At 36.8% G+C, this 57,671-nt stretch carries 59 protein-coding genes and 4 tRNA genes (2 of these 63 running past the window's edge); 41 read left to right on the top strand and 22 right to left on the bottom strand.

Translation table 11 applies throughout. From position 1 onward, the window contains the following. Positions 1-198, bottom strand: partial view of a class I SAM-dependent methyltransferase gene (locus WBF63_RS11370; RefSeq protein WP_424369837.1) — the start only. Its footprint begins 579 nt before the window's first position; only the first 198 of its 777 coding nucleotides appear in the window; its start codon is at positions 196-198; the stop codon falls past the left edge of the window. A gap of 83 nt (positions 199-281) precedes the next feature. Between WBF63_RS11370 and WBF63_RS11365 the strand changes: the two genes are divergently transcribed. The 26 genes from WBF63_RS11365 to WBF63_RS11240 all read left to right on the top strand — a co-directional run bounded on the left by WBF63_RS11365 (position 282) and on the right by WBF63_RS11240 (position 23,981). Further along, positions 282-818, top strand: coding sequence for an acyltransferase (locus WBF63_RS11365; protein ID WP_424369836.1), 537 nt, complete (start codon positions 282-284; stop codon positions 816-818). Continuing rightward, a complete protein-coding gene (locus WBF63_RS11360) occupies positions 815-1,888 on the top strand; it encodes a DegT/DnrJ/EryC1/StrS family aminotransferase (protein WP_424369835.1) in 1,074 nt (357 codons plus the stop codon). The genes WBF63_RS11365 and WBF63_RS11360 overlap by 4 nt, the downstream gene beginning before the upstream one ends. Positions 1,889-1,898: 10 nt before the next feature. After that, positions 1,899-2,600, top strand: coding sequence for a WbqC family protein (locus tag WBF63_RS11355; RefSeq protein WP_424369834.1), 702 nt, complete (start codon positions 1,899-1,901; stop codon positions 2,598-2,600). After that, positions 2,597-3,877 (top strand): ATP-grasp domain-containing protein, encoded by a 1,281-nt coding sequence (locus tag WBF63_RS11350; RefSeq protein ID WP_424369833.1) that lies wholly within the window; start codon positions 2,597-2,599, stop codon positions 3,875-3,877. The genes WBF63_RS11355 and WBF63_RS11350 overlap by 4 nt, the downstream gene beginning before the upstream one ends. Continuing rightward, positions 3,877-4,998: a polysaccharide pyruvyl transferase family protein gene (locus tag WBF63_RS11345; RefSeq protein WP_182041997.1), complete on the top strand. Its 1,122-nt coding sequence runs from the start codon at positions 3,877-3,879 to the stop codon at positions 4,996-4,998. Before WBF63_RS11350 ends, WBF63_RS11345 begins: the two co-directional genes overlap by 1 nt. After that, positions 4,991-5,899: a glycosyltransferase gene (locus tag WBF63_RS11340; protein WP_424369832.1), complete on the top strand. Its 909-nt coding sequence runs from the start codon at positions 4,991-4,993 to the stop codon at positions 5,897-5,899. The genes WBF63_RS11345 and WBF63_RS11340 overlap by 8 nt, the downstream gene beginning before the upstream one ends. A gap of 2 nt (positions 5,900-5,901) precedes the next feature. Beyond that, positions 5,902-6,906: a glycosyltransferase family 2 protein gene (locus WBF63_RS11335; RefSeq protein WP_182041995.1), complete on the top strand. Its 1,005-nt coding sequence runs from the start codon at positions 5,902-5,904 to the stop codon at positions 6,904-6,906. Between the two features lies 1 nt (position 6,907). Continuing rightward, entirely contained in the window at positions 6,908-8,080 is a 1,173-nt protein-coding gene (locus tag WBF63_RS11330; RefSeq protein WP_424369831.1) for a glycosyltransferase, read from the top strand. Then, on the top strand, positions 8,067-8,993 hold the full coding sequence (locus tag WBF63_RS11325) for a glycosyltransferase family A protein (protein ID WP_424369830.1): 927 nt from the start codon (positions 8,067-8,069) through the stop codon (positions 8,991-8,993). The genes WBF63_RS11330 and WBF63_RS11325 overlap by 14 nt, the downstream gene beginning before the upstream one ends. A 79-nt stretch (positions 8,994-9,072) precedes the next feature. Next, positions 9,073-10,224 carry a glycosyltransferase gene (locus WBF63_RS11320; RefSeq protein ID WP_424369829.1) on the top strand — a complete coding sequence of 384 codons (1,152 nt, stop codon included), beginning with the start codon at positions 9,073-9,075 and terminating at the stop codon, positions 10,222-10,224. Between the two features lie 62 nt (positions 10,225-10,286). Next, complete coding sequence (locus WBF63_RS11315; RefSeq protein ID WP_424369828.1) at positions 10,287-10,832, top strand: serine O-acetyltransferase; 546 nt, start codon at positions 10,287-10,289, stop codon at positions 10,830-10,832. Next, the gene (locus tag WBF63_RS11310) at positions 10,829-11,827 is read left to right on the top strand and encodes a polysaccharide deacetylase family protein (RefSeq protein ID WP_424369827.1); all 999 of its coding nucleotides are present in this window, start codon (positions 10,829-10,831) and stop codon (positions 11,825-11,827) included. Before WBF63_RS11315 ends, WBF63_RS11310 begins: the two co-directional genes overlap by 4 nt. Continuing rightward, positions 11,817-12,584, top strand: a complete 768-nt coding sequence (locus WBF63_RS11305) for a formyl transferase (RefSeq protein ID WP_424369826.1) — start codon at positions 11,817-11,819, stop codon at positions 12,582-12,584. The genes WBF63_RS11310 and WBF63_RS11305 overlap by 11 nt, the downstream gene beginning before the upstream one ends. A gap of 70 nt (positions 12,585-12,654) precedes the next feature. After that, positions 12,655-13,725 carry a glycosyltransferase gene (locus WBF63_RS11300; protein ID WP_424369825.1) on the top strand — a complete coding sequence of 357 codons (1,071 nt, stop codon included), beginning with the start codon at positions 12,655-12,657 and terminating at the stop codon, positions 13,723-13,725. Next, positions 13,722-14,699, top strand: a complete 978-nt coding sequence (locus tag WBF63_RS11295; RefSeq protein WP_424369824.1) for a glycosyltransferase — start codon at positions 13,722-13,724, stop codon at positions 14,697-14,699. The genes WBF63_RS11300 and WBF63_RS11295 overlap by 4 nt, the downstream gene beginning before the upstream one ends. A 25-nt stretch (positions 14,700-14,724) precedes the next feature. Then, a complete protein-coding gene (locus WBF63_RS11290) occupies positions 14,725-15,819 on the top strand; it encodes an EpsG family protein (protein WP_424369823.1) in 1,095 nt (364 codons plus the stop codon). Between the two features lie 12 nt (positions 15,820-15,831). Further along, a complete protein-coding gene (locus WBF63_RS11285; protein ID WP_424369822.1) occupies positions 15,832-16,599 on the top strand; it encodes a glycosyltransferase family 2 protein in 768 nt (255 codons plus the stop codon). A 58-nt stretch (positions 16,600-16,657) separates the two neighbouring features. Then, entirely contained in the window at positions 16,658-17,683 is a 1,026-nt protein-coding gene (locus WBF63_RS11280; RefSeq protein ID WP_424369821.1) for a glycosyltransferase family 4 protein, read from the top strand. 44 nt (positions 17,684-17,727) lie between these two features. Beyond that, on the top strand, positions 17,728-18,528 hold the full coding sequence (locus tag WBF63_RS11275) for a polysaccharide biosynthesis/export family protein (RefSeq protein ID WP_424369820.1): 801 nt from the start codon (positions 17,728-17,730) through the stop codon (positions 18,526-18,528). A 21-nt stretch (positions 18,529-18,549) separates the two neighbouring features. Next, complete coding sequence (locus tag WBF63_RS11270; RefSeq protein WP_424369819.1) at positions 18,550-21,036, top strand: polysaccharide biosynthesis tyrosine autokinase; 2,487 nt, start codon at positions 18,550-18,552, stop codon at positions 21,034-21,036. Continuing rightward, complete coding sequence (locus WBF63_RS11265) at positions 21,036-21,608, top strand: sugar transferase (RefSeq protein WP_424369818.1); 573 nt, start codon at positions 21,036-21,038, stop codon at positions 21,606-21,608. The genes WBF63_RS11270 and WBF63_RS11265 overlap by 1 nt, the downstream gene beginning before the upstream one ends. Before the next feature lie 189 nt (positions 21,609-21,797). Then, complete coding sequence (locus tag WBF63_RS11260) at positions 21,798-22,232, top strand: RrF2 family transcriptional regulator (RefSeq protein WP_424369817.1); 435 nt, start codon at positions 21,798-21,800, stop codon at positions 22,230-22,232. 16 nt (positions 22,233-22,248) lie between these two features. Then, positions 22,249-22,641, top strand: a complete 393-nt coding sequence (locus WBF63_RS11255; RefSeq protein WP_424369936.1) for a group III truncated hemoglobin — start codon at positions 22,249-22,251, stop codon at positions 22,639-22,641. Next, positions 22,638-23,105 (top strand): hypothetical protein, encoded by a 468-nt coding sequence (locus tag WBF63_RS11250; protein WP_424369816.1) that lies wholly within the window; start codon positions 22,638-22,640, stop codon positions 23,103-23,105. The genes WBF63_RS11255 and WBF63_RS11250 overlap by 4 nt, the downstream gene beginning before the upstream one ends. Next, the gene (locus WBF63_RS11245) at positions 23,102-23,452 is read left to right on the top strand and encodes a DUF488 domain-containing protein (RefSeq protein WP_424369815.1); all 351 of its coding nucleotides are present in this window, start codon (positions 23,102-23,104) and stop codon (positions 23,450-23,452) included. Before WBF63_RS11250 ends, WBF63_RS11245 begins: the two co-directional genes overlap by 4 nt. A gap of 64 nt (positions 23,453-23,516) precedes the next feature. Then, positions 23,517-23,981 (top strand): hemerythrin domain-containing protein, encoded by a 465-nt coding sequence (locus tag WBF63_RS11240; protein WP_424369814.1) that lies wholly within the window; start codon positions 23,517-23,519, stop codon positions 23,979-23,981. A gap of 13 nt (positions 23,982-23,994) precedes the next feature. Here WBF63_RS11240 and WBF63_RS11235 read toward each other — a convergent pair whose 3' ends face one another. The 4 genes from WBF63_RS11235 to WBF63_RS11220 all read right to left on the bottom strand — a co-directional run bounded on the left by WBF63_RS11235 (position 23,995) and on the right by WBF63_RS11220 (position 27,603). Then, on the bottom strand, positions 23,995-24,789 hold the full coding sequence (locus WBF63_RS11235) for a DUF3667 domain-containing protein (protein ID WP_424369813.1): 795 nt from the start codon (positions 24,787-24,789) through the stop codon (positions 23,995-23,997). An 85-nt stretch (positions 24,790-24,874) separates the two neighbouring features. Further along, positions 24,875-26,503 (bottom strand): acyl-CoA carboxylase subunit beta, encoded by a 1,629-nt coding sequence (locus tag WBF63_RS11230; protein WP_424369812.1) that lies wholly within the window; start codon positions 26,501-26,503, stop codon positions 24,875-24,877. A gap of 59 nt (positions 26,504-26,562) precedes the next feature. Next, positions 26,563-27,144: an ACP phosphodiesterase gene (locus tag WBF63_RS11225; RefSeq protein WP_424369811.1), complete on the bottom strand. Its 582-nt coding sequence runs from the start codon at positions 27,142-27,144 to the stop codon at positions 26,563-26,565. Between the two features lie 36 nt (positions 27,145-27,180). Continuing rightward, positions 27,181-27,603, bottom strand: coding sequence for a helix-turn-helix domain-containing protein (locus tag WBF63_RS11220; protein WP_424369810.1), 423 nt, complete (start codon positions 27,601-27,603; stop codon positions 27,181-27,183). Positions 27,604-27,945: 342 nt separating this feature from the next. On the opposite strand from WBF63_RS11220, the gene WBF63_RS11215 reads away from it, so the two are divergent. From WBF63_RS11215 to WBF63_RS11205, 3 genes are read left to right on the top strand one after another with little or no spacing between them, the layout of a single operon-like run. Next, the gene (locus WBF63_RS11215; RefSeq protein ID WP_424369809.1) at positions 27,946-29,106 is read left to right on the top strand and encodes a M14 family zinc carboxypeptidase; all 1,161 of its coding nucleotides are present in this window, start codon (positions 27,946-27,948) and stop codon (positions 29,104-29,106) included. 35 nt (positions 29,107-29,141) lie between these two features. Next, on the top strand, positions 29,142-29,684 hold the full coding sequence (locus WBF63_RS11210) for a hypothetical protein (protein ID WP_424369808.1): 543 nt from the start codon (positions 29,142-29,144) through the stop codon (positions 29,682-29,684). Then, positions 29,681-30,289 carry a DUF4230 domain-containing protein gene (locus WBF63_RS11205; protein ID WP_424369807.1) on the top strand — a complete coding sequence of 203 codons (609 nt, stop codon included), beginning with the start codon at positions 29,681-29,683 and terminating at the stop codon, positions 30,287-30,289. Before WBF63_RS11210 ends, WBF63_RS11205 begins: the two co-directional genes overlap by 4 nt. On the opposite strand, the gene WBF63_RS11200 is transcribed toward WBF63_RS11205, so the two are convergent. The 7 genes from WBF63_RS11200 to WBF63_RS11170 form a co-directional block, all read right to left on the bottom strand. Then, entirely contained in the window at positions 30,286-31,872 is a 1,587-nt protein-coding gene (locus WBF63_RS11200) for an ABC transporter permease (RefSeq protein ID WP_424369806.1), read from the bottom strand. The genes WBF63_RS11205 and WBF63_RS11200 overlap by 4 nt on opposite strands. After that, positions 31,873-32,232, bottom strand: a complete 360-nt coding sequence (gene rbfA, locus WBF63_RS11195; protein WP_424369805.1) for a 30S ribosome-binding factor RbfA — start codon at positions 32,230-32,232, stop codon at positions 31,873-31,875. Positions 32,233-32,385: 153 nt separating this feature from the next. Continuing rightward, positions 32,386-32,459, bottom strand: a tRNA-Ile gene (locus WBF63_RS11190). A 93-nt stretch (positions 32,460-32,552) separates the two neighbouring features. Next, positions 32,553-32,951, bottom strand: a complete 399-nt coding sequence (gene mce / locus WBF63_RS11185; RefSeq protein WP_424369935.1) for a methylmalonyl-CoA epimerase — start codon at positions 32,949-32,951, stop codon at positions 32,553-32,555. A 112-nt stretch (positions 32,952-33,063) separates the two neighbouring features. Further along, positions 33,064-33,846, bottom strand: a complete 783-nt coding sequence (locus tag WBF63_RS11180; protein WP_424369804.1) for a rhomboid family intramembrane serine protease — start codon at positions 33,844-33,846, stop codon at positions 33,064-33,066. Between the two features lie 67 nt (positions 33,847-33,913). Then, on the bottom strand, positions 33,914-34,876 hold the full coding sequence (locus tag WBF63_RS11175) for a D-alanine--D-alanine ligase (RefSeq protein WP_424369803.1): 963 nt from the start codon (positions 34,874-34,876) through the stop codon (positions 33,914-33,916). Further along, the gene (locus tag WBF63_RS11170; protein WP_424369802.1) at positions 34,857-35,351 is read right to left on the bottom strand and encodes a hypothetical protein; all 495 of its coding nucleotides are present in this window, start codon (positions 35,349-35,351) and stop codon (positions 34,857-34,859) included. Before WBF63_RS11170 ends, WBF63_RS11175 begins: the two co-directional genes overlap by 20 nt. A 37-nt stretch (positions 35,352-35,388) precedes the next feature. Between WBF63_RS11170 and WBF63_RS11165 the strand changes: the two genes are divergently transcribed. Next, positions 35,389-36,060, top strand: a complete 672-nt coding sequence (locus WBF63_RS11165) for an NRDE family protein (protein WP_424369801.1) — start codon at positions 35,389-35,391, stop codon at positions 36,058-36,060. Positions 36,061-36,171: 111 nt separating this feature from the next. Next, positions 36,172-38,703 (top strand): ATP-dependent Clp protease ATP-binding subunit, encoded by a 2,532-nt coding sequence (locus WBF63_RS11160; RefSeq protein WP_424369800.1) that lies wholly within the window; start codon positions 36,172-36,174, stop codon positions 38,701-38,703. 160 nt (positions 38,704-38,863) lie between these two features. On the opposite strand, the gene WBF63_RS11155 is transcribed toward WBF63_RS11160, so the two are convergent. The 3 genes from WBF63_RS11155 to WBF63_RS11145 are packed head-to-tail and all read right to left on the bottom strand — an operon-like array spanning position 38,864 to position 41,697. Beyond that, positions 38,864-40,084, bottom strand: coding sequence for a porin (locus WBF63_RS11155; protein ID WP_424369799.1), 1,221 nt, complete (start codon positions 40,082-40,084; stop codon positions 38,864-38,866). A 46-nt stretch (positions 40,085-40,130) separates the two neighbouring features. Next, a complete protein-coding gene (locus tag WBF63_RS11150) occupies positions 40,131-40,754 on the bottom strand; it encodes a peptide deformylase (protein WP_424369798.1) in 624 nt (207 codons plus the stop codon). Positions 40,755-40,761: 7 nt separating this feature from the next. After that, entirely contained in the window at positions 40,762-41,697 is a 936-nt protein-coding gene (locus tag WBF63_RS11145) for an N-acetylmuramoyl-L-alanine amidase (protein WP_424369797.1), read from the bottom strand. Between the two features lie 145 nt (positions 41,698-41,842). Here WBF63_RS11145 and WBF63_RS11140 point away from each other — a divergent pair. The 9 genes from WBF63_RS11140 to WBF63_RS11100 all read left to right on the top strand — a co-directional run bounded on the left by WBF63_RS11140 (position 41,843) and on the right by WBF63_RS11100 (position 48,597). Beyond that, positions 41,843-41,926 (top strand) — tRNA-Ser (locus WBF63_RS11140). Between the two features lie 14 nt (positions 41,927-41,940). After that, positions 41,941-42,015, top strand: a tRNA-Pro gene (locus WBF63_RS11135). 72 nt (positions 42,016-42,087) lie between these two features. Next, positions 42,088-42,161: transfer RNA gene (locus tag WBF63_RS11130), tRNA-Arg, on the top strand. A gap of 218 nt (positions 42,162-42,379) precedes the next feature. Then, the gene (locus WBF63_RS11125) at positions 42,380-42,748 is read left to right on the top strand and encodes a DMT family protein (protein ID WP_424369796.1); all 369 of its coding nucleotides are present in this window, start codon (positions 42,380-42,382) and stop codon (positions 42,746-42,748) included. A 59-nt stretch (positions 42,749-42,807) separates the two neighbouring features. Further along, entirely contained in the window at positions 42,808-43,992 is a 1,185-nt protein-coding gene (locus WBF63_RS11120) for a sigma-54-dependent transcriptional regulator (protein WP_424369795.1), read from the top strand. A gap of 42 nt (positions 43,993-44,034) precedes the next feature. After that, the gene (locus WBF63_RS11115; protein WP_424369794.1) at positions 44,035-44,445 is read left to right on the top strand and encodes a hypothetical protein; all 411 of its coding nucleotides are present in this window, start codon (positions 44,035-44,037) and stop codon (positions 44,443-44,445) included. 1 nt (position 44,446) lies between these two features. Continuing rightward, positions 44,447-44,926: a hypothetical protein gene (locus tag WBF63_RS11110; protein ID WP_424369793.1), complete on the top strand. Its 480-nt coding sequence runs from the start codon at positions 44,447-44,449 to the stop codon at positions 44,924-44,926. A 172-nt stretch (positions 44,927-45,098) separates the two neighbouring features. Next, entirely contained in the window at positions 45,099-46,532 is a 1,434-nt protein-coding gene (locus WBF63_RS11105) for a T9SS type A sorting domain-containing protein (protein ID WP_424369792.1), read from the top strand. A gap of 208 nt (positions 46,533-46,740) precedes the next feature. After that, a complete protein-coding gene (locus WBF63_RS11100) occupies positions 46,741-48,597 on the top strand; it encodes a T9SS type A sorting domain-containing protein (RefSeq protein WP_424369791.1) in 1,857 nt (618 codons plus the stop codon). A gap of 5 nt (positions 48,598-48,602) precedes the next feature. Here the strand turns inward: WBF63_RS11100 and WBF63_RS11095 are convergent, their stop codons facing one another. The 4 genes from WBF63_RS11095 to WBF63_RS11080 are packed head-to-tail and all read right to left on the bottom strand — an operon-like array spanning position 48,603 to position 52,823. Beyond that, the gene (locus tag WBF63_RS11095) at positions 48,603-49,775 is read right to left on the bottom strand and encodes a helix-turn-helix transcriptional regulator (protein ID WP_424369790.1); all 1,173 of its coding nucleotides are present in this window, start codon (positions 49,773-49,775) and stop codon (positions 48,603-48,605) included. A 46-nt stretch (positions 49,776-49,821) separates the two neighbouring features. Continuing rightward, a complete protein-coding gene (locus tag WBF63_RS11090) occupies positions 49,822-50,946 on the bottom strand; it encodes a helix-turn-helix domain-containing protein (protein ID WP_424369789.1) in 1,125 nt (374 codons plus the stop codon). A gap of 46 nt (positions 50,947-50,992) precedes the next feature. Next, positions 50,993-51,859, bottom strand: a complete 867-nt coding sequence (locus WBF63_RS11085) for an acyl-CoA thioesterase (RefSeq protein WP_424369788.1) — start codon at positions 51,857-51,859, stop codon at positions 50,993-50,995. Between the two features lies 1 nt (position 51,860). Further along, complete coding sequence (locus WBF63_RS11080) at positions 51,861-52,823, bottom strand: NAD(P)H-dependent flavin oxidoreductase (protein ID WP_424369787.1); 963 nt, start codon at positions 52,821-52,823, stop codon at positions 51,861-51,863. A 209-nt stretch (positions 52,824-53,032) separates the two neighbouring features. Here WBF63_RS11080 and WBF63_RS11075 point away from each other — a divergent pair, with 209 nt between their 5' ends. Continuing rightward, a complete protein-coding gene (locus WBF63_RS11075; protein WP_424369786.1) occupies positions 53,033-54,241 on the top strand; it encodes an ATP-binding protein in 1,209 nt (402 codons plus the stop codon). 51 nt (positions 54,242-54,292) lie between these two features. On the opposite strand, the gene WBF63_RS11070 is transcribed toward WBF63_RS11075, so the two are convergent. The 3 genes from WBF63_RS11070 to WBF63_RS11060 all read right to left on the bottom strand — a co-directional run. Further along, entirely contained in the window at positions 54,293-55,579 is a 1,287-nt protein-coding gene (locus WBF63_RS11070; RefSeq protein ID WP_424369785.1) for a citrate synthase, read from the bottom strand. A gap of 80 nt (positions 55,580-55,659) precedes the next feature. After that, positions 55,660-56,952, bottom strand: a complete 1,293-nt coding sequence (eno, locus tag WBF63_RS11065) for a phosphopyruvate hydratase (protein ID WP_424369784.1) — start codon at positions 56,950-56,952, stop codon at positions 55,660-55,662. Between the two features lie 174 nt (positions 56,953-57,126). Further along, a protein-coding gene (locus tag WBF63_RS11060) for an adenosylcobalamin-dependent ribonucleoside-diphosphate reductase (RefSeq protein ID WP_424369783.1) crosses the window boundary here: on the bottom strand, positions 57,127-57,671 show its 3' portion. Its footprint extends 1,999 nt past the window's final position; only the last 545 of its 2,544 coding nucleotides appear in the window; its start codon lies beyond the right edge, outside the window; the stop codon is at positions 57,127-57,129.

Genomic DNA, 57,671 nt, shown 5'->3' with positions numbered 1-57,671 from the left:
ATTTCCTGTGATGGATTGAATCGCTTCTTCCTGACTGATTGAACGTTCTTTGCACCATTTTTCCGCTGTTTCTTTTCCTTTGGTGGCTGAACCGCGTTGAAACGTATTTTTTATGATTTTTCTTCCCAATTCGGGATAAAGATGAGGTCTGACTAAATAAGCAAAGAAGATTTTTACGACTTCGGTAATTTTATTCATGGGTTTGATGTTGTGAGCACAAAGATAATAAGTTAGAAGAATTTAAAAATTATATCTTTGTTTGTTCTTAAATAAGCCTGCCTATGCTTGAGAAATTATTGAAATACCTGCTGAGAAGTGAAAGTGAAAAGCGGTTCCGTAGCCAAGCCAAAAGTGTGAAAATTGGAATTGGCTTTGTTGCCCAAATTTCAGAAACGGCGAAACTTCAGTTTGGGAAAAATCTTGATTTCCGGAATTACATTAGTATTTGGGTGGGCAAAAATGCCGAATTAAAAATGGGCGAGAATGTTTTTATGAATAACTTTTGTTCGGTTAATTGTTTGAAATCCATAGAAATAGGAGAGAATACCATTTTTGGAGAAGGTGTAAAAGTCTATGACCACAATCACGCCTATTTCCACGGAAACGGCGAACTCAAAGTAAATCGGAAAGAGTTTACTTATGGACCTGTAAAAATCGGAAAAAACTGTTGGCTGGGAAGTAATGTTTTGGTTTTAAAGGGCGTAAGCATCGGGGATAATTCAATCATTGGTGCCGGATGTGTAATTCATAAAGATGTTCCGGCGAATTCGGTCATTGTTAATAAGCAGGAATTGATATTAAAAAACCAACCTAAATGATATTAGTAACCCAACCTTTTCTTCCGCCGGAAGAAGAATATAAAAAATACATCAGTGAAATCTGGGAGCGCAATTGGTTGACCAATATGGGGCCACTTGCCAATGAATTGGAAGAAAAATTAAAAACCCATCTAGGTGTTGAAAACCTACTTTTTGTGACCAATGGAACGATTGCTCTGCAAATGGCCATCAAATCTTTGGAGCTAAAAGGCGAAATCATTACCACGCCTTTTTCATTTGTCGCAACCACGAGCAGTATTGTTTGGGAAAGTTGTACGCCTGTTTTTGTGGATATTGAGAAAAATTCACTCAACATCGATCCTGCAAAAATTGAAGCGGCGATTACCGATAAAACGTCGGCAATTCTGGCAACTCATGTGTATGGAAATCCTTGTGATGTAGAAGCCATCGAGAAAATTGCTCAAAAACATAACTTAAAAGTCATTTACGACGGTGCGCACGCTTTTGGAGTACAAGTAAACGGTAAATCTATTTTTGAATACGGCGATATTTCCATTTGTTCATTACATGCTACAAAGCTATACCATAGCATTGAAGGTGGATTGGTTATTTGCAATAATTTTGAATTAAACAAAAAACTAAAATACATCCGCAACTTTGGGATTTCGGGCTTTGACCGATTTTCGGAGTTGGGCATCAATGGAAAGAACTCCGAGTTTCATGCCGCTATGGGATTAGTGAATATCAATCATATCGAAAGAATCCATCAGAAACGAAAAGCCTTGAGTGAATGCTATGATGAAAACCTAAAGGATTTCCCCCATCAGAAACCGCTTTGGCATTCCGAAGCGACAAAGAATTATGCTTATTATCCTATTTTGTTGGAAAGCGAAGAGATATTGTTAAAGGTCAAGGAGAAATTGGAAGCCAATCAAATCCAGACCCGTCGTTATTTTTATCCGAGTTTGGCGACGGCACTTCCTTATTTGGATCCCAGAGAAATGGAAGTAACGGATAGTGTTTCAAAAAGAGTGCTGTGTTTGCCGTTCTATTTTGATTTGGAGGAGGTAGTAGTTAAAAGAATTTCAGAAGTTATAAAAACCATCTAAAAAAAGAGAGATGACCATTGCAGTGATGCAACCTTATATATTTCCTTACATCGGTTATTTTCAAATGATAAAAGCGGTAGATACCTTTGTGTTTTATGATGATGTGAATTTTATAAAAAAAGGTTGGATTAACCGAAACAGGATATTGGTAAATGGAAATGATTATACTTTCACAGTGCCGATGCAGAAAGTTTCCCAAAACAATTTGATTTTGGAGTCTTTTATACATAGCGAATTGTATCCGGAATGGAAAACCAAGTTTTTACAAACATTGTCATCCTATAAAAAGGCGCCTTTTTATAATGAGATTCAACCTTTCATCCAAAATCTTTTAGATACGGAATACAATTCGATTAGTGAGTTGGCCATAAGAAGCATTGTAGAAATATCGAAGTATTTAGGTTTAACTACAAAATTTAAAAAATCATCTGAGTCATACCAAAATCGAGGAATGGAAAGACAAGAAAGATTAATAGACATTTGCAAAAAAGAAAACGCAACTCACTATATCAATGCGTTGGGGGGACAGGAATTGTATCAAAAAGAAGATTTTCAAAAAGAAGGAATTGGTTTGAACTTTATTAAATCAAAGCCGATAGTCTACAAACAATTCAAAAATGAATTTGTTCCTTGGCTTTCGATTATTGATGTCTTGATGTTCAATTCCAAAGAGGAAACCTTGAAATTATTGGATAAATATGAATTGATATGAAGAAAAGAAATATTTTAATTTATCCATGTGGTGCTGATAACGCATTGGAGATTTACGAATCTTTGAGGTATAGTGTACATTTAAATGTATATGGAGCGAATTCCAAAGAGAGTATTGCTGATTTGATTATTGAAAATAAAGTAATTACACTTCCCAATATTTCAGAAGCAAACTTTGTAGATGAGTTAAATAGAATCATAAACACTTATAGTATAGACTTGATTTTTCCTACGCATGACGATGTGGTTTATTTTCTATCAAAAAATAAAGATGAGATAAATACAAAAATCGTAGGTGCAGATCCTAATATAAATCAAGTAGCTCGTTATAAAAGTAAGACTTATGATTTGCTAAGTAAATATGACTTTGTACCAAGACAGTATTTTAAATCCAATGAAATTTCCGAGTACCCTATTTTTTGTAAGCCAGATAAAGGACATGGAAGCATTGGAACATTTAAAATAAATGATGCATCTGATTTGAAAGATGAATTATTTGAAAATAATGTAGTCACAGAATTCTTACCCGGGGATGAATTTACGGTTGATTGTTTTTCTGATAAAAACAACGAACTTTTATACGCCTTTCCAAGAAAAAGACATCTGGTTAGAAACGGTGTTTCACACATCAATGTAGAAGCTGACCAAGCAACTATTGATGCATGTTTTGAAATAGGAAAGAAAATAAACGATGAACTAAAGTTCAAAGGACTTTGGTTTTTTCAAGTGAAAGAAGACAAGTCAGGAGATTTAAAATTACTTGAAATCTGTCCAAGAATAGCCACAACGATGGCTTTTGATCGTTACAAGGGTGTTAACCTTCCTCTTTTGACCACATTTGCTTATTTTGACATGGATGTTGAAATAAATGTAATGCACAAAGACATTGAGCTTTATAGGTATTCCCAAACCAAAGCAAAATATAAAATCGAATATGAGAATCTTTTCATTGATTTTGACGACACCTTGATTATCAATGGAAAAGTTTGTCTGGATGCCATTTCTCTTGTGTACCAAAGTAAAAATCAAGGAAAAAAAGTTTATTTAATCACCAAGCATGAATTCGATTTAAAAGAAACTTTAAAAAAATACCATATTGCCGAAAATCTTTTTGACGAAATCATACATATGGAAATGAACGATCAAAAATTTAAATACATGCAACAACCTGCATCCATCTTTGTAGACAATTTCTATAAAGAAAGAAAAGAAGTCTTTGAGCAAATAGGAATGCCGGTATTTGATGTAGATGGAATTAAATCTTTAATAAAAAACTAATGTCAATTAAAATAGCTTTTTTCTCGTTTGCCGATATAGATAATTTTGGAGATATTCTTTTCTCTCATATTTTTAAAATGGAGATGGAAAAGAGGATTGAAAATCCTATTATTGACTTTTATTCTCCCAGCAATTACAGTGTTGAGGGGATTGATTATATCGCTTACAGCAAAGAAAAAATTGCAGAAAATGCTTATGACGCTTTGATTGTCTTTGGAGGCGAAGTTATTCATCTTTTTGATGAAAGAACTTGGAAGCCAATTTATACTAAAAACAATCAAATATTGGAAACAGAACTACCATCAGATATAATTTTTGATTGGACAGACTTAGTCGGTCCCTTTAAAGCTTGGATTTCTGTTGGAGTGCGTCCTATAGAAAAAGAAGAACACTTTTTAAAAATACAGAAAGCGATAGAAAACCTGAACTATGTTTCGGTTAGAGGGAACCTGTCCAAGAAAATGTTAGAAGGAGGTAATCTTCAAACAAATAATTCTAAAATAGAAATAACCCCAGATATGGGATGGCTTTTTCCGAATTTGTTGGATTATACAAATACAAAAGGAAAATTCTACAAAGAATATGTTCCCCAAGAAGAGTACCTTATTTTTCAAATCAATAATATCACGATCGAGGAAGCAAAAGAAATAGCTCAGTATCTATATCAATTTCAAAAAGAAGAGAACATTCAAGTAGTATTATTACCTGTTATCAGACCTTGGGAAGATTATAAATACTTAAAAATGATTTGGGACGAGTTTCCAGATGAATTTATTTTGCTTAACAACGATTTAAACATCCTAGAAATAGCAGATACTATTGTCCACTCATCATTAACTTTAACATCTTCGCTACATGCAAATATTACAGCTTTATCAGCTGGAATTCCTGCAGGGATAATGAATAAGTGGCAAGGAACCAAATTACAGGATTTATATGGGCATCAATTTCGATTACATATGCTAAAACATCAACTGGGCGAGATGCCTGATTTGTTAAGCAGTTTGATTGAGGAAAAGGAAGAAGGAACGGAGTTGCTAAGGAACTACTCAAAATTTATGAAGTCTTCCCTAAATAATTTATTTGATCAACTTGTAAATAAAATCTCAAATCATGGATAATTTAATGGTTTCCATTTGTTCTATTACGTATAATCACGCTCCTTACATTCGGGAATGCTTGGATGGCTTTATGATGCAGAAATGTGATTTTGAATATGAAGTTCTAATTCATGACGATGCTTCTACAGATGGCACTGCGAAAATAATTAAGGAGTATCAGGAAAAATATCCACATATCATCAAGCCAATATTTCAAACAGAAAATCAATGGTCAAAAGGTGTTCGCACAATACAATCAACCTACAACTTCTCACGTGCTCGGGGCAAATACATCGCCATGTGCGAAGGCGATGACTATTGGACTGATCCATTGAAATTGCAAAAGCAAGTTGACTTTTTAGAAGCTAATCCTAACTTTGCCATCTCCTTTCACCGAGCAATGCGAATTACGCCTGATGGAGAAAAAATAAACGAATTTCCTTCATTGAACTTAAAATCCAAACTAAGTACTGAAGATTTAGCACTAAATAATTTTATCCCCAATCTTTCGGTTATTTTTAGAAAAACAGAAATCGATACAAAGTTGCTTCAAAATATGCCCTTGGGGGATTATGCCATGCACATGGCTAATTCACGCCTAGGGTTCATCCATTATCACAAAGAAGTTATGGCAGCTTATCGTATCAACGTGGGAGTTTTCAGCGGCAAAGAAAAATATATACAAAGACAGCGAACAGTCCAAACGCTCGATGGAATTATAGAAAGATTTGGTTTTGAAGGAAAAATATTGGAAAATTTAATTTCACACAGAAACAATCTATTATTTTATATTTTCAAAGACAAAGTCAAACTCGATTTTAGCGTAGAGACAATCTCTATGCTACGGGGACGGGAAATCTACAGAGTTTTGCCGCTCTTTAAAAGATTGAAATTTATAATTAAATCTGTTTTTGTGAAATAATTATGGTGACTATCCTTATCAAATCGTTTAATCGTCCCCACTATTTGGACAGATGTCTTAGAAGCATCCAAAAGAACGTTTCGGGAAAGTTTCATATAAAAATTATTGATGATGGGACACCTGAAAAATACCTCGAGCTAATTCAAAAAAAACATTCGGGTATAGAAATTATTCAAACTGAAAAATACACCGAAAAATCACTTCAGATCCAAAATCAAGATAAAGTTTCCGGCATTATACCTTCCAGAGATTGGTATGAAGCAGTGAAAAATTCAACTGAATATGTATTGGTTATCGAAGACGATGTTTGGTTTACAGCTCCAATTAACATAGAAGAAGTTTGTAATGAGATGGAAAATATGCAAATTTTTCTATTGAAATTAGGGTGGAATAGTATGTCGCTTGATAGTAAAAAATTAGTGAAGATTCATGAGAGTTTTTTGAGGCGTAAAGTTAAATTGTTCAGTCTCAACTCAACCATCATCGATTGGTTATTTGCCGATAAGTTTAGAGTTTATACAATTTTGAAGAAACTAAAAATGATTTCACCATCAGAATTCTATAAATATTATTTGTTTATCAGTATTTCTTCAGGGATTCACCGAAAAGAATATTGGTTGAAAACCTGGGAAAATTTAAATTCCAGTGTAAACGAAAAGCAACAGATAAAAAATGCCATAGGTTTTTATAAAAAAAATAAATCTAAAAACTTTATCGCTTATTTTAAAGATGAAATTATCAAAACAACCTATAAATCTTCAGCTACCAATACATTTCACAAGTATGGCTTTCAGTTAGATGTCTTTGTGATTAATCATATTTTAAACGAAGCTTGGTTGGAAGGTGAGTTCGATGCGATGGAAAATTACCCGAAAGATTTTTCGGATCAATACATTCAATCGTTTTTAGAAAAAGCTAATCATCCGGATGCCCAATATTCAGAATGGAAGAAATGGGCCGATAAGTTTAAAGAACAATATCGTAATTTAGGCGCCGAAATAGAATAAAATGACCAACCGAACCAAAATAAAAGTTCTTTTTCGATTACGCTCATTAGAAATGGGTGGTGTACCGCGTGTGGTGCTTGATTTGTTAAGGAATTTACCTAAGGATAAATTCGATTTGACCTTGATGCTTAATCTTTACCAAGGCGAACTCCGATCCGAAATCCCGAAAGACATTCGGCTCATTACACTTGCCAAAGGAAAAGAAGATTTTAGTCAAAATCCTTTGATTCAGAAAGTTCAGCTTGCAATCCGACGTTTGAAATTAGCTTTTTATGATAAATTCCCAGCTGTTTTGTACCATCGGAAAGTAAAAGATGAATTCGATATTGAAGTTGCGCCCGGTTATGCCGAATTTGAATGGGTTTTGAATTCGCCTAACAAAAAATCTCGTAAAATCGGTTGGTTTCATACCGACGTGAGTTACGACAAAGACCAAAATCGGGTGTTGAACCGCATCAATCTGATGAAGAAATTTGATTGGATGATTTTTGGTTCGGCACAAACCCGACAGGTAATTGAAGATTTGTACGGCGTGACTTATCCGAAAAGTTCGGTAATTTACAATGTGATTAACATTGAAGAAGCGGTTGAGAAATCCGGAGAATTTGAAGTGAATTACGAAGTGAAACCTGTTTTTTCATCGGTCGGGAGGTTGCATTATCGCAAGGGGTATGATGCGTTGATGCGCATTCACAAACGTTTGTTGAATGAAGGTTTTGTCCATTTGATTGCGGTCATTGGTGGCGGAAATGAAATGGAAAACCTTCAAAATCAGGCGCGAGAATTAGCGGTTGAAAATACCTTTAAACTATTTGATACGCAGAAAAATCCCTATACTTATATCGCAAATTCCGACTTTTTTATATTGCCTTCGCGCTCAGAGTCTTATCCTTTGATCATTGGCGAAGCAATGGGATTGGGTGTTCCGATTATCAGTACCAATGTTGGCGGAATTGCGGAAATGATTGATCACGATGTAGATGGGTATTTGGTGAATTTTGATGAAGAAGAAATTTATCAGGCGATGAAAAGGTTTTTGACCGAACCGGAATTGGTTCAAAAAATCAGAGAAGGTGCAAAAAATGCTTCTGTAAAATTCAATGCCCAAAAAATTTACGATGAGGTGACGGAAGTGTTTGTAAATCAATTTGAATTAAAAAATGAGGACAGCTAAAATTACAATTGTTACGCCTACTTTTAATCGTGCTCATACACTTAAAAGAGCTTTTGATTCACTTTTAAATCAGACTTTTAAAGATTTCAAATGGATCATCATGGACGATGGTTCGACCGATGATACAGAAGATGTTGTGCGAGGTTTTCAGGTAGTTAGTCCGTTTGTCATTGAATATCATTACAGTCCGAATAAACATAAATTTCATACGGTTTTTGAAGGAATTGAAAAGGTAGAAACTACTTATTTTACCATTTTGGATTCCGATGATTCTTACCCGGTGGATGCATTGGAAGTTCTGTACAAGGAATGTGAAAAGATTGAAAATCAGGATGAATTTATCTCGATAATGGGTTTGTCAGGTGATGAGGAAGGAAAAGTAGTGGGTGATGAATATCCGAACGGTGGATTTGACGGAAGCATCTTCGAAATGCGGTATAAATACAAGGTGAGAGGCGATAAAAATGGTATGTTTTTTACCAAAACCTATCAGCGGGAATTAGAGAAATTTGATTATTCCGGGATTCCAAAGGGAATTTACATTCCGCAATCTGTATTTTTTAATGTTTATGATGCTAAAGGTGTAAAAACACGATTTATCAATAAAATCATTCGTAATTACCACAAAGACGAAAACGACGAAGCATCGGTCTCCAACACGCGATGGAGTGGAAAAAATCGATATGGTTTGATGTTGGGACATTTATCTTTTCTAAATGCTTATCAAAAGCAGTTGTTTCCCTACCCGAAAGCACTTTTGAGAAATCTCATAGGTTATCAGATGTACGCCATCAGTCAGAATAAAGATTTTTCTAAAATGATTCAGGATGTAAAAAATCCTTTTATTAAAATTTTGGGTGTTATACTTTTTCCTTTTAGCTATTTTTACTCTTTGATAAAGCTGTTGGACTAAATGTTATAAATCCTTGATTACTGATTTAAAAGTTAAGCTATAAAACAAATAGTTTTAAATTTACTTGCTAAACCTGCCCATGAAAAAAAAAATCCTCATACGCATCGGTTCTCTTCGTCACGGTGGAGCAGAAAAAGTGTTGACGACTTTTCTGAAAAACCTACCTTCCGATAAATATGAAATCGATTTGTTGCTCAATCTTTATTCGGGAAAATACCTGAGCGAAATCCCGGATTGGATCAATATTTATTACCTCAACAAAGGTGAAATGATCACCACCAATCGCCCACAGGACATTCCCCAAAAGGCTTTTCGGGTGATTTATCAGAAACTATTGAAAACTTTTCCCCAACTTTTGTATAAATTCATATTGAAAGGAAAAAAATACGACATCGAATTCGCTGCCATTCACGGATTGCGTGATGATATCCTGAATTCGCCCGATAAATCTTCCAAAAAAATTGTCTGGATTCATAACGATTTACGGAAAACCGAATTTCACGATTATACCGATGAAGAAATCCGGAAATTCTTCGGATTTGATAAAATAATGGTGATTTCTGAACAAATTCAGCAAGATTTTGAAAATCAAGCCAAAACAGAGGTTGAAAAAAGTAGGATTGTACGAATTTATAATCCGCTCGATACACAGGAAATTTTAGATAAAGCAGAATTATTTCAAAACCAATACGATTTTTCAAAAGAAGAACCTGTTTTTGTGTCGGTCGGAACTGTTTTTCCTCAAAAAGGTTTTGACCGTTTGCTCAAAGTTCACAAAAAACTTTTGGACGAAGGTTTCAAGCACCGGATTTTGATTGTGGGCGACGGCTATGATTTTGAAAATGTAAAACAACTCAAATCCGAATTGGGCGTGGACAAAACCGCTACGATGCTGGGCTTTACCGATAATCCTTACCCTTACTTCAAAGCTGCTGATTTTTTTATTCTTTCTTCACGATACGAAGGTTTTCCGACCGTTTTGTACGAAGCCATTGTTTTGAAGAAAACCATCGTAGCAACCGATGTTTCGGGCGTTCGCGAGATGCTTAATGATGGAGAGTTAGGGTTAATTGTAGAGAATTCAGAAGAAGGAATTTACGAAGGAATGAAACAAGTATGGACAAATCCTGAAATTTCAAATTCTTACCAAAAGAAACTTGAAAATTACAATCCACCATTCAATCTAGAGAATTCTGTCAGGAAAATACAGGAGATTTTGGATGAGCTTTAAAAGAAAGAATTTATCTCATCAGGATTCTTAAATTTGTAGAAATAGAAAGAACAATAGAAAAAATGCCAACCCTGCTTCAACAAGATTATTATAGAAAAACTGGGAAATATGAAAGCGTAACCCTTTGGAAAGTTTTATTCGATCCGGGTTTGCTGTTTTTATATTTTTTGCGTCATTCTCAACATACTTCGCCCAAAAGCCCGGTGGGAATTTTTTATCGGATGATGCTTCGTCGTTACCAAATCAAATATGGATTTCAAATTTCGGCCAAAACCGAAATTGGTGGCGGATTGTATTTAGGACATTGGGGGACGGTTGTGGTCAATCCCCAAGCGAAAATCGGTAAGAATTGTAATCTGGCACATGGCGTAACCATCGGACAGACCAATCGGGGCGAAAAACAAGGCGTGCCGGAAATCGGTGATGATGTTTGGATTGGAACGAATTCCGTCATCGTGGGCGGAATTAAAATCGGAAATAATGTACTGATTGCACCAAATTCTTATGTTACAAACGATGTGGAAGACGACTCAATTGTCGTGGGAAATCCGGCGAGAAGTATGAAAAAAGAGTCAGCAACGGAAGGATATATAAACAATCGGGTATGAAAAATACAAGCAAAAACGAAGGTTTGTTTGTGATTTCGCTCGATTTTGAACTCTTTTGGGGAATTCGCGACAAATTTAGTTTTGAAGAATATGGCCCAAATGTCTTAGGCGTTTGGGAAGTCATTCCGCGTCTGTTGAAATTATTTGAAAAATACGAGGTAAATGCAAGTTTTGCCACAGTAGGCGCCATGTTTGCCGGAAATTTGGATGAATTGAACTCATTTCTTCCACAGAAAAAACCTTCGTATTTCGATCAAAATTTATCGCCTTATCCGGATTATATTGAAAATTCAAAATCAAACCATCCGAACTATTATTTTGGAAAAAACTTAATCGAATTAGTGAAAAAAGATGCCCGACACGAAATCGGAACGCATACATTTTCCCATTATTACGGATTGGAACCGGGACAAACCAAAGAAGAATTTGAGTCGGACTTGAATTCGGCGGTTGAAATGGCAAAATCACAAGGAATTGAACTGAAATCTTTTGTGTTTCCACGCCATCAAATCAATCCCGATTACCTGGATTTATTTCCGAAATATGGAATAGAAATCTATCGGGAAACCGAAAAAGCTTGGTTTCATTCGGCTGCACGAGGAGCCGATGAGGGAGTTTTGAAACGTGCTGTCCGGTTTTTGGATTATTTTATTTGTTTGGGAAATCATCATTGCCAAGATTTGAATGAGATAAAAAAAGGAAATCTTTATGCCATTCGTGCGAGCCGATGGTTGCGTCCGTACAAAAAGTCCGAAGCGAAATATGATCGTTTAAAAATCCGAAGAATTAAAAATCAGATGCGTTTTGCGGCGCGAAAAGGAAAGATTTTTCATTTGTGGTTTCATCCGCACGATATAGGAATTGATCAGGATAAAAATTTTGAAATCTTGGAAGAAATTCTTCAATTTTATCAGGAATTAAATGCGAAATACGGAATGAAAGCGGCCAATATGGCGGAAGTTGTCAAAATTTATCAGGAAAAATATGAGCCTTAAAATTGTAATGTTGACCGGTCCGGCGATTTCTTCGCGGTTTATGTACAATGGATTGTCCAAAGATTTGGAAATTCATACGGTCATTCGCGAAACGCCCGTTCCGATGAAAACCATTATGAAAAACCGGGCAAAAAAGTTGGGTTGGTTCAATGTGCTCGGTCAAATTGCATTTGGAGTTCTGATATTACCGATTTTGAGAACTTTCTCGAAAAATCAAAAAGAAAAAGTCATTCAGAATTTAGGATTGAGCGATGCGGAAATTTTGCCTGAAAAATTAGTGGATGTTTCGAGTGTGAATTCCCTGGAAACCATTGAAATCTTAAAGAAAATCAATCCGGATGTGGTCATTGTAAACGGTTGTAGAATTGTTTCGAAAAAGGTTTTATCGGCCATTGATGCGGTTTTCATCAATACTCACGAAGGAATTACGCCGCGATATCGGGGCATTCACGGCGGCTATTGGGCTTTGGTCAATGGAGATTTGGAAAATTGCGGCGTGACGGTTCATTTGGTGGACAAAGGCGTGGATACCGGTGGGATTTTGTATCAGGCGAGAATTCATCCCGAGAAAAAAGATAATTTTACGACTTATCCTTTTTATCAGACGGCTGCGGGAATTCCACTGATGAAAAAAGCGATTGAAGATGTGCAAAATAATTCGCTGAAAACAATCGAACCTAAACTGGAAAGCCGGATTTGGTACCATCCGACAATTTGGGAATATTTGTGGAATTATTTGAGAAAAGGGGTGGCGTAAAAGAGAAGAGAAAATAGAAAATAAAAAATAGAAAAGAGGGAAGAAGGTTATAAGTAATTGAATTAAAAAAATGAGTCAGCCAAAAAAAATATTTTTTCTTTTACCGGGACTAACCTTCGGGGGTGCGGAACGTGTGATTTTTACGCTTTGTAATGAACTGGATCGTGAAAGGTTTTCACCTGCTTTGGTTTTGTTCAACCAAGAAGGAATGCCTTTGGGATTGCTGAAAAAAGACGTTCAGGTCATTGATTTGAAAATCAGTCGTATTCGGTATGCGATTTTTTCGGTTTTGAATTTAATCCGAAAAGAAAAACCGGACATCGTTTTTGGCGGTTGGGGCGAAGTTAGTGCATTTCTTTCGCCGATTATTCCGCTTTTCAAAAAAACAAAATTCGTAGCACGGGAAACAAATGTGGTTTCAAAACACGTTACGAGAAAGGAAATCAAGTTTTTTTACCGGTTTTACAATCATTTTGACAAAATCATTGCGCAGTCTGATGATATGCAAAAGGATTTGATTGAGAATTGGGGAATTCAACCGGAAAAAATTGTTAAAATAAACAATCCGGTGGATGTGAAATTCATTCAAAATCAGATGAAATCCAATGAGAAATTATTTTCGGATGCATTCAAAAATGTCGTTGCCATCGGGAATTTGTCGGAACGGAAAGGTTTTGATTTGTTGCTGAATGTTTTTGCGCATTTAAAAGACAAAGCGATTAAATTATACGTTTTAGGAGACGGTCGCGATCGTGAAAAATTGGCGAAGCAAAAAGAGGATTTGGGATTGAGAAATATCGAATTTTTAGGTGTTCAGAAAAATCCTTATCCGTATTTGCATCAGGCAGATTTGTTTGTTTTGTCGTCGAGATATGAAGGTTTTCCAAATGTTTTATTGGAAGCGGGAGCTTGTGGTACTTATGCTTTGGTCAATGATTGTCCGGGTGGGATAAATGAAATCATTCAGCCGAATATCAATGGTGAAATTCATTCGATTGAAGATAAAAAAGGCTTTGCGGAAAAGATTTGGTTGTTGAGTGATAAAAAATACGACAAGGAATTCATTCAGGAAAGTATAGCGTCGAGGTTTTCGAAAGAAATCATCGTGGAAAAGTATAATCAAATCCTGAATGAATTATGAAAGTATCTGTGATTGTTCCGGTTTATAATATGTCGAAATATCTAGCAAAATGTTTAGATTCATTGCTGGCTCAGACTTTAGAGGATTTGGAAATCATTGTGGTTAATGATGGATCGACCGATAATTCGCAGGAAATAATTGATGAATATGTTCAGAAATCAGAAAAAATTAAAGCTTTTGAAAAACCAAACGGCGGACTGAGCGATGCAAGGAATTTTGGTTTGGAAATGGCGGTGGGTCAATACATTGGCTTTGTGGACAGTGATGATTTTGTTTCGGCGGAAATGTTTGAGAAGATGTACGAAAAAGCAGTCGAATATCAAGCAGAAATTGTTTTATGCGATTTAGAAAAGGTAAATGAAAGGGGAGAAGCCTTCCGTGATTTGCCGCAATCACCGCAGTTGCCGGAGAAAATTGAACTTGAAAAAGATTTCAGGATTTTTGGAGAAATGGCTTGTTTTGCTTGTAATAAATTATTCAAAAAAGAGTTATTTCAAAATCATAAATTCATGAAAGGAATTCACTTTGAGGACATTGAGTTGATTCCCAAATTGGTGTTGAATTCGAAAATCATTGCGAAAATCAATGAGCCTTTTTATAAATATTTTGAACGGGAGGATTCCATCACTCGTACGCATACTGCAAAAGGATTTGATATGTTTCTGGCGATTGAAAATGTAAAAAAAGCATTTGATGAAAGTCCGTATAAAAATTTCGAAGAAGAATTTGTGCGGTTTTTCATTTTCCAAGGATATTATTCGTTTTTGGCTTACGTAGCTTATGTAAAAGACAAAAAACTCAAGGCGGAAATGTTTGAGGAATTGGAAAAACAGCGGGAAAAATATAAGATTTCCAAAGTTAAAATAAGAAGTTATAAAAGGTTCAATAAAAATTATTTGTTTTCTTTGCCAATTAAAAAGCAGATTTATTATATAATTGGGTTTATCTGTCCGAAATTAATCCTGTTGAGCTAAGAACATGAGTTTTATATACAACTTTATGGCAGTTCTGATTTTGATTTCATCAATTTATGAAGTCAGTACAGATGAGAAACCCGACAGACGTTGGTTTTATTTCATCATTGTGATGATGATGTTTACAGCAGGTCTTGCGTATGGTTTAAGTCCTGACTGGATTGCATATTGGAATGCTTTTGAGGGAACAGCAGCCACAAGTTTTGCCGAACTCGGATATCTGTCCGAGATGGTAGATATGGAATTTGGTTATATTTTTCTAAACAAAATCGTTAGTTTTTTGGGATTGGGATATGCCAGTTTTACCTTGATTATTGCTATCATAGCGCTCTGGTTAAAATCGGTAACCATATATAGATACGGTGGTTATGTTTTTATGGCATTGCTGATGTATTTTATCCCGACTTATCTTTTTGAAGAACATGTACATGTACGTCAGGGACTTGCAAATGCGGTAATGTTTTTTTCGATTAAATATATTATCGAAAGAAAATTATGGAAGTTTTTCTTGTGTTTTGCCATTGCATTTATGTTTCACAAAGCGGTTATAGCGTTTGTGCTTGCTTATTGGATCGTGAAGATTCGTTTTAATAATACCACTATTATTTTAATTTTGATAGGGGCAGTCCTCATTAACTATCTTGGACTGAGTTCTTTAATTGATGGAATCATGCAGCTGATGCCTTTTGGTATTGGCGAAACTTATAGTGACTATGTTAATGAGTTGATGGACAGGGGTATACTTGGTGATGTAGTTAAAATCCTGACCGTAATAGCTATTCTGATGTTTAACAGAACCGTAACCGAAAAAGATCCACTCTTTGCTTATTTTCGGAATCTTTATATTTTCGGTGTTGTAATTTATTTCTTCTTTGGTCAGGGAATCTTTGCGGCGCGTCTTCCCGGGTTTTATACTATTTACATCATATTTGTAATTCCACGTATGGTAATGGCACTGAGAGATAACAAAGTGATAAAGAACTTTTTGTATATTTCCTTCACAACTTACACCATTTTGCTGTATGTCAATTTTTACTATAACTGGGGAGATCGCTCAGGTTTTGGAAATTATAAAACAAGTTTTGACACATGGGCTCCATATGGATTTTTCGCTAAATAAATCAAGGTATAAGTGAAGAATACAGTTTCCATAATCACGCCCTGTTATAATTCCGAAAAATTCATCGGGGAAACAATTGAGTCCGTGTTGGGACAGACTTATAAGGATTGGGAATGGTGGATTGTAGATGACTGTTCTACTGATGATTCAGTAGAAATAATCAGTCGGTATAGTGACCCGAGGATTCATTTAATTGTCCTGGAAAAAAACGCCGGAGCTGCTGAAGCCCGAAATGCCGGATTAGAAAAAGCCAAGGGACGTTACATTAGTTTCCTGGACAGTGATGATGTTTGGTTGCCTCATTTTCTTGAAACTTCAATTAAGTATTTACAAAAAAACAATGAAGAACTTGTGTATGCAACTTATAAGCGACATGATGAAGATTTAAAACCTTTATTGGAAGATTTTATAGCCGAGGACAATATTACATATGACCGGATTCTTTATAATTGTCCGATTCCTATGCTGACTGCGATGTATGACTCAAAACGGATTGGGAAGATAAAAATCCCTGATGTTGATATGCGGGAGGACTATGCCATGTGGATTGAAATTTTACGTAAAATACCCACAGCCAGGGCGATAAAAGAGCCGTTGGCTATATATCGAATCAGAGAATCATCTTATTCGAGAAATAAATTCCGCATACTTCGTAAGCAATTTGCTGTTTATTCTGAATTTTTAAAATTATCTTTGCTTAAATCAACTTATTACACGCTCCATTGGGCGCTGAACGGAATGAAAAAGTATGAAAAGCTTAAATTTAGAGGTAATCGCTAATTTTTTGGGATATTCTTCACTTTACTTAAAGGTAATATTGTCTTTCTCATTATCGTTTTTGTTAACTTTTATTGCGATTCCAAAAATCATCCGGGTTTCTTACAGAAAGCAATTGATGGATGTTCCGGGAAACAGGAGTTCACACGTACGTAAAGTTCCCAGACTGGGCGGAGTAGCCATTTATTTTGCAATCGCGGTGGTTTCTGCTTTGTTCAGCCCAGATATGCTTTTTAAAATTCCTTTTTTTTCGGCTGCATTGGTATTGTTATTTTTCATTGGTCTGATGGATGATTTACTGGTGGTTGCTCCTCGAAAAAAGCTTATCGCTCAAATCATCAGTGCTTTGATGATTGTAGTAGGATCAAATGTTCGTATCCATAGCTTTTTTGGGCTATTCGGAATCTATGATTTACCCTATATGGTAAGTGTCGTTTTTACCACTTTAATCATCGTTCTGATTATCAATTCCTATAATTTAATTGACGGTATTGACGGGCTTGCAAGTGGTGTAGGTATTCTGATTTCACTTTGCTTTGTTTTTATTTTCTTCCGCTTATTTGATTATTCAATGGGATTTCTTGCCATAGCGGTTTTAGGATCACTTCTAGCTTTTCTCTACTTCAATATGTCAGAACAGTATAAAATATTCATGGGTGATACGGGTTCCATGGTAGTGGGTTATCTGATTGCTTTTATGGCCATTAAGTTTATAGATTTATCTTCTATGCCTTATGTGATGATTAAAAGTGCACCTGTTGTAGCTATTGCTATTCTCATAGTTCCGCTGATTGACACCCTGAGTGTAATCATAATCAGACTCATGAAAAAGAAGTCCCCATTTGCGGCCGATCAGAATCATATACATCACCGGGTTTTAAGATTAGGTTTTTCACATGTTCAAACAGCTGTAATTATTTGTTTTTCAAATGTTTTGTTAATAATTTTTGCTTATATAATTCGCCATGTAAATATCAGTCTGATGTTGTTACTTCTGGTGTGTGCAGCCTTGCTCTTGTCCTATCTGCCACTGGTTTTGGGAGAACTGATCAGTAAGAATAAAATCAGAAAGATTGAAAAAACCTAATAATGTGAAAAACACTATATTTGCGAACTAAAATTAAGAAACCATTGAAACCTAAAAATATACATTTTTTATACCTTATTCTTTTGGTGACCGCTACATCCTGTATACCACTGAAAGACATCAAATATATACAACCCGACGAAAAACTGAAGCTGAATGAACACGGAATGATTGAGTTTAACCGTCCGGTTTATCATCTCCAGGTTAATGATATGATCAACATTCGTGTGGCAACACGTGAGGGATTGAAACTTGAGGAATTGAGAGAATTTACCACCACACCATCTCAAACTACGGGAAATTCAAATAGTTCAAGTCCCTCAGGTAAATCAGTTCGTGTTCAGGAAGACGGAAATATAGAACTTCCTAGAATTGGTAAGATATATTTGTTGGGTCTGACTTTACAGCAGGCCCGGGAAAAAGTTGAGACGGAATTTTATAAAATATATGAACAAAGTGCTGCTTTTATAGAAATCAATATGCCGGGAATTAACTTCACGGTGGTGGGTGAAGCAGCTTCGGGAAATTATTTTGTTCCTCAGTATGATTTCAATTTGCTGGAGGCCTTCGCAATGGCCGGCGATCTGACGCCTGTTGCAGACCGCAACAATATTCAAATTTTAAGGACAACTCCTGAAGGGACACAGCGTGCTGTGGTTGATATAACCAAAGAATCGGTAATGAATTCGGAATATTTCTGGCTGCAGCCAAATGATGTCATCATCATCAATCCCAGAAGACAAAAACAATGGGGTATCGGTTTAAATCCAATTCAGACGGTTACAACCATATTTGGAGGTATTGCATCAATTATCGGTATCTACTTTTTCTTTAAAAACTTATAAAACCTGTTTTCTCTGTAAGCCATGCAAGACAAACAATCCAATCCCCAGAAAACACAAAAGAAAAACAATGCTTTTTTCTTCGAAATAGATCGCTTCATTCCGCGGATTTTCCGAAACTGGGCATTGTATCTCTTTAGCCTAATATTTGCACTTTTTATCGCTATCTATGTCAATAATTGGTATTTAGACCGTACTTATAAAGCAGATTCAACCTTCCACGTCTCAACCAAATCATCGGGAAATACAGAGCTGGGAAGTAATTCCATTAATTTTATTTGGGGAGGTGCCAGTGGGAAAATTGATATCCTTACAAATGTACTGGAATCCCGTACCCATTCATTTCAGGTGGCCAAAAGAATCGGTGCTTATATTGAGTACAAAGAAGAAGGGACTTTTAAAAAATCAAATACACATAAAGATATTTCTCCTTTCCGCGTTGAAATCGATACCACCAGAAATCAACTCCTCGGCATTGAACTTGAAATAAAAAAAATAGACGAAAATTCTTTTCAAATCATTCCTCTGAGCTCCGTTTCTGTTAATCAACTGTACAATTATTCAAAGGATTCGGTAATCGCACGTAATGTAAAAGTAAAACTTCCTAAAACGGCAAAATTTGACGAATGGATTTCAGATGAGTATTTCCGCTTTAAAATTTCCAAAGGAAAAATGTATTTCAATCCTCAGGATAAATACTCATTTCGCCTTACCAATCTTGATGTTGCAGCAGCGAGAGTAAGAAGTGGGATTTCGGTGGCGCCATTGTCCAAAGGTAGTTCAATCATCAGATTGTCAAAAATCGCATATTCCCAGCAGGAGGCTATAGATGTTGTGAATAATTCGCTTGAATTATTAAAAGAAAATGAGCTGAAAGAGAAAAACCTTATTGCTAGTAACACTCTGAAGTATATCGGAGAACAAATTGGAATAGTAAAAGCTAAAGTAGATAGTGCATCTATTCACTATCAGAATTTACAGAAACGTACTCAGACTTATGATTTTACCGGTCAAAAAGGAGAAATTTTGTCAAATATTCAAGCACTTGAAAAACAAAAAGTGGAATATCAGGAAAAAATTAATGCACTGAATTCCGTTAGTAATAATGTTTATCAGGCCGGTTCAAAAGGAATGATTGACCTCCAGATTGTTGGACTTGATGAAGGAAATTTTTCAGCAGAAGTTCAAAAATTAAGAACACTGGAAACCGAACGTGAAAACATGCGACTGCTTTACAAACCTGAATCAAGAGAAATCAAAGAACTGGATGCTAGAATTGCCGATACCAAATCAGGTATCCAACGTCTGATTGGTACGAGCCGTAGTAAAATCAATAAAGAATTAGGCGCTATCAATCAAAAGATTGCAGAGTTTGACAGTAAAGCCTATAGTTTACCTGAAAAAGAAAAAGAATTTCTTGATGCAGCAAGAGGCTATTCCATTAATGACGAATTATATTCACAACTCCTTTCCAGATACAGTCAGGCTGAATTATTGATTGCTTCCAATGTGTCTGATGTGACCATTATTGATTATGCAAAATTTTTAGGTCAGGGACCTATTTCGCCCGACAAAAAAACAAATCTGGTCATGGCCATTGGCTTGGCGCTACTTTTACCCACATTATTTTTATTTATCAGAGAAATTCTAGATACCAAAATTAAGGGAATTCCAGATGTAGTCAAAGTTACTTCCATACCATTTATGGGAACCATCAGCAATAACTCAGACGCTCATCCGATTGTAGTGCTGGACAGACCCAAATCCGGTATATCAGAAGCTTTTAGGGCGATAAGAAGTAATCTGCAATTCTTATTTAAAAATTCTAAATCGAGTGAAAACAAAACACTCCTGATTACATCTTCTATCGGGGGTGAAGGAAAAACCTTTGTTTCGATGAATATGTCAGCAGTTCTGGCTTCCAGTGGAAAAAAGACAATTCTGATTGGAATGGATTTGCGAAAACCGAAAATTTTTGATGAATTCGGCCTGACTAACAAAAAAGGACTTTCCAATTATCTTTCCGGTAATTCCACCTTGGAAGAGGTTATTCAAAAAACACAGCTCGAATCTTTGGATGTCATTACCGGTGGGCCAATTCCGCCAAATCCTTCTGAATTATTACTTTCAGAAACTTTGGATAAACTTATTGAAGATTTAAAGAAAGAATACGATTTCATCATATTGGATACACCTCCGACTGTGCTAGTAGCCGATGCTTTTGATCTTATGCGTTTTGCAGATGCAACCCTTTATGTGACGAGGTTTGATTATACTTATCGAGGTCTTTTGAACGGGATATCAGATAAATATGACGACGGCGAAATTTCAAACATAGGAATCATACTGAACGATTATAACGCCAGCGGAAGTTATGGTTACGGATATGGTTATGGTTACGGATATGGTTACGGGTATGGTTATTTTGAAGAAGATGCAAGTTACGACCCGAGCATAGTAGGCAAAATTAAAAACCTGCTAAATATAAAAAAATACTTTAGCAGAAAATAATGAATTTTAAAACCTTACTAGATTACCTTTTGGCATTGATTTTATTCCCTGTTTTACTGCCGGTAATCCTGATTTTGGTTTTGATTTCAACCCTCGATACAAGAAGCTTCGGACTTTTCTCGCAAACCAGAGTAGGGAAAAACGGCCAATTCTTCCAAATCTATAAAATCCGGACGATGAAAGGAGTTCATGAGGTCGCGGTAACAACCGAAAAATCGCATCGAATAACATCCATCGGAAAGTTTTTCAGGGATTCAAAACTGGACGAACTTCCACAGATTTTCAATATTCTACTCGGACAAATGAGTTTTGTAGGGCCGCGCCCCGATGTGCCTGGCTATGCCGATCAACTCCAAGGCGAAGACAGAATTATCCTGAAAGTAAAACCCGGAATCACAGGACCCGCACAACTTGCCTTCAAAAACGAAGAAGAAATTCTGGTTCTTCAGGAAAATCCCTTAAAATACAATGATGAAGTCATTTGGCCAGAAAAAGTCAAAATCAACAAAGATTATGTTCAGAACCAAAACTTTTGGTCAGACCTGAACTATATTTTCAAAACATTTTTTTGAATTCTTAAATTAATTTTCATTCCTTAAACATCAATAAGGGTTTGATTTACAGTGAGATAATTATCATCTATTCTAATTAAAAACTAATATGAACTTCCAATTTAAACTGCTGAAAATCATATTGATTTAATTTAAGATAAATTTGTCTTAAATAGAAATAACACTAACTTTGTATTCAAACCAAAGAAGATGTTTTCAAAATCCTGCGAATACGGCATCAAAGCAATCATTTACATTACCACGCAATCCCTGGAAGGCAGAAGGATAAAAGTAGGGGAGATTGCCGAAAATTCCGATTTGCCACTTGCTTTTACAGCCAAATTGCTTGGGATTTTGACCAAAGTAAATATAGTTCGTTCCCAAACCGGTCCGAACGGTGGATTTTATATCGAGCCGGAAAGATTGAGAGAAATCAAACTCGAGGAAATCGTTGCGGCCATTGATGGAAATTCGGTTTATGAAGGTTGCGGACTCGGGCTGAGTCATTGTGATGCTGAAAATCCCTGTCCGCTTCACAATGATTTCATCAAAATCCGAACGGAACTGAAAACGATGTTGAAAACAACAACAGTATTTGATTTGGCAATGAAACTGAAATCGGGAGAAACGGTTTTAGTACGATAAATTTAAGATTATGAAAGTGAAAAGAGATATAGAAAATCTGGATGATGTAAAGAATTTGGTGGATACTTTTTATGGAAGAGTGCGACAAGATGAACTCATCGGATATATTTTTGACGATGTGATTCAGGATCGTTGGCCGGAGCATTTGGAAAAGATGTACAGCTTTTGGCAAACGATTTTGCTGGGAGAACACACTTATTCCGGGCGGCCTTTTGTTCCGCATATGAAATTGCCGGTGGAAAAAGAACATTTTGACCGCTGGCTCGAATTGTTTTTCGGCACGGTTGATGAGCTTTTTGATGGAAAAAAAGCGGAACTGGCCAAATGGCAAGGCAACCGTATGGCTGAAATGTTCCAATTAAAAATTGATTATTTCAGAAAAAACAATCAGCAAACTCCATTATTATGATAACATCTGTCAAAATTTCCATCGCACTGATTTTCATTTGGATAGGATTAATTCTGGGCATTAGTTTTCTCGAAGCTTGGCTAAAATTTCAAGCCCCGGGCGTGACCCTTCCCATTGGGCTGGGAATTGGTAAACTGGTTTTTGGAGCGCTTAATATTACCGAATGGATCCTGACCGGACTTATTCTAATTATTCTTGCCGCTGCACGCGAACTGAAGTTCTTTTCTTTTTACTTGACCGTCGCCATTCTTCTGGTTCAAACGATATTTCTACTACCGGAACTCAATTCCAGAGCGGATTTGATCATTCAAGGAAATGAATTGGCTGAGTCCTCGGTTCATTATTATTACGTGGGACTCGAAGTTTTTAAAATTCTGGTCTTGTTTTATTTTGGAATGAAATTATTCGAAGTCATTCAAAAACATCAATACAGAAGGTTTAATATTCAGAAGGATAATGGATGAAATCCGTTCAGATCAAAAGAATTTATGAAGAAGCTTCTCCGGAAGACGGTTTCAGAATGTTGGTGGATCGAATTTGGCCGCGAGGAATTTCAAAAGAACGTGCAAAATTGGACGAATGGAACAAAGAAATTGCGCCATCAACCGAATTGAGAAAGTGGTTCGACCATAAAATGGAAAAATTTGAGGAATTTAAATTGCTGTATTCTAAAGAATTAGAAAGTAAAAAAGAAAATCTAAATCGCATGAAAGAAATTGCCCAAAAAGGAAATCTAACGCTTTTGTATGCAGCAAAAGACACCGAAATGAACCAGGCAGTTTTATTGAGAGATTTGATTTTAAAGGATTGAATAAAAGAATGTAGAATGATTGAATGGGTGGATTTAGAATGAAAAAATAATAAAATAATTAAAAATGGAACAAAAACCGAAACCCATCAAAAGGCACCCGGCGATTCAGCATTTCAGTCGTGATCATCATTTTGGCTTATTGCTTTGCTGGAAAATCAGAGAAGGATTCAGAAGAAATGTTGAGTTGGAACGTATGAAAAAATACACCGATTGGTTCTTCGAAGTTTATCAGAAACCCCATTTTGAAATGGAAGAAAAATACATGTTCCCGATTCTTCCTGAGGACGATAAGCTGAAAAAACGTGCCATAGCCGAACACAGAAAACTCGAACGACTTTTTAATGATACGGAAGATGTGAACCGCGCTTTGAGTCTGATAGAGGAATTGCTCGACCAACACATACGTTTTGAGGAAAGGATTTTATTCAATGAGATTCAAAAAATCGCGACCGAAGAAGAATTGAAGAAAATAGAAGAAATTCACGAAGATCCCGAGGATTTAACTTGGGAAGATGAATTTTGGAAATAATTGGATTGAAACTTTATGAAAAAACATTTATTCCTTGTGTGGAAACCATATAAGCCAAGTAAATCAGTCCCAAAATAAACGAAAAGATAAAATAGCCGATTATTCCTAAAAAACACATCAAGAGAACTTTCCAAGTAGCTTTTTTCCAACCTAAATTTGGATAAAGTTCTTTGAAAAACCAAACCACAAAGGGAATAAAGAGGGGCATAGAAATGAAAGTCAGGTACACAATCCACTCAGGCGATTTGAGGAAATAAATAATCGGATACAACACCAAACCCGTACAAATCGCCCAAAACGAATACAAATATGAATTGATGATGATGTGTTCATAATAATTGTGGAGTTGTTTTCTGAACACCCAATACGATAAAAAAGCCGCAAGCGGTATCAACAACATCATGAAGAAAGAAAGGTAATTCGCCGAAAAAGCATTGAAAGCCGTCGCGTCAAAAGCACCTTCTTGGTTTTCAATATTTTTAGATAGATAGGCTTCGATTACCTGTCCCAAATTCAATATTTTATAGGTAATGAAAGTGGTGATACCACTCAGTACAAAAGCCAGTAAAAGCGGTTTGTAATGCTTCACACGATTGCCATCCAGATATTCCCGGGTTGTTCTTCCAGGATTTTTCAGCAGATTTTTAATCGTGTAGAAAAAACCTTTATTGGTGTGCAGCAAAGTGTACTGAATTTCCTCTTTTATATACTTTCCGTCAATTCGTTGGTACTTCTTTTGTCCACAGTTGGGACAGAAGTTGTGTTCGATTTTATGACCGCAGTTAGCGCAAGTATTGACCGTATTCATTATAAGTTGAATGTTTCAGGTTTAAAGTTTCAAGTTTTTTTACACGTCATCCAGCATCCAGCATCCAGCATCCATCTTCGGAATTTCACGTCTGAATAACTCCCAAATTAAACGGTTTCTCAATCGGGGCATGGTTGGCGGCTTCAATTCCCATCGAAATCCATTTTCGGGTATCGAGCGGATCAATGACCGCATCGGTCCACAATCTTGCCGCAGCATAATAAGGACTCGTTTGTTGGTTGTATCGCTCAGTGATTTCCTTCAATAATTCCTGTTTTTTTACTTCGTCGATTTCTTCTCCTTTGGATTTTAAGGTCGCTTCCTGAATTTGTAAAAGCACTTTTGCAGCTTGTTCACCACCCATTACCGCCAGCTGAGCCGAAGGCCAAGCAAAAATCAATCTTGGGTCGTAAGCTTTTCCACACATCGCATAATTACCTGCTCCATAGGAGTTTCCGACGATTACGGTAAATTTCGGAACGACCGAATTCGAAACGGCATTCACCATTTTTGCACCGTCTTTGATGATGCCACCATGTTCCGATTTCGAACCAACCATAAATCCGGTTACATCTTGTAAAAATACCAAGGGAATTTTCTTTTGGTTGCAATTCGCAATAAATCTTGTGGCTTTGTCGGCTGAGTCCGAATAAATCACGCCTCCGAACTGCATTCCATCTTTTTTGGATTTCACAATTTTCCGCTGATTGGCAACAATTCCGACTGCCCAACCGTCAATTCGCGCGTAGCAACAAATCAAAGTTTTACCATAATCAGCTTTGTATTCGTCAAACTCCGAATTGTCCACCAAACGTTTGATGATGTGGTACATATCATATTGTTCCGAACGGGTAGCCGGCAAAATTCCATAAATTTCTTTTTCATCTAACGCCGGTTGGACCGGTTCCGCACGGTTAAATCCGGCTTTTTCATAATCCCCGATTTTTCCCATAATGGATTTAATCCGATCCAAAGCATCTTCATCGTTTTTGGCTTTATAATCGGTCACGCCTGAAATTTCACAATGCGTGGTAGCACCGCCAAGTGTTTCATTATCAATATCTTCTCCGATTGCCGCTTTAACCAAATAACTTCCTGCGAGGAAAATCGAACCGGTTTTGTCCACAATCATCGCTTCGTCGCTCATAATCGGAAGATAAGCGCCACCGGCTACGCAGCTTCCCATCACGGCAGCGATTTGGGTAATTCCCATAGAACTCATGATGGCATTGTTTCGGAAAATCCGCCCGAAATGTTCTTTATCGGGAAAAATTTCGGCCTGCATTGGCAAATAAACACCTGCGCTGTCCACTAAATAAATAATCGGAAGGCGATTTTCCATTGCGATTTCCTGTGCCCGAAGGTTTTTCTTTCCCGAAATAGGGAACCAGGCACCGGCTTTCACCGTCGCATCATTTGCCACGACAATGCATTGTTTTCCTGAAACATATCCGATTACAACCGCAACGCCACCACTCGGACAACCGCCGTCTTCCTCATACATTTCATAACCGGCAAAAGCTCCGATTTCAATGCTGGGTTTTCCTTTGTCCAATAAATAGTCGATGCGTTCACGCGCCGTTAACTTTCCTTTTTCTTTATGTTTTTCAATGCGCTTTTTTCCGCCACCCAAATAGATTTGAGCGAGTTTTTTTCGCAAATCCGATACTTGCAGTTTGTTTTTATCTTCCCTTTGGTTGAATTCTAAATCCATCGTAAATTTTCTGTTTGACGGCTAAAAATACGACAATCGGCGGAAACTAAAAATTTGCTTCAGATTTCGAGGAATAATTTACAATGATTGATGAGTTCAGGAAAAAATAAATTGAATTCCTCATTCAATTCTTCATAATTCAATTGAACTTCCCGCACAGCTTTATATATATTATTTTCAAATTTACTACGCTGACTTATGCCTTTGAGAGTGGACTCAACCCCTTCAAGCGTTTGATAATTGTGAAACCAATCGTATTTAATCAAATGATTTACAATGAATTGAAGTTGTTCGGGGAAGTTTCGGAGTTCGGATTGAAACAAAGCATAACAATCCGAAACAAAGGTTTCAAAGTCCTGATCGTTATAGGTTTTCCAATTTTTAATCAGAAAATAATCATAAATCACATCGACGATAATCGGGGAATATTTTCCATAATTCTCGTGGAATTTTTGCGAACTTTTCTTTACGATTTCGTGGGCGTCCGTAAAAGTATCAATGGCGCGATGCAAAAGAATTCCTTTGCGGATGTTGCCCGGAAAATTCTCAAAATCTTTTCCTCTTACGATTTCGCCGTATAAATTGCCAATTTGAATTTCAGGATTTTGAAACGATAAATATTGATGCGCTAAAAAGTTCATAATTCCTACTAATGTAGCGATATTTCGAATATCTGATTATTCGGAAGGAACAAATTCTTCAAAACTTCCGTCACTAAAAAATAAAAGAGCTCTTACCATTTTTTTGTCCTTGGAAATATTCCGCGAGTTTTCTTCTTTCGATTGCGTTTCTTCAACAGTTTCATCCGTTTCAAACAAATCGAAAAGGGTAGGATGGGAGGTCGCCGAGCTTACCGTATTTTCTATTTCGTCTGAAATATCGTCTGAAATCTCTTCTTTTTCGATCCCAAAAATCAACCAATCGGTATCAATTTCGGGAAAAGCATTTTTGATTTTGATCAGAAAATCCAAACTCGGATTATTTCGTCCCGAAGTGATATGAGAAATCGCCGAGCGCTGCACTTCAATTTTATCGGCAAATTCGGAGGGTGTGAGCCCCGAATTTTCGATGATTTCAAGAATTCTATTTTTCAGTTCCATTTTACAAATATAAACCAATAATTTACATTTTACAACAACTCGTTTTCCACATTTCCTGACATTTTTACTTGAAGTTAAATTAGCATTTAACTTTAAATAAGTCCATATTGTGACCTCATTTCCATTTGATTAATGATTTATATTATGATTAATGAAATAATATTCTTATACACTGACATTATTTCGTGTAAAAACAATTACAAATGTAAATTACAAATGTAAACCTGATTTCGCATTGCTTTTGAGAAGAGATTTTTTAATTTTTGATGGAGAATTCATTCAAAAAATTTGAATCGCTTAAATCGCTTAAAAAATGCTTTTTAAAAATTGTACCTTCGTTTTATGAATCTATTGGAGAAATTTCAGAGAAATTATGAGTCAATTCGTGTGGAAGGTTTGGAATCCAAATATTTACCTTATTTGAAGTTGAAAAATTACCTTGATGAGAATTTTTCTGAAAAAAAGCGAATTGGAAAATCCTTTTTAGGAAATGATATTTATGTTTTAAAAATCGGAAGCGGAAAAACAAAAATTTTGGCTTGGTCGCAAATGCACGGAAATGAAACGACCGGAACCAAAGCGATGCTCGATGTTTTTGAATTCCTCAAACTGAAAGAAACTGAATGTAAAAAAATATTGGAATCGATAAGTTTTTATTTTATTCCGATGCTCAATCCCGACGGATCGACTATGTACAGCAGAAGAAATGCGACTGGAATTGACTTAAATCGAGATTTCCTGAAGGAGTCCTCACCTGAAATCAAGGTTTTAAAATCATTTGTTCACGAAATCAAACCCGATTTTCTTTTCAATCTTCACGATCAGCGTACGATTTTTAATGTTGGTGAAACCGATAAACCGGCGACTTTGTCGTTTTTGGCGCCTTCTCCCAACATTGAGCGAGCTGAAACCGAACCGCGTATCAAAGCCATGTCGGTCATTGATTATATGGCAAAAGGTTTGGAAAGGCTTATCCCAGGGAACATTGCCCGATTTACCGATGAATTTTATCCGACTTCTACCGGAGATAATTTTATGAACGCCGGTTTTCCTATTATTTTGTTTGAAGCGGGGCATTATCCGAATGATTATGAGCGAACTAAGGTGCGTAAGTTTCATGCGCTTGCGATTTTATTTGCCTTGGAGAAAATTGCTCAGAATGAAGAAGCTGAAGTAGGAGATTATCATGAAATTCCTGTTAATAACAAGAAATTCCTGGATATCGTCTTGCGAAATGTCTTGGTTCGATCCAATGAAGCGGAGTCTTTGGTAGATATCGGGATTTATTTCGAAGAAAAATTGGATGTAGAAAATCAGGAAATCATATTTTGTGCAAGAATCGAAGAAATCGGTGATTTATCCAGTTATTTAGGGCATTTAGACATTGATAAAAAAGGGAAGAATTATTTGGGAAGATCTTCTTTGTTTCCAGAAATTGGAGAAAAAGCCGATTTTTCCGTTGGAAATATTCATTTTGAAAAAGGTAAATTTAAAGGCAGGTAAAATATTTTTATCTTTAGCCCTATTAAATTTAAACAATGAGAAAATCTATAATCTTTAGTTTGTTTTTGATTTTTTTACTAGGTTGTGAAGGGCCTTATATATTTAATCGAACTGTTCATCTGAAGGATGGAAACAAGATGCTTTTGGGTGGTGTTGATCGTCAGGCATTTTCGCAAAATCCTTTCAATGAATGGTTTGCGATGGAATATGACGCTTATGAAACCAATTCGGCAATGATTAAAGATTTTCGTGGGAAATTAAAACGAATGCGAATTGAGGTATTTTTGGGAACTTGGAATGAAGCTTCGAAAAAGGAATACCCAAGATTATTGAAAATTTTGGATGAAGCGAAATTCCCTGAACAAAGGATGGTGACTTATGCAGTAAATGAAAATCTAAGAAGTTTTTACAGTGAAGAAAATGGAAAAGATGTACGGTTTTTGCCTACTATCATTTTTTATAGAGGCGGAAAAGAAGTGGGCAGAATAGTGGAAAGTCCGGTTTCCGGGTCTTTGGAAGAAGATATCTTGATGATTGTCAATGATATGCCGCTTACGCCAAATTACGCAGAAGATTGAAAAAATATATTTACATAATTGCCGGAGTTCTCTTTGGAGTGCTTTTGACGTACTTTGTCATGAAGCAGATGCAGACAAGTAATTCTACCAATGAGTCCCATGTAATTGCATACGAAATCAAGAAGTTAAATAAAATGATTGTGGCCGAACAAATGTTTTCAGATGTTTATTCGCACAAAAACAGTTTGTATTTTCCCGGTCTTCAGGATTATTTCAGTTTCGATAAAAAAGTCCTCTTTCTTGTAAATGCAAAGGTTCAGGCGGTTTATGATTTAAAAAAGCTTGAAGTGGAAGTGGACTCGGTCAACCAGACGATTTATATCAACGCAGTTCCCGATTTAGAGATCAATACTTATCCGGATGTCCGTTTTTACGATATGGAGCAAAGCAGTTTTAATTCTTTTAATAAGGACGAATTAAATAAAATAAAAGACCGCGCCGTGGCGCATATTGAAAAGTCGATTGATAAAGAGAAACTTCAGAAAGAAGCACATGATCAACTCATTGAAAACTTGGGAGATCTTTATTTGCTTGCGAAAGCTTATGGTTGGAAAATTGTCGATAAAACTCCGTATGCAAAGGAGTTGGAAGTGAAATTTAATTAGATCGGCAATCTTCTGGAAACCATCCAGGAAACAAACCCACCAATAAATAAAACGGTTAGAATCACTACGATGTAATTCAACGTGGTGAATTCAAAAGGAAAAGGAACAAATGCATTTGCCATTACCAGATGAAAGTTGTTTTGCATAACGCCTAGAATTGTCCCGAGTGATAATCCAAATAAAATTGAAAATACGGTTATCAATAAACCGGTTTGGAAAAAAATTCGTTTGATATGAGATAACTGCATCCCAAAACTCCACATGGTCTTGATTTGAATTTTTTTATCGAGAATGATGATGATGATTGCCCCTGCCAGATTAAAAGAAGCAATAATGATTACCAAGGTGAAAATGAGATAGATAATCAGGTTTTCTACATTCATCACTTTTAAAAAGGTGGAATCAAGATCTTGTCTCGTCTGAACAACTACCGAATCTCCCATTTCCTTTTGTAGGGCAGCTTTCACGTTTTTTTGAGAAGCACCCGGAGTCAGTTTGATTTCAATGCTGTAAGCCGAATTTGAAGGAAGATGTAATAGGTTCTGCGCTAGTTCCAGCGGCGAATAAATATATTTGTCATACTGCTCGTTTATAATGAAAATTCCTACCGGATTTGCGATAGCGGTATTAAAAGCTTCTTCTTCAGAAGAAATCAGTCCGGTTCCGGGTTTTGGCATACGCAAACGGCTTGCACGCTGATGATCAATGTACATCTGCAATCGTCTTGCCACACCATCTGATGCGATGATTTCGTAAGGTGTTTCAAAAGTCAGATAAGCCCCATGAACGATAGTCGTGTCGATTTTAACTACATTTTTATAAAAGGAATCCACACCTTTCAAATAAGCGATATCTTGTTTATCCTCAAATTCAATCGAAACCTTTTCTTCGATAACTTTTGAATAAAATGCCACTTCAGAATGTTCTTCCAGCTTTTTAGATATTTCTTCAATATTATTAATCACTTTTCCTTTTGCAGCCGAAACCTTTAAATCGGGATTGACATTGCTGAAAAACTGAATATTCATCTTTTCAAGTCCCGAGAAAACCGAAAGAATGATAAACAGTGCACAAGTCGCAATAGTTATGGCAAAAACCGCAATAGAAGTGATGATATTTACACCGGTAATTTTGCGTTTCGAAAAAATAAATGTCAGTAATCCGAATAAAATCGATAATAATCCGGTGGAAATCAGAACCAGTTTGAGGATGTTCATTCCTATGCTTTTGTCCTGTCCGGAATAGATAATAAAACCGGCAGCTAAGGCTGAAATGAGTGAAATAACAGCTGCAATGCCGAGTTTAGACTTTTTATTGATAGATTTTAGTAATTTGTTGAATAATAAATAAATAGCTGACGTTTGTGTGGTCACATACGCAAGCATTAGTCCAAAAATCAATATTTGCTGTCCGATGGTTAAAATAGATTTCGGGTACAATAATTCACGAATAATCAGCATCGATGAATTTCCGATATAGATCAAACTTCCGACGAGTAAAGCCGTAATTACAATCAGAATCATACTGATAAGCAGGGTGTTCGTGTTGTAACGGCGAGCTATAAAAAGCGAAACATTTTTCATTTAGAGAATTGGGTTGTTGCCATCGCCGCGAAGTGCACGATCTATTTTGTCAATTTCGTCCAGAGATGAATCCAAATAAAACAAAAGTTCAGGCGTGACACGCATGGTTTTGGCAGCAGTTCGTGCCAATAAAGATCGGTAATAAGGAGCCTTTTCCTTGATTAATTTTATGATTTGTTCTTTTTCCTGAGTTGGAAAAATACTGATATACACTTTGGCTACGGACAAATCGGGCGAAACCCGTACTTCTGATACAGTCAGCAATTTGCCAGGGAAAAGTTCAATGGCTTCTTTGCGGAAAATTTCCGATAATTCTTCCTGAAAAACGACTGCTACTTTCTTTTGTCTGTTTGTTTCCAAAATTAATTTGATTTGGTTTCTGCGAAATTACGGATTTTTATCAAAATGGCACTTCATAAGTCCCGGAGTTTTGCGTTCTGAAGAAACGGATAGGACAAATAATGAAAACCAAAACAGAGAAAAAATAAAAGCCACTTAACAAGTGGCTTTCTGTGGTCCCACCTGGGCTCGAACCAGGGACCACCTGATTATGAGTCAGGTGCTCTAACCAACTGAGCTATAGGACCATTTAGTTGCGAAATTCAAAATTAAAATTACAGATTCGCCGTCTGCCCACTTTTGGGACTGCAATTTTACGACAATCTGATAAATTGTACAAACTATTTTCGATCACAGCATAATTCTACCAGTACACCGTTGGTCGATTTCGGATGAAGAAAAACGACCATTTTGTTATCGGCACCTTCTTTAGGTGTTTCATTTATAAATATAAAACCCTCATTTTTAAGCCTTTGTATTTCTTTTTCCATATCATCCACAGCAAAAGCAATGTGATGAATCCCTTCACGGTTTTTTTCGAGATATTTTGTAATCGGACTGTCTTCAGAGGTTGCTTCCAGCAGTTCGATTTTGCTCTCACCAATTTCGAAAAATGAGGTTTTTACCGCTTCGCCCCCAACGGTTTCTTCTTTGTAGCTCGGTTTTCCCAGCAGTTTTTCGAATAATTCATTGGAAATACCCAAATCCTTTACTGCAATTCCTAAATGTTCAATTTTCATCATGCCACGAAATTAGAGATTTAGAATCTAAAATTAAAATCAAGACGGATAATTTGGAATCATTTTGAAAATTAATGAGGTTCGAAATTGTCACAATCTAAAACTTATGTGGCTATCTGGAATCATTGGTAAACCAATAATTATCTTCGTTGGAATCCGTATCGGAATTCTCACCATATTTCTGTTCCAATGCGATCCTTTCATTTTCAGGTAAAGATTCTTTGTACTTTTCCCAAAGCCATTTTTCTCGTGCGTCTGGTTCGGAGTTGTTTTCCCAGGAATAGACTTTTCGTTTAGGACCATATTTGCGGGTTGTAAAGGCAAATATCAATCCTACTATTCCGCCGCCCAAATGACTTTCCCAAGAAATAGGATTGCTGTCTTCCCGATAAAATTTAGGAAGAAATTCTTCAGGAAAAACACCCCAAATCATACTGCCATAGAGGAAAACAACAATGAGCGAAATTGCAATCAGATTTCTGGATTTCTTTAGAATTCCACTAAAAAAAACGTAAGAAGCCAGCAGGTAAACCAGTCCGCTTGCACCGATATGGCAACCAATGGAGTCACCCGATAAAAGATTTCCGAAAATCCACACAAAAAGACCTGAGAAAATCCACCCGAATATGATGACGTAATAAGCGATGCGCTGATAAAAAAGTACAGCAAAGAAACTCAGCACCGCCAACGGAATGGAATTATTAATGATGTGTTTCCAACCCGAATGAAAAACCGGACTGAATAAAATTCCTCGCAATCCGATCTCATTTCTCGGCACAATTCCATAACAATTAAATCTGCCTACTCCCAGATTTTGCAACAAAAACGTTCCCCAAATCAGAAATAGAAGTACCAGTGGAACATAAAGCGTATTTTTCGGGAAAGGATATTGCATACAACGAATTTACACAGAAATTTCACAAACCGTTCCGACGACAGTTTTACTGACAAATTTGCTGATGCTAAAAAATTCTTTTTAAAACTGCTTTGTAAAATGCTGAGGAAGAATAATTTTTAGGCTGTTTTCTTGAGATTTTATACTGAATATCGAAATGGCGTTTTACCTCTTTGTAGGCCTGAATCAATGAATAATCAGGATCGTAAATATGTGTCGGTTCAGAATTCGCACCATTGATTTCCAGAATTATGAATTTACCTGATTGTAATTCTTCTTCTGATTTTGCCTTCACATCAAATCGTCCGTAGTGAAAACCTTCAATATTTTTTGAAATTTCTGAAATGATTTTTGTTAATTCAATAGAATTCAAATGGGAAGCATCATAAAATTTGGTTCCACGATTATGGTTCCCGATCGGTTCCAATAAAATTTCAGTTCCTTTTGGGTGAATTTTCTCCCAGTCATCACTGAATTTTTCTTTCAGATAATCAAGCCTCGAAATACTTCTCGGATTTGATAAAACAAATTCTTCCAGCGTCGAATTTCCATCGGCCGTATAAACCAAAAATTCCTTGCCGGTAATGGAAAGAATTTCGCCTGAATTTTCATTGATTTGAGCATGAAAAATTCCGAATTCCAGTGGTAAATCCACAAATTCCTGCAAAATCAGATTTCCCTGCAAAGGATAATTTTCCCATTCTTCAATCGATTTTATAACTTCCACATTCACGCCTCTTTCGCCTAAATCGGGTTTAATTACAAACGGGAAATCGGGGAGATTTCCGACTGCTGATTTGTTTGAAATAAATTGGGTTTTAGGTTTGAATTCATCTGGAATTAATTTCAGAATTTTATATTTTGAATAATCCAAAAATCCGCCGAATTCCATTCCCGGATTGACTTTGCAGAAATAACTGAATGACCTTGATTTTACGGAATTCCAAAACCAATACGGCACAAAAGGCGCATAAAATAGCCACATCGGCCAATATTCAAATTCAGAAATTTTACGCTTTGCCTTCTTCACGGTATTGGACTGTTGAATAAGCGATTCCAAAGTTATTGGGGAAAATGATGTGCGGAAAATGATGCGCAATCCCAATTCTGATGATGGCCAAATGATGAACCGAATGTTCAATATTGTAAAGAATTTCACGATTAATTTGACTTTCCAATTCAACTTCCACATCAGAAATTCTTTGTGTCATCTGAACTTTCGTATTGGGATTAAGATTTGAGATTTTAGTCTTTAACTGATTGATTTTAAATAAAGTGTTTTCTGGCAAATTTTCTAAAAGTTCATCCCGTTTTCGTTTATCATAATTAATTTCACCTGAATCAATTGAAATGCAAAGGCATTCCACGAGATCCAGAATATGGCGCACGTGCTTGCCGATTGAATTGTCCATCAAAACGGGAAGGGGTTCAGAAAATTCATCGGGCTTCAATTGTTGGGTGACAAAAGCAATTTTATCCAGGAGTTCACACAAAACATTTTTCATTCAGTATAGCTTACTCACAAAAATATTAATTTTAATTTTGTTCAAACTTTTTATTTTGTGTATCGTCAGTATATTTTCAGAATATCCGGGAAATTTTATTCTAACTCAAAATCGTGATGAATCCATTTTGCGACCTTCGTCAGATGATTTCCCAACACGTGAAATTCACGGTCGCAAATATACCGGTCCTGTAGATTTGGTTTCGGAAGGAACCTGGATTTATTATACTGAAAACTTTGTCTGTTGTATCCTGAACGGTGGTTATGAAAATCATTCACATCGTCCGCCGTACCGTATGAGCAGAGGTTTGGTTATTTTGGAATTGCTGAAATACAATTCGATAGATCAATTTATAAATGCAATAGATTTAGACCGAATCGAACCTTTTACTATGATTATGCTCAATAGAAATTCTGATGAAAAGAAAATTCTGGTTTGGGACGAAATACAAAAACACCGGGAAGACCTTTCGGGCGAAGAATTAATTGTCCGTTCTTCATCTACTTTATATTCCGAATCCGAAAAAGAAATCCATCGACAAGCATTTGAAAATCTTACTGATAAAAGTCCTAAATCTATTTACGATCTTCAGGATAAACTCAAAATGCTGGAAAATAAAAAATATCCGACTGTTCAATCTACTTCGATCACCCAAATCATTCAAACCGGAAATCAAATAAAGCTGAAATTTTGTCCGATTTCAAATTGAATTTTACCTATTTTGGCAGACAAAACCTATCAATAAATAGTTAATAAGTATGGCATTATTTATGCGAATTAGCCAAAGAACTAACTATATTTGTTAAGCAAGAGATATAAAATGAACGATAATTTTTCACAAAAAGTAAAAGATGTGATTGCTTACAGCAAGGAAGAAGCCTTGCGTTTGGGGCATGATCAGATAGGAACAGAGCATTTGCTGTTGGGAATCCTGCGGGATGGCGACAGTAAGGCGGTTTCTATTTTGGAAAGTTTAAATGTGGATTTGAAGAGTGTTCGTGATAAAATAGAACTTTTGGCCCCGCCAAAGGAAAGTTTTTCCAATCAGAATCAGAACCTTCAACTTACCAAACAAGCAGAAAGAGCTTTAAAAACTACTTTCCTTGAAGCCAAATTGTTTAAAAATGCCACCGTAAATACGGTTCACTTATTATTATGTATTCTCCGAAACGAAAATGATCCTGTAACCAAACTTCTGAAAAAAATGGAAGTTGATTACGCAATTGTGAAAGGAGAATTTAATTTTCAGTTTATGGACGAAGAAATTGACGAAAACCCAAAAGCAGAATCAAATTATGATGATGACGAAGGTAGAGTGGGAGGAGCAGGCGAATTTGAGAGATCAACTCCAAAAGGAAATGCCAAAACCAAAACTCCGGTACTTGACAACTTCGGACGTGATTTGACACAAGTTGCACTGGATGGAAAATTAGATCCGGTTGTAGGTCGTGAAAAAGAAATCGAACGGGTTTCTCAAATTCTCAGCCGAAGAAAGAAAAACAATCCCCTTCTGATTGGTGAGCCTGGTGTAGGTAAATCTGCCATTGCAGAAGGACTTGCTTTACGAATTATCCAAAGAAAAGTTTCACGGGTGCTTTACAACAAAAGAGTTGTAACCCTTGATTTGGCAAGCCTTGTAGCCGGAACTAAATACCGTGGACAATTTGAAGAAAGAATGAAGGCCATCATGAACGAATTGGAAAAAAACGATGATATTATTCTTTTCATTGACGAATTACATACCATCGTGGGAGCAGGTGGCGCTACCGGTTCTTTAGATGCTTCCAATATGTTCAAGCCCGCTTTGGCTCGTGGAGAACTACAATGCATCGGAGCGACGACTTTGGACGAATACCGTCAGTACATTGAGAAAGACGGTGCTTTGGTTAGACGTTTTCAGACCATTATGGTGGACCCGACTTCACCGGAAGAAACTGTTCAGATTCTGAATCAGATCAAAGATAAATATGAATCACATCACAATGTAAATTATACAGACGAAGCGATTGCTGCTTGTGTGAACCTTACAAACCGATATATAACAGACCGATATTTACCGGACAAAGCCATTGACGCGATGGATGAAGCCGGTTCAAGGGTTCATATTAAAAACATAAAAGTTCCGCAGGTTATTCTCGATCTCGAACAAAAACTGGAAGAAGTTCGCGAGGAAAAAACCAAAGTCGTGAAAAGTCAGAAATATGAAGAAGCGGCAAGGCTTCGCGATACAGAAAAACAAATTGAATCCCAGCTGAAAAAAGCTCAAGCCGATTGGATGCAAGATTCGAAAGACAATCGGGAAACAGTTACAGAAGAAAATGTTGCGGAAGTCGTTTCCATGATGAGCGGAATTCCGGTGCATCGCGTAGCTGAGAAAGAACTCAAAAAACTGGCACAAATGGGCGAGTTGATGAGAGGAAAAGTAATCGGGCAGGACGAAGCAGTCAACAAAGTTGTGAAAGCAATTCAACGAAATCGTGCTGGGCTCAAGGATCCCGGAAGACCTATCGGTTCTTTCATTTTCCTGGGAACGACCGGTGTGGGTAAAACACAACTTGCAAAAGTTTTGGCAACCGAATTATTTGATTCGCCCGATGCTTTGATCCGAATTGACATGAGCGAATACATGGAGAAATTTGCGATTTCGAGATTGATCGGAGCGCCTCCGGGTTATGTGGGATATGAAGAAGGCGGTCAGCTGACCGAAGCCGTGAGAAGAAAACCTTATTCGGTTATTCTTTTAGATGAAATTGAAAAAGCGCATCCTGATGTGTACAATATCTTATTGCAGATTTTGGATGACGGTCATATCACCGATAGTTTGGGACGAAAAGTGGATTTCAGAAACACTATTATCATCCTGACTTCAAACATCGGAACCCGACAATTAAAAGAATTCGGAGACGGAGTTGGTTTCGGAACCACAGCTAAAAAAGAAAGCTCAGACGAACGAGCAAAAAGCACTATCGAAAATGCTCTGAAGAAAACTTTTGCGCCGGAATTCCTGAACCGTATTGACGACATCATCGTCTTCAATCCTTTGTCCAGAGAAGATATTTACAACATCATCGATATCGAATTGGAAAAACTTTACAAACGTCTTTCCGATTTGGGGTACCATGTTGAGCTGACCGAAGAAGCCAAAAACTTTATCGCCGACAAAGGCTTCGATAAAGATTATGGGGCGCGTCCGTTGCGTCGAGCACTTCAGAAATATATTGAAGATCCGATGGCAGAAGAAATCATCAATTCGGAAATTACCGAAGGCGATAAACTTCTGATTGCTTTAAACGAAGCAAAAGATGGCGTAGAGATTTCCGTAAAAGGAAAATCTGCCCAACAGGAATCTTAAAATTAAATTAATAAATTACAGAAACCGCGTTCAGATTTGGACGCGGTTTTTTTATTTGGGTGTGTCGCGTTGTTTCACAAATACGCAACCGCGTTCAGATTTTCCTCACTCACCGGCTAACAGGCTCAGACCCTTGGCTCCATCCTTCAAGGCCGGATAATCAAATTCCGATTTCTACCTGAAACCGTATGTACCAATTATTGGTATTTTTATCCAAGAAATAATCTTTTATTTCATAAGTTGCTTCCGCTTGTAATTTAAAAGCATGTTCCCAAATGTATTTGGTCAACCCTAAGCTGAATTGTTGCGTATTGGGTTCAAACGAACGGATTTCATTGTCAACCCATTGATTGGAATAACGCCCGATGACTTCAAAATTATTTCTGAAAAGATAACTTCCTTGTAAATCAACACCTTGCCCTACAAAAACATATCGGACATCATTAGGGTCTTCAGGGTTAACTGTAATCGGATTTTTGGCGGAACGGTTCATATAAGCCGACATAAATGCCCAGCCGTTGTATTTGAAAATCAAATCTGCAAAGGCAGACTGCATCGTTCGTTTTGCAAATAATTCACTTCCCGTTTGTCCGCGTTCCCTTCGCGCCTGATTATTTTGATGAAAAGCACCGGAAAGCATCAATTTGGGTTTGGATTCCCGCATCAAATCTCCCTCAAAATAAGCGCCTGTTTTTTTGAAAGCTCCAAATGGATAGATTTCGGCTTTTCCGGTCAGTGCAACGCCGGTATCTTCATTGTCCGTCCAGTTTCTACCGTCGCCCATACTTACCGCACCACGGAAATTATAGGAAAATTTATCCTCAAATTCGTTTGTATTATGAACTTGAAGTCCGAAATCTCTGTCAATATTAAATCGGGCATTGTTGATGGAACGATCCGTTAACTGTAAGCCTCCCGATGAATTCAGTCGCTGACGGTTTCCGGGCAATTTGGTTTGACCGAAACTGAAATCCCAATGATCTGTAGGTTTATAAACAATTACCGCATCCCGAATGATATTGATGTTTTTTCCTTCTTCTAATTCGCCAACATCTTCGGGTGCAAAGGAAAGTTGGATGGAATACATAAAATCGGGATTCCCGACATATCCGTCAAAACGCAGACGAAGCCTTCTGATTTGGGCATCAATTGATTCTTCATCATCTTCAAAGTGGTTAAAAGTCGCACGATTTTGCATTCTGAAACGAATGTTCAATTGGAAAATACTATCAGGTGAAGTCAGCCCCAAACCTTTACCATAGCTGTAATAGGGGAGTGCGGCGTGCTGTCTTTCCATGTCCACTGAATCATATTTAATAATCTGTGCAAAGGAAGTTAGTCCGAAAAATAAAAATAATGCTGTGAGAATTAATTTTTTCATCCGTTTGTTTTGATTTTGCAAAACTAATGGATTTCTTCGTTACGGATTAATTTTTCAGAAAATACAAGTCCGATTTTCCCGAAGCTTGTTCAAAAATCATGTTTTCCTGTTCTTTTATGCGATCGGTCAATAGAATTCCGTCCAGATGATCGCGTTCATGCTGGAAAATAACGGAGGTGAAACCTTCCAGAATTTCTGTTTTTGTTTGTCCTTTTAAATTTTCATACTGAATTTCAATGGCATAATTCCGCATGACAAAACCTCTTTCGTCAAAAGATAAATCGCCTTCCGGGCCTTTTTGCATCAGATCAGAAGCCCATAAAATTTTCGGATTTATAAATAATTCAAAAGGTCGTTCCGGTTTGTCAAACCTTTGTACCCAAACCATCCGGCGGTTAATTCCGACTTGTGGCGCTGCGATTCCTACGCCGCCTTCGTGTCTTACGGAAAGCAACATTCTTTCTGCCAACAATTTCGTCAGTTTATGTTTGGACTTAATAGAAGTTGAAATGGATTTTAAAACCACAGAATCCGAAGGGTTATTGCGATTAAAAACCCGCATCATTTCAGTTGGATTTGTTTCAATCAATTCTTTTTCTTCTTTTGAAAATTTTTGAGCGGATAAATGTATTCCGAAACAAATCAGAACGAGAAAAGTCAGTTTTTTCATAAATAAATCAGGATCTGTATTTCAAATTCAAGGCTTTCAGAATCGCCCAGGTTTCCGCATCCAAAACACCATCATAACGTTCCGGACGGAAATGATATTGGAAAGCGGTAATCACTTTTTTGGTTTGTTCGTCCCATATTCCCGTTGTTTTGATTTCGTAGCCGTATTTTCCCAATTCTTGTTGGGCAGATCGTATGAAATCGGTCGAATCTATTTCCAAATACGGAAACTGCGAAATAAACATGTTTTTATGTACTTCTTCGTACCAAGCGCCTATGTTATATTCCTCATACAAGCGTTTCCAAGGGAATTTTGGTCCCGGATCATGTTTGCGTTGAGGAGCAATATCTGAATGAGCCAAAACATTTACAGGCTCAATTTTATATCGGTCAATGATGTCACGCGCCAATTCCGCTACTTTATCAATTTGATGTTTGGGAAAATCGTAAAAGGTACGTTGTGTAATAGCCGCATCAGGATCTCCTGCAACGGGTGTATTTGTTGTATAGCCTAAATTAACGATTTCAATCCCGATGGAAGAAAAGTTTATATTATTTACATTTTTCCAATAACTGGCACCTGCATGCCATGAGCGTTTGGTTTCGTCAACTAAAACATATATGGAATCTGAATAATCATTTGGAATCAAATAATGTGAACTTACTTCTTGCTGAGTTAGGACACGAATAGATTTTTCGTCATCCAATGCAGTATAATGTAAAATCAGAAAACGTATACGTTCATCTTGACCTTTTGCAGGATAATGCGTAGTGGAAATTTTAAAATTGTCGAGTTTTGCAATTCTCGCTGATTCGTATCGTTCAGTAATCTTGTTGATGATGACGGTATCTCTTACAACCTGTTTGACAACATTTGGTGGTTGTGAGGCACAAGACGATAAAATAAATACAATAAGAATGGAAATGGCTGATAAACTTTTCACTTTTTCTGTTTAATAGTTTGCTGATACAAAAATAGTTAAAAAGAATTTGAAGGAAAAAGAGAAAAAACTTTGAAAAGTACTTGCATAAACCAAAGTATAAACTTAATTTTGCGTCCGCTTTCATGGTGATGGAAGTAGGAAGACAGGAGAGGTGCCAGAGTGGTAATGGAGCAGATTGCTAATCTGTCATCGGGAAACCGATGCCAGGGTTCGAGTCCCTGTCTCTCCGCAACTTGAAATACTCGGGGTGTAGCGTAGCCCGGTCATCGCGCCTGGTTTGGGACCAGGAGGTCGCAGGTTCGAATCCTGCCACCCCGACTTTTTTAATCTCAAAATTTCAAGTAACTTTTAGTGAACCAAATTTTGAGATTTTGATTTTTATAGAGATACGGTCGCGTAGCTCAGCTGGATAGAGCATCTGCCTTCTAAGCAGACGGTCATAGGTTCGAATCCTATCGCGATCACTACACGGAAACCCTGATAAATACAGGGTTTTTCGTTTTTATAACTTTCTATTTGGGTGGTTTAAAAACATAGAAAAGTTCATAAGTAACCATGTTTTACCATAATTTATTGCAAATCATTGCAAATTCGGTGCAAATTTGTCCTTGTAATTTCTGCTAGGATTTTTTGAAATTCAAATCAAAATCTGGAATATATTTGCCGAATCCAATTCGTCTAAATGAAAGTGTTTTATACCATCGGCTTATTGATTGTTTCCAATGTTTTTATGACTTTCGCCTGGTACGGTCATCTTAAATTCAAAGAATATGACTGGTTTGCCAATATGAGCCTTTTGAAAATCATCCTGCTCAGTTGGATGGTCGCACTTTTTGAGTATATGGCCATGGTTCCGGCCAACAAAATAGGATTTGTGGGAAATGGCGGACCTTTTACTTTGTGGCAGCTCAAAGTCATTCAGGAAGTTATTACGCTTATCGTTTTTTCTTTTTTTACGATTCTGGTTTTTAAAAATGAAAGTTTCAGGACGAACCATTTGATCGGTTTTGCCTTTCTGGTGCTGGCTGTTTATTTTATTTTCAAGAAATAAGCGGGGCATTTCATCAATTCACTTATTGCACCTATATTTGGAATTCAAAAAATTAAAAAATGTCTAAAATTTTAATTATTGAAGACGAAGCCGCCATTCGGAACGTCATTAAAAATATATTACTCGACGAAGATAAAAGTTACGAAGTAGAGGTTGCGGAAGACGGTGAAGAGGGTTTGAGTAAAATTAAATCGATGGATTTCGACCTGATCATCAGCGATATAAAAATGCCGAAAAAAGATGGTGTTCAAGTGCTGGTGGAAGCTTTAGAATACAATCCCGATCTTTCTTTTCTGATGATTTCCGGACACGGAGATATTGAAACGGCGGTTGATTGCATTAAAAAAGGAGCTTTTGATTACATTTCAAAACCACCCGATCTGAACCGCTTTCTTAGCACAGTTCGAAATGCATTGGATAAAAAAGTTCTGATTACAAAAAATAAAGAACTTACCACTGAAAACAAAGCCCTCAAAAGAAAAGTCGCCAAACGATATGAAATGGTGGGCGAATCGGAAGCTTTGGGGCAAATCAGAAACATCATTGATAAAGTTGCTGATACAGAAGCTCGGGTTTTAATCGTTGGACCAAATGGTTCTGGAAAAGAATTGGTCGCGCATCATATCCACGAGAAAAGTTCGCGGAACAAAATGCCACTTGTGGAGGTGAATTGTGCTGCGATTCCATCGGAACTTATCGAAAGTGAATTATTTGGACATGTAAAAGGTTCGTTTACAGGTGCGCACAAAGACAAAGAAGGGAAATTTGAATTGGCCAATGGCGGAACGATCTTTCTGGATGAAATCGGTGATATGAGCCTTTCTGCACAAGCTAAAGTTTTGCGGGCATTACAGGAAGCGAAAATTTCCCGTGTGGGAGCCGATCGTGAAATAAAAGTGGATGTAAGAGTCATTGCGGCAACCAATAAAGATTTGCGTAAGGAGATTGAAGAAGGCCGTTTCAGAGAAGATTTGTATCATAGATTGGCGGTCATTGTCATTGAAGTTCCTGGGTTGAATGAAAGACGTGAAGACATTTCGCAGTTGGTTCAACATTTCTCGGTTCAGATTGCAGAATCATCGGGAATGCCTGTGAAAGAATTTTCAGATGAAGCCATTAAAATTCTTGAAAAATACGATTGGACAGGGAATATTCGAGAACTGAGAAATGTCGTTGAGAGAATGCTCATTTTAGGCGGGAATCCCGTATCTAAAAGTGATGTGGAAAATTTTGTAAAAAAATAATACTAAACGATATTTTTAATCGTTGGAAAGAAAAAGTCAATCATGAAAAAATTTTATATAGCTCTTTTATCGGGATTTCTAATGCTATCTTGTGGAAGCAAAGAAGAGAAAGTCGAAGGGGATCTCAGTCAGGAAGATATAGAAATCTTGGAAGAAAATTCACAAATTAATTCGGAAGAAATTAATTACGAAGGAAGTTTCAAAGGAAAAATCCAGGGAAAAGAAATTGAACTGAAACTGAATGGAGAATCTTTTGAAGTAACTCAAAACGGAAGACGAGCTCATGGAAGCTGGTCAAAAGTTGATGATGGAACTATCATAGAGCTGGAACCCAAAAGCGGAAGTCTGAATGTCAAACATTACGGTTGGTCTGACAATGACACTTGGGTGGCACTTACAGACAGTCTTACTTACATTGAACCGGAACAGTTATTAAAAAGAATACCTGACTAAAATGAAACATATTTTGTTACTGATTTCGGCACTTCTTATGTTTTCATGTGCCAGAGAAAATAAAACCCAAGAATTGGGAGAGCGTTTTTTCAAAACTTATTCAGAAAGAAAAGAAATCGACAAAATTCTTTCTTTTTATTCGTCCGATTTTAAATATGAAAACATTGGATTTGAGTCAGATGCCAATGATCCTAAATTTTTGTACGAGGAATTTTACCGTTGGAAAGATCCGGCTTTTAAATACACTTCTACAGAAACAATTGTTTTGGACGAAATCCTTAGCAGTGATTCTTCAATTGTAGCATCAGGAACAACCAGCCCTTACTTTTATAACGGAAAAAAAGTAGAAGGTACTCGATTTGTGATTTGGCTCGAATTGGACAAAGACTTAAAAATAAAAAAACAAACGGACTGGTTCGCTTATCCGATGGAAGAAATAATTGAAGCATTTTATCTGAAAAATTCAATGAAAATAGAATAATAATTTTTTGTTATAAAAAATGAAATCCGGTTCTGAAAAGTGCCGGATTTTTATTTACTTAAAATCCTGTCGGAATCCTTTTTTATGTGCTGATTTTTGACAATGTAAAGATTTAAGACTTCTGAAAATAGTTAGAACTTTAGTTTTGTTTCTGTTCTAAAACTCAATTATCATGAAAATATCTTTACCTTTTTTACTTGTTTTTCCTTTTTTGCTGAATGGACAGATGAAGGAAATAATTTACCCAATTGAAAACCAAGAGATATATTTAGCAAATAGTTCAAACCTTTTGGATGCTAAATTTACAGTTGTAGAATTTGAAAAAACAGAGTGTCTTTCAGATCAGGCAAGATTTGAAATGGATATTGAAATTGCAGAAAACAAAGCGCTCATTTTACAAGAAAATCCGGATGCATTTTCTCATTTGGGAAATCCGGTACTTTTTATTGAACCCATTCGTCCAAAGGACGGATTTTCTGAATACGGCTACCATACAATTAATTTTAATGTAGATCATAATCTAACGCCAAACAACCAGCTACTTGATTACAATTGTGGTAACAGAACTTATGATTGGGCTTCCGGAAATCATCAGGGAACCGATCTTATTTTGTGGCCTTATCCTTGGAAAAGAATGGCGGAAAATGTAATGGAAGTTGTAGCCGCTGCAGAAGGAGTGATTGTCAACAAAAAAGACGGATTCAATGATTTAAGCTGTGTCAATAATGGTAATCCAAACTGGAATGGATTTGTGGTGGAACATGCAGATGGTTCGCAGGCCATTTATATGCACTTTAAGAAAAACACGCTTAATCCGAAAGGAATTGGTGATACCGTATCTGCAGGAGAATTTTTAGGGGTTGCCGGTAGTTCCGGAAGTAGTACTTGGCCGCATTTACATTTTGAAGTCCGTGATAGTGAAAACCAAGTAATTGATCCCTATCAGGGACCTTGTAATTCCATGAATGATACCAGTTGGTGGCAGGTTCAGGAGCCTTATGCTGTTCCGAGAATCAATGAAATTTCAACCCATTATGTAGGAACTCAGGATACAGAGTGTCCTGTGATTGAAAATACCTATAAAAAAATCAATTTTGTTCCCGGTGATATGCTTTATCTGAAGATTTTTTATCGGGATATAAACGACGGTGATGTTACAAATATTCAGTTTAAAAAACCAAATGGTGAAATTCTGTATAATTGGAACTGGACAAACGACTGGGGAGCATTTTATGCCACAACATATGCGTCCTGGGAATTCCAGACAGACAATACCTGGATGGATGGTGTTTATACTATTACAGCGACATTTGGTGGAAACTCCTATGAAACCATTTTTGGGATTAATACCAATATGGGACTGGATGAAAGCGATATTTCATCTTTGGAAATTTATCCAAATCCTGCTCGTAATATGCTGAATGTGAAATTTGACAAAGTCATTCAATCAGTTGGGATCATAGGATTAGACGGCAGGGTTTACAGTCATCAGGAAACAAATGCCAGAGAAGTTCAGCTCAATGTAAATTCACTTCCAAAGGGAGTTTATCTCATTAGAATCAAGTCTGGAAATACAGTGGAACACAAGAAATTCATTAAAGAATAATCTACTAATCTATATACCAAACTTTGAAATGAGCAGAAGTGAATTTCTGCTCATTTCTTTTTAGTTAAGTTCAAGTTAAGCATATTAAATGTAAATTATTTGAAATAAGTCATTTGTAAACTAACTACGTCCGAAATCTTTACAATGATAAATTATTAACACCCCGAATTCTCTTCTCAAGAATATTTTTGCTTAAAACTTTATTATCATGAAAAAACTTTTTTATTTCTTATCAATTTTAGCCTTCTCGGTATTATCTGCAGAAGTCAATACCTTTATTGGAGAAAACGAGTCATCCTGGCACACCCCTTCTAACTGGAGTTTGGGAGTGGTTCCGGCGCCAAATACGAGTGAGATTGTTATTCCGCTGGGAAAGACAGTCAACATTATGCAAGGACAGACACATTATGCGCATTGGGGAAATATAACCGGGCAAGGACGAATTAATATTTATGGAAAATTCAACAAAGTACTGGGATGTACCGGATGTGGACAATTTAGTATTTATGGAGTTCAGGTATTTAATTATGGTGAAATCAACAGCTACTGGGAAAATGGTCATGGAGGCCATACGACAACTATGAGGTTTATTATCAGAAATGGATCGGTAGTTACAAATGAACCGGGCGGGGTTATGAATATCGGAACCAATCTTGGCGGTGATGGAGTCGTGGATTATATACACTTGATTAATCGTGGTACAATCAGGGCTACAGAAACTCATCCTGATTCTTTTAAATATATAAACATCGGATTACGAAATGAAGGCGGAACCATCGAATTTGCAGCAGGAGCACGATATCAATTCGAATCTACCTATTCTCATCATGAATTAATAAATCCTGTTTTTAATATAGAAGAGAACGTGCAGCTGGTTTATGGGGCAAGATCCTATTGGGAAGGAACTGCTACTGGATTCAATAACGGAAAGTTTGAATTTTATTCAAAACCTAAATTTGTAGAGGAAGGAAAAATATTTCATAACAATATTGAAGGTAATGGAATCGAAATGGGATTTGGTTCAATGGAAGGACCGGGAACTTTTGTAAACAATACCAAATTTACTTTATATAACAGCTCAGGATCCAAACAAATTCGCAATATGACTTTTGAAAATAACGGAGACTTTATCATTGATGAAGAAGGTGCACATACCAATACCCGACTGATAAATTCAAATTTTATAAACAGGGAAGAAGGAGAGTTCCTGATTCACGGAAAATTTATGATAGATAACGAAACTTCTTCTACACTGGATAACTATGGTGCCATCCGAAATTATTATGACGATTCAGTTGTGATGGGGTTTAATATTAATAATTACGGACTAATTGAAAACCACACAAACGGACTTTTTTATCTGGCGAACGGGGCAGAGCTGATCAATCATGAAACAGGTTTAATTCACGGGTATAAATTCAGTTTTTCAGGTCAGCCTGATAAATTCCTGAACAAAGGAAAAGTTGCACCTGGCATTGATGGAGTGGGAACAATGATTGTGCACTCAGCATACGACAGATTTGAACAAAGTGAAACCGGAAGCATTGAGTTTGAAATCAATAGTTTAACAGAATTTGATATACTTCAGGGGGATTTCGGGAATGATTCAAATATAGGAGGGAAAATCGAAGTGATTCTCGGATTTGCACCTTCGATAGGAGATGAATTTCCCATCATGACGACCGATAGAGTTATCAATCTTAATCTGGTAGAACCCGTAACTGCTTCCTACAACGGATATACTTATACTTTTGATACGATTTTGTCCAATGGAAACAAAGATTTAATTCTTAAACTGAGCAATATAGAACTAGCAACAGACGAGCAAACACTGAATAATATTTCTATTTATCCGAATCCTACCAAATCTGATGTTTATATCAGTATAAATAAACCACATTTCCATGTCGTAGTTGAAATTTTTAATATGACAGGCCAATTGGTAGCTAAAGAAATCGTTGAATCTTCCACCTTTTCAGTAAAACTTCCGGCAGCCAAAGGTGTTTATTTGCTTAAATTAATTACTAAAGAAGGTATAGTGACCAAAAAAATCATCAAAAAATAAATAACCTAAACCTCTGCTGAATGCCTGGTTTCCCGAGGGACTGGGCATTTTTCATACAATCCGGATTTGTATTCAGAAGGCGTTTGACCGGTAAGTCTTTTAAAAGTGGAATTAAAAGTTGACTTTGAATTAAATCCGGCTTCCAGACCGATTGAAACTAGTGTATATTTTTGAAAATCAGGATTTTCAAGATAGATTTTTGCTTCTTCCACACGGAGTTCATTTACATAATCCGTGAAACTCTTATTAAGTTCTGCGTTAATGATTCGTGAAAGATAAGTTTTGTTAAGTCCCAGAGAATCTGCCACAGATTCCAGAGAAAGATTGGAATCCAAATAGTTTTTCTCGATTTTGACAAATTCTTCGAATTTCAGAATTTGTTTGCTTTTAGAATGGTTAATATCACTAACTGCCAAAACCGGACGACCAGCAGAAAACTTTTGAATACTTTTTTGTTCCTGAACTATACCAAACTGATAAAGCCCGATATAACCTAAAGCATAAATAGTTACAGCCAGACCTATCCATAAAACATAGAAATATTTTGTGGAAAGATCCAACTTGTATTGAAATTCATAAGTAAGCGGAAGAATCCAGTATAGACAAAGACAAAACAAAATGAAAGTGATAGTTTTCAACCATTTCAACTGAATAATTAGTTTCCTATGTTTTTTAGACAATTGTTCTTTTTCATAATTAAAAATCAGTTTGTAACTGAAAATAATTAAAACAAATGAATAGACCACATTGAAAATTTCTTGAATCAGTCTGAAATTATTAAAATAAACGGTATGCTCTTGTGTGAAAATGTGGTTGGCATAACCCAATTTTTCTAAAAATGATTCAATGAAAACAATCAAAAAAGGAAGAAATAAAAGATAATGTACTTTTTGCGGTTTATTTTTTGGATATAAAAAAGATCGCACATACAGATAGAAAAGAACTAAGAAGACAGAAGTAAAAGGAATGTAAAAAAATCTGAAATAAGCATCTGAGCTAATCCAATCAGAAACAACTAAAAAATTCTGAACAATGTTATATGAAAAAGTCAGAATCAGCATTCCCAGAAAGAAATTGCTGCGACTTTTATATTTTTTTGCAAAGAAAGCAAATCCCGAAAATATAAATCCCTGAATAGCGCCAAGAAGCATAAGAACTTGTACAATCGAAATAATCATGAGAGAGGATTTGGTGAGTTTAAATATATTAAAAAATCAAATCATTCTATACCAAACTGTTTTTGAATTGTGAAGGCGTCATGCCGGTAAATTTTTTAAAAGCAGTATTGAAAGCTGATTTGGAATTAAATCCTGCTTCCAGTCCAATTGAAATAAGCGTGTAATTTTTAAATTCTGGATTGGTCATATAAAATTTCGCTTCTTCCACACGCAGTTCGTTTACGTAATCCGTAAAGCTTTTCTCCAGTTCCGAATTAATGATTCGTGACAAATAACTTTTGTTGATATTTAATTTTTCGGCCACCGACTCCAATGAAAGATTAGAATCCAAGTAATTCTTTTCTGTCTTTATATATTTTTCAAATTCTTCGATATGTTCGTTTTGCGAATAAACCGCTTCGACCGAAATCATCGTTTTATTGTAATTGGAAAACTTCTGAATACTTTTCTGTTCCTGCAAAATCCCAAACCGATACAAACCTATATGTCCCAGAATATAAATCGTAAAAGACATCCCAAGCCAGAGAATGTAATAAAAGCTCACATTGTCACTTCCATAAGTCAGTTCATCATAAATTGAAATTATCCAGATCAGACAAAGGATAAAAGAAATAAGTGAAATTATTTTCAGCCAGTTAACTCCAATTTTGGGAATCTGTGTTTTACCTTTAAGTTGATTTTTTTCGAAATTTAAAATCAATGCATAAATGCATCCCAAAAGGATGATTGAAAACAAAACACTAAAAATTTCATGTACATAAATGAGGTAAGAGAAGAAAATTTCTGTTTTTCCCGACAAGTCCCCGAAAGCATTTCCGATTTTGTAATATGAAGTCAGCAGAAAGAAAAAAGAACAAGGCAAAAACAATAACCATTGTTTCTTTTTAATCGGATTTTTTGGATATAGGAAAAGCTTTACATAGAAATAATAAAGAACCATACTTAGCGAAGCATACGGGAAATAAACGATTCCAAAGAAAATTTCCCGGTCTATGATATCTGTTTCCCATAAATAATACTGAATATTGTTGAGCGAAAAACAAAGAATAAGCATCGCGATAAAAAAAGTGCTTTTGCTTTTAAATTTACGCATACTCAAAGCTATTGCCGTAAAGAAAAGGCCCTGAAGTGCCCCAAGCAGGATGAGGGTATTTAGGATTTCATGGTACATAGAGACTTTAAAATTACTAAAAATCTCTATTGAAATGAAACTAAAATTATTTTATAAGTTTCCGCATCAGACCTTCTTGTGCCACAGTAGCGATCAACTTTCCATCCTGACTGAAAATTTTTCCAGAAGTCAAACCTCTTGCGTTGGAAGTATTTGGTACTTCGATATGATATAAAAACCAGCCGGAATAATCCTCAGGTTCATGGTGAAACCAGATCGCATGATCCAGACTTGCCAACAACATATTTCCAAAATGAGCCGAAGAAGCATGCGGTTGCAAAGCGGTAATCAAAATATTATAGTCCGAGGCATAGGCAAGCATTTCATGAAAGTGCTGAATGCTCAATTTATCCTTTACATCCTTGAATTTAAACCAGACATCCTGCCTCGGTGGCAAATCAACTTTTTCCAACGGATTATGGATAACCGTTGGTTTAAAAAAAATCGGTCTTTCCAAACTCAGAAACCGCGCAAAACTTTCGGGCAGAAAATCCTTCGCCTGATCGTAAATTTCTTCCCAGCTAAAAAGGGTATCGGGGTTTGCGACTTCTGGCATTTCTTCCTGAAATTCATAACCTTCTTCTTTGATCTGAAACGAAGCTGCCAAAACAAAAATCGCTTGTCCGTCTTGTTCCGCCGATACATAACGCGTGGTGAAACTTCCGCCGTCCCGCACCAATTGAACTTTGTACTGAATGGGTTTTTGAAGATCGCCCGGCAAAATAAAATAAGCATGCGCCGAATGACAAAAACGCTCTTCAGGAACGGTTCGATAGGCTGCGTTCAATGCTTGGGCAAGTACCTGTCCGCCAAAAACCGTTCGGCTTCCTACCGTTATACTTCTACCTTCAAAAACTGTTTTATCTAATTGATTTAATTCTATATGTTCGATTAATTCTTTTGCCGTTTTCATTCTAAAATTTTAAATTTTCTTGAATAATTTTGGTCCTTTCCAAAGCCGATTTATATTCGGATTTCAATCTCTCCACCAATTCCGAAACTGAAGGAATATCTTTGATTTCCGCCACGCCATGTCCGGCCGACCAGATGTCTTTCCAGGCTTTTGCATGTTCGCCCGTCAATTTGGAAAAATCTTCTTCTTTTTTCTCACTGACATCAATTCCGGCGAGTTCTATACTTTTCTTCAGGAAATTGGCAGGAACACCCGAAACGCCGTCAGTATAAATTACATCATCAATCCCGGACTCCACAATCATTTGCTTGTATTCTTCCGAAGCGGCACATTCTTTCGTAGCGATGAAACGGGTTCCCATATAAGCGAAATCCGCTCCGGCAATTTCTGCTGCCAAAACTTCCTGTCCGGTATTGATGCTTCCCGCCATGACGACGGCACCATCAAAAAATCCTTTGATCTCATTAATTAAAGCAAAGGGATGTGCAGTTCCTGCATGTCCTCCGGCTCCGGCCGAAACACAGATGATTCCGTCCACACCGGCTTCCGCTGCTTTTTCGGCGTGACGTTTTTTTACCACATCGTGGAAAATCAATCCGCCATAACTATGAATTGCATCTACGATTTCTTTAACAGCACCCAGCGAAGTGATGATAAGCGGAACTTTGTATTTCACACATAATTCCAAATCAGGGAGCAGTCGGGGATTGGTGCGGTTGACAATTAAATTTACACCATAAGGAGCCGGTTTTTTACCGGTTTCGGCTTCAAATTTCTCAAGTTCGGAATTGATTTCTTTGAGCATTTTTTCAAAATCTTCGCTTGTTCGGCCATTGAGTGCGGGAAAAGTCCCGATGATTCCGTTTTTACAAGATTCAATCACAAGTTGGGTTCCCGAAACGATGAACATAGGGGAAGTGATGACAGGAATTTGCGTTCTTTCCTTTAATTCGGTGATGGTCATTATTTATTATGCTTGAATAACAAATCTACAATTTTTTTGAGGTTTAATCTTCCCTTTTAAATCAAATTTTCAAATCCTCATTATGCTTCTTATCCTACTACTATATAATTATTTATATTGGTAATATAAGAAAATATATATTTATAATATATGGAGTTATATATTAGTAATAAATAAAATCATATATTTGTAATATATAAAGTGGTATTATGGTTTTACAAGAAGAAATAAGTTTGGTTATCGATTCTCAAAAAGATAATTTTTTAGAGAAGAATATAGGAATGGCTAGAGAGGATTTGGACAAAGTTCCTCATATAGATTCTTTTGCAACCATTATCACTGGGATGAGAAGATGTGGCAAGAGTACATTATTATTACAGATTCTTCGTGAGAATGAGAAGGAGTCAGTTTTTCTGAACTTTGAAGATATACGCCTTTCGGGATTTACTTCGGATGATTTTCAAAGACTTCATCGGGAAATCGAACGCAGAAAAGCCAAAATAATATTTTTCGACGAAATCCAAATCGTAAAAAAATGGGAACTATTTATCAATCAACTTTTGCGCGAAGGCTATAATGTAGTTTTAACTGGATCCAATGCTTCGATGCTCAGCAAAGAATTGGGAACTCACCTGACGGGACGCCATCTTTCGATGGAATTATTTCCATTTTCTTATTCTGAATTTTTGAAATTTAAAAATCTGAAAGCCGATGAAGATTCAGTTTTGGAATATTTACAAAAAGGTGGAATTCCAGAATATTTAAAAACTGATTATGCTCCGATTCTAAATTTTCTGGTGGATGATATTTTGATGAAAGACATTGTAGTAAGACACGGTGTGCGCGATGTTTCTTCTTTGAGACAGCTGACCAGTTATCTCATCACCAACATAGGAAATCTGGTTTCAGCCAATCGATTAATCGGAATGTTTGATGTGAAAACAGCTGCCACTTTTCTGGATTATTTTTCTTATCTGAAAGATGTTTATTTGCTGGATTTTGTTCCGGTTTTCAATCATTCCTTAAAGGTTCAAGCAAGAAATCCCAAGAAAGTTTACGCAATGGATATGGGAATTTATTCGGAAAATTCTTTGTCCACTTCCGAAAACTGGGGAAGAAGAATGGAAAATCTGATTTTCCTGCATTTGCGTCGCAATTACAGCGAAATATTTTATTTCAAAGGAAAAGGCGAATGTGATTTCATCACGATGGAAAAAGAAAAAGTCAAAGAAGTCGTTCAGGTTTGTTATCAGATCAACGATGAGAATTTCAATCGAGAACTGGGCGGATTGATGGAAGCTTTGGAATATACTGACCAAAAATCGGGAACCATTGTGACTTTAAATCAAGAAGATGAAATTGAAAAAGAAGGATTTCAAATCCAAATCATTCCAGCGCATAAATTTATGACGCAATAAAAAGAGGCAAATCCGATTGGAAATGCCTCTTTTCAAGTTCTATATGAAAAATTATCTTTTGTTCATATCGATATAATCGCGTTTTGGTGCACCGGTATAAATTTGTCTCGGACGACCAATCGGTTCATTGTTTTGACGCATTTCAATCCATTGCGCAATCCAACCCGGTAAACGTCCTACGGCAAACATAACGGTAAACATTTCGGTTGGGATTCCAAATGCGCGGTAAATCAATCCCGAATAGAAATCCACGTTTGGATATAATTTTCTGGAGATGAAATATTCGTCTTCCAAAGCTGCTTGTTCCAATTTTTTAGCGATTTCCAATGATTCGTCCTGAATACCTAATTTATCCAAAACCTGATCGGCTGCCTTTTTAATGATTCTTGCTCTCGGGTCAAAGTTTTTATAAACGCGGTGACCAAAGCCCATCAAACGGAAATCATCATTTTTGTCTTTTGCTTTGTCCACCCATTTTTGAACGTTTCCACCGTCTTCTTTGATTTGATCCAGCATTTCTACGACGGCTTGATTTGCACCTCCGTGAAGAGGTCCCCAAAGTGCAGAAACACCGGCTGAAATAGAAGCGAAAAGTCCTGTGTGAGCCGACCCTACCAATCGTACAGTAGAAGTAGAACAGTTTTGTTCGTGGTCGGCGTGAAGAATTAATAATTTATCCAAAGCATTGATAATTACCGGATCCATTTCCAAATCACGGTTGGGTTGTTTGAACATCAATTGATAGAAATTCTCAACATACCCCAATTTATTATCGGAATAATTCAAAGGCCAACCTTTTACTTTTCGAAGCGTCCAAGAAGCCAAAACCGGGAATTTACCCATCAGTGTAACTGCTGCACGGTACATATCCGTTTCTGATTTTGCATCGACAGCTTTCGGGTTAAATGCCGTAAGTGCACTTGTCAAAGTGGACAAAACGCCCATAGGATGCGCGGTGCTTGGGAAAGCGGAAAGAATTTTCGTAACATCTTCTGAAACCATATCATGATCCATGACATCGTTTTCAAATTTTGTAAGTTCTTCTTGCGTAGGAAGTTCTCCTTTCAATAAAAGGTACATAACTTCCACGAAGTTTGATTTTTCCGCCAATTGTTCAATCGGATAACCACGGTACATCAGAACTCCTTCTTCGCCATCTAAATAGGTGATGGCACTCGTACAAGAACCTGTATTTTTATACCCCGGATCCAGCGTGATGATTCCACCGGTCTGGGAACGGAAGTTGGAAAAATCAACGTATTTCTCGTTCATCGTACCTTGAGGTACATCAAATTCCAATTCTGATCCGTTATGAATAAATTTTGCTTTATCTGACATTGTTTTTATTTAGTTTGGATAGCAATATACAATAAACTCATTCAATTCTCAAAATGAGATTTATCAATTTTTACTATGGGTTAATTATTCACTTTAAAAGCAGAGAATTGCGGATAAACCGCTGTGTCTCCCAATATTTCTTCAATTCTTAGTAATTGATTGTATTTGGCCATTCGGTCTGAACGAGAAGCCGAGCCGGTTTTGATTTGTCCGGTATTTAGTGCCACCGCCAAATCAGCAATCGTTGTATCTTCTGTTTCCCCTGAACGATGCGACATCACCGCTGTGTATCCGGCATTTTGTGCCATTTGAACCGCGTCGATGGTTTCGGTCAAAGTTCCGATTTGGTTTACTTTGATCAAAATTGAATTGGAAGTATTGGTTTCAATAGCCGTTTTCAACTTTTTCACATTGGTTACCAATAAATCGTCACCGACCAATTGTACTTTTTCGCCAATTGCGTCCGTTAACATTTTCCAACCTTCCCAATCGTTTTCATCCATTCCGTCTTCGATGGAAATAATTGGATATTTCTCTGTTAATTCTTTTAAATAAGCCACTTGCTCTTCACGGCTTCTGATGGCTCCGCTTTCGCCTTCAAATTGGGTGTAATCATATTTTCCATCACGGTAAAATTCGGATGAAGCACAATCCAATGCGATTTTGATTTCTTCTCCTGCTTTGTATCCGGTCATTTCAATTGCTTTCATAATCGTGTCCAAAGCGTCTTCGGTTCCTTCAAAAGTAGGAGCGAAGCCCCCTTCATCCCCAACCGCTGTCGAAAGATTTCGGTCGTGAAGTATTTTTTTAAGGCTGTGAAAAACTTCCGTTCCTTTTTGCAAAGCTTGCGAAAAAGAATCCGCCACAACCGGCATAATCATAAATTCCTGAAATGCAATCGGGGCATCGGAATGCGACCCACCGTTCACGATATTCATCATCGGAACCGGTAAAACTTTGGCATTGGTTCCGCCTACATAGCGGTACAAAGGAAGGTTTAGTTCGTTTGCAGCCGCGTGAGCTACCGCAAGAGATACACCTAAAATGGCATTTGCGCCAAGTTTGGATTTGTTTTCGGTTCCGTCCAATTCAATCATGGTTTGGTCGATCAAAACCTGTTCAAAAACGCTGTAACCAATCAATTCTCTTGCTATGATTTCATTTACATTTTTCACTGCATTCTGTACACCTTTTCCCAGAAAAGCGCTTCCGCCATCACGAAGCTCCACCGCTTCATATTCGCCTGTTGAAGCCCCCGAAGGAACGGCAGCTCTTCCGAGAATGCCGGATTCTGTAACGACGTCCACTTCCACTGTTGGGTTTCCTCTTGAATCTAAAATTTGTCTTGCGTGAATTTGTGTAATGATGCTCATTTATAATAGAATTTTAATTGTTGCCCAAATGTAATAAAAATTAGGTTTTTTAAGCTTACGAATTAGACGAAATAAATAGGAGAACCGTGATTTTAGAGTTTTTTGAATTGAATTAAAAAAAAAGATGCTGAATTAAAATCAGCACCTTTCTAATGTTAAAAAGCAAGTCAAGTTTTAACCGCATTTGGAGCTTCCGCAGTTTTTACAAGTCAGACATCCTTCTTGATACATGACTTGGTCTGAGCCACAGCTGGAACAAGTTCCTGAAGCTTGAGTGCCGTCGGCAATGTATCGTTTCAAAGCGCGTGCTACTCCGGCTTTCCAGTTGTTGATGGATTCTGAATCCAGTTCCAAACGATTGATGAGTTCTACCACATTTTCTATCGGCATTCCGTGTCGTAAGGTTCCGGAAATCAGCTTTGCATAATTCCAGAATTCCGGATTGAACTTATGAGAAAGTCCTTCAATCGTCGTTTTATAACCCCGAAGATTGGTGAATTGGAAATCGTATCTTGAATTTCCATCTTCATCACGGTTCTTGATGATAAGCCCTTTGTTTACCCATCGAGGTAATAAGATACCTTCTTCGTCGTCTGCCAAACCGGTGAAAATCTCATAAGGTCTGCCGTCAATTAGTCCGACAAAAGCAATCCATTTTTCTTTGTTGTTTTGGAATTTTACTACATCGGCCTCCAGAATCTGAGGTCTTTTAGTAGGAA

The sequence above is a fragment of the Moheibacter sp. genome (assembly GCF_049672845.1).
Lineage (GTDB): Bacteria > Bacteroidota > Bacteroidia > Flavobacteriales > Weeksellaceae > Moheibacter.
The sequence above is the reverse complement of the archived record's forward strand: the minus strand, read 5'-3'. Positions and strand labels throughout refer to the sequence as shown.

Excerpts from the sequence above, each read along its gene's own strand:
- WBF63_RS11210 (WP_424369808.1), top strand. The coding sequence starts at position 29,142 with ATGAGAAAATCTATAATCTTTAGTTTGTTTTTGATTTTTTTACTAGGT.
- WBF63_RS11350 (WP_424369833.1), top strand. The coding sequence starts at position 2,597 with ATGAAGAAAAGAAATATTTTAATTTATCCATGTGGTGCTGATAACGCA.
- WBF63_RS11365 (WP_424369836.1), top strand. The coding sequence starts at position 282 with ATGCTTGAGAAATTATTGAAATACCTGCTGAGAAGTGAAAGTGAAAAG.
- WBF63_RS11070 (WP_424369785.1), bottom strand. The coding sequence starts at position 55,579 with ATGTCAGATAAAGCAAAATTTATTCATAACGGATCAGAATTGGAATTT.
- WBF63_RS11105 (WP_424369792.1), top strand. The coding sequence starts at position 45,099 with ATGAAAATATCTTTACCTTTTTTACTTGTTTTTCCTTTTTTGCTGAAT.
- WBF63_RS11230 (WP_424369812.1), bottom strand. The coding sequence starts at position 26,503 with ATGGATTTAGAATTCAACCAAAGGGAAGATAAAAACAAACTGCAAGTA.
- WBF63_RS11225 (WP_424369811.1), bottom strand. The coding sequence starts at position 27,144 with ATGAACTTTTTAGCGCATCAATATTTATCGTTTCAAAATCCTGAAATT.
- WBF63_RS11340 (WP_424369832.1), top strand. The coding sequence starts at position 4,991 with ATGGATAATTTAATGGTTTCCATTTGTTCTATTACGTATAATCACGCT.
- WBF63_RS11330 (WP_424369831.1), top strand. The coding sequence starts at position 6,908 with ATGACCAACCGAACCAAAATAAAAGTTCTTTTTCGATTACGCTCATTA.
- WBF63_RS11180 (WP_424369804.1), bottom strand. The coding sequence starts at position 33,846 with ATGCAATATCCTTTCCCGAAAAATACGCTTTATGTTCCACTGGTACTT.
- WBF63_RS11265 (WP_424369818.1), top strand. The coding sequence starts at position 21,036 with ATGAATTTTAAAACCTTACTAGATTACCTTTTGGCATTGATTTTATTC.
- WBF63_RS11215 (WP_424369809.1), top strand. The coding sequence starts at position 27,946 with ATGAATCTATTGGAGAAATTTCAGAGAAATTATGAGTCAATTCGTGTG.
- mce (WP_424369935.1), bottom strand. The coding sequence starts at position 32,951 with ATGAAAATTGAACATTTAGGAATTGCAGTAAAGGATTTGGGTATTTCC.
- WBF63_RS11355 (WP_424369834.1), top strand. The coding sequence starts at position 1,899 with ATGACCATTGCAGTGATGCAACCTTATATATTTCCTTACATCGGTTAT.
- WBF63_RS11320 (WP_424369829.1), top strand. The coding sequence starts at position 9,073 with ATGAAAAAAAAAATCCTCATACGCATCGGTTCTCTTCGTCACGGTGGA.
- WBF63_RS11270 (WP_424369819.1), top strand. The coding sequence starts at position 18,550 with ATGCAAGACAAACAATCCAATCCCCAGAAAACACAAAAGAAAAACAAT.
- WBF63_RS11150 (WP_424369798.1), bottom strand. The coding sequence starts at position 40,754 with ATGAAAAAACTGACTTTTCTCGTTCTGATTTGTTTCGGAATACATTTA.
- WBF63_RS11305 (WP_424369826.1), top strand. The coding sequence starts at position 11,817 with ATGAGCCTTAAAATTGTAATGTTGACCGGTCCGGCGATTTCTTCGCGG.
- WBF63_RS11090 (WP_424369789.1), bottom strand. The coding sequence starts at position 50,946 with ATGTACCATGAAATCCTAAATACCCTCATCCTGCTTGGGGCACTTCAG.
- WBF63_RS11260 (WP_424369817.1), top strand. The coding sequence starts at position 21,798 with ATGTTTTCAAAATCCTGCGAATACGGCATCAAAGCAATCATTTACATT.
- WBF63_RS11160 (WP_424369800.1), top strand. The coding sequence starts at position 36,172 with ATGAACGATAATTTTTCACAAAAAGTAAAAGATGTGATTGCTTACAGC.
- WBF63_RS11125 (WP_424369796.1), top strand. The coding sequence starts at position 42,380 with ATGAAAGTGTTTTATACCATCGGCTTATTGATTGTTTCCAATGTTTTT.
- WBF63_RS11325 (WP_424369830.1), top strand. The coding sequence starts at position 8,067 with ATGAGGACAGCTAAAATTACAATTGTTACGCCTACTTTTAATCGTGCT.
- WBF63_RS11360 (WP_424369835.1), top strand. The coding sequence starts at position 815 with ATGATATTAGTAACCCAACCTTTTCTTCCGCCGGAAGAAGAATATAAA.
- WBF63_RS11170 (WP_424369802.1), bottom strand. The coding sequence starts at position 35,351 with ATGAAAAATGTTTTGTGTGAACTCCTGGATAAAATTGCTTTTGTCACC.
- eno (WP_424369784.1), bottom strand. The coding sequence starts at position 56,952 with ATGAGCATCATTACACAAATTCACGCAAGACAAATTTTAGATTCAAGA.
- WBF63_RS11110 (WP_424369793.1), top strand. The coding sequence starts at position 44,447 with ATGAAACATATTTTGTTACTGATTTCGGCACTTCTTATGTTTTCATGT.
- WBF63_RS11235 (WP_424369813.1), bottom strand. The coding sequence starts at position 24,789 with ATGAATACGGTCAATACTTGCGCTAACTGCGGTCATAAAATCGAACAC.
- WBF63_RS11080 (WP_424369787.1), bottom strand. The coding sequence starts at position 52,823 with ATGACCATCACCGAATTAAAGGAAAGAACGCAAATTCCTGTCATCACT.
- WBF63_RS11295 (WP_424369824.1), top strand. The coding sequence starts at position 13,722 with ATGAAAGTATCTGTGATTGTTCCGGTTTATAATATGTCGAAATATCTA.
- WBF63_RS11075 (WP_424369786.1), top strand. The coding sequence starts at position 53,033 with ATGGTTTTACAAGAAGAAATAAGTTTGGTTATCGATTCTCAAAAAGAT.
- WBF63_RS11300 (WP_424369825.1), top strand. The coding sequence starts at position 12,655 with ATGAGTCAGCCAAAAAAAATATTTTTTCTTTTACCGGGACTAACCTTC.
- WBF63_RS11245 (WP_424369815.1), top strand. The coding sequence starts at position 23,102 with ATGAAATCCGTTCAGATCAAAAGAATTTATGAAGAAGCTTCTCCGGAA.
- WBF63_RS11115 (WP_424369794.1), top strand. The coding sequence starts at position 44,035 with ATGAAAAAATTTTATATAGCTCTTTTATCGGGATTTCTAATGCTATCT.
- WBF63_RS11250 (WP_424369816.1), top strand. The coding sequence starts at position 22,638 with ATGATAACATCTGTCAAAATTTCCATCGCACTGATTTTCATTTGGATA.
- WBF63_RS11085 (WP_424369788.1), bottom strand. The coding sequence starts at position 51,859 with ATGAAAACGGCAAAAGAATTAATCGAACATATAGAATTAAATCAATTA.
- WBF63_RS11310 (WP_424369827.1), top strand. The coding sequence starts at position 10,829 with ATGAAAAATACAAGCAAAAACGAAGGTTTGTTTGTGATTTCGCTCGAT.
- WBF63_RS11315 (WP_424369828.1), top strand. The coding sequence starts at position 10,287 with ATGCCAACCCTGCTTCAACAAGATTATTATAGAAAAACTGGGAAATAT.
- WBF63_RS11240 (WP_424369814.1), top strand. The coding sequence starts at position 23,517 with ATGGAACAAAAACCGAAACCCATCAAAAGGCACCCGGCGATTCAGCAT.
- WBF63_RS11345 (WP_182041997.1), top strand. The coding sequence starts at position 3,877 with ATGTCAATTAAAATAGCTTTTTTCTCGTTTGCCGATATAGATAATTTT.
- WBF63_RS11095 (WP_424369790.1), bottom strand. The coding sequence starts at position 49,775 with ATGATTATTTCGATTGTACAAGTTCTTATGCTTCTTGGCGCTATTCAG.
- WBF63_RS11100 (WP_424369791.1), top strand. The coding sequence starts at position 46,741 with ATGAAAAAACTTTTTTATTTCTTATCAATTTTAGCCTTCTCGGTATTA.
- WBF63_RS11155 (WP_424369799.1), bottom strand. The coding sequence starts at position 40,084 with ATGAAAAAATTAATTCTCACAGCATTATTTTTATTTTTCGGACTAACT.
- WBF63_RS11290 (WP_424369823.1), top strand. The coding sequence starts at position 14,725 with ATGGCAGTTCTGATTTTGATTTCATCAATTTATGAAGTCAGTACAGAT.
- WBF63_RS11120 (WP_424369795.1), top strand. The coding sequence starts at position 42,808 with ATGTCTAAAATTTTAATTATTGAAGACGAAGCCGCCATTCGGAACGTC.
- WBF63_RS11220 (WP_424369810.1), bottom strand. The coding sequence starts at position 27,603 with ATGGAACTGAAAAATAGAATTCTTGAAATCATCGAAAATTCGGGGCTC.
- WBF63_RS11335 (WP_182041995.1), top strand. The coding sequence starts at position 5,902 with ATGGTGACTATCCTTATCAAATCGTTTAATCGTCCCCACTATTTGGAC.
- WBF63_RS11200 (WP_424369806.1), bottom strand. The coding sequence starts at position 31,872 with ATGAAAAATGTTTCGCTTTTTATAGCTCGCCGTTACAACACGAACACC.